We start from the raw sequence: 57671 nt of genomic DNA on the forward strand, positions 1-57671 counted from the left end.
GAGAGAGTGGCCTGCTGGCCGGTGCCGATGGCCTCAGTCGCCAAACCAAGCCGCTGCACAGCCTCTGCCGTCAGTGTCACGCGCATGAGTTCGGTTTCGTGGCCGATCGCTTCCACTTTGGCGGGCGGCTTCGGCTTGTCAGCAGGCACGGCCCCGCAGGCCGCCAAACCGCACGTAAAGATCAGAGCTACAAGTGAAGACAGGGGGTGAACCGGCATCTGCACCCCCTAGCAGACAAGACTGACACGACACTGACATGCTGGGCGCGGTGCCCATCAACTGGTATCGCCGCGTCCATGCACATCCTGCTGATCGAAGATGAAACTGACCTGCGCGTGCTGGCAACAGAGGGACTGAGGCGGCGCGGCTTCGTCGTCGATGCGGCCGGTTCGCTCGCCGCCGCCCGCGATTGTCTGGGCGTGGTGCGCCTCGATGCAGCCATCGTAGATCGCCGCCTATCTGACGGCGAGGGACTTTCCCTGCTCCCGGAACTGGCGCGGCACGGCGTGCCATCGCTGGTCGCCACGGCCTATGGCGACATCGAGGATCGCATCGCCGGTCTCAATGCCGGGGCGGACGATTACATCGTGAAGCCCTATGATCTCGACGAAGTGGCCGCACGGCTGCGTGCGTTGCTGCGCCGGCCGGGGCAGCGCATGGCCCCCGTGCTGGTGCAAGGCAGGTTGCGGCTCGATCCGGCGGCGCAACAAGCCTGGCTCAGCGATGCGCCGCTCGATCTGGGACGGCGCGAGCTCGCGTTGCTCCAACTCCTCATGGAAGCCGCGCCAAACGTAGTCGTGCGCGATACCGTGCAGGATCGGCTCTATACGCTCGATGAAGCGGTCAGCCCTAACGCGCTGGAAGCCATCGTCTCGCGTCTGCGGCGGCGGCTTGCACCGGCAGGCTGCGGCATCGAGAACCGGCGCGGTATCGGCTGGCGGTTGATACAGGGTGAGGCGCCATGCTGACTTCCCTGCGGAGCCGCATCGGTCTCTCCATCGGTGCCACCATCTTCGTAGCCGCAGTGGTCACAATCGGCTTTGTCGCGCTTGAACTAAAGGAACTGGAACAGGGCGGAAATCTCGATCCAGCCCATGTCGAATATGCAGAACTTCTGCTGGTCCTCCTGCCGTTCGCGGTGATTGCTCCGCTGGTGGGCGTGCTGGTGGCTGGCTGGAGCCTGAAGCCTCTCTCCACGGCCGTCGCCGCATTGCAAGAGATCGGGCCTGATCAACCAAACAGGAGACTTTGCGAGGAAGGACTGCCGAAGGAGATTCAGCCCTTCGTAGCCGCCACAAACCAGGCGCTCGATCGCCTTGCCGGTGCCTATCTGAACGAGCGACGATTAGCGGCCGACGCAGCCCATGCGCTTCGCACGCCATTGGCTCTCGCAAAGTTGCGGATGGACCAATGGCAAGACGGGGCCACCATTGATGTGGTCGGTCTGGCTGGCGATCTGGACAGGATGCAACGGTCTATCGCCCAGGTGCTCGCCATGGCCCGGCTGGATACACCCGGCCAGCCTGATGATTGCAGGCCGCTTGTCGATGCGTCCCGTCTGGCCCGGCAGATTGCCGCCGAGTTTCTGCCGCTGGCCGACAAGATGGGGCGCACAATCACCGTCGATGCCGAGATACCCGCTCCGGTGAATGTGCCTGACCTCGATGAAGCCCTGCGCAACCTTGTCAGCAATGCGCTGCACCATGGGCAAGGAACCGTTTCTTTGTCGGTGTCCGTGACTGGCGAGGAGATTGTCATCACCGTGCAGGATGAAGGGGTCGGACTCCAGGAAGTCGAGCGGATCCGCATGCTCAGCCGCTTCGCCAAAGGGGAGCACTCGCCCGGCTCAGGCCTTGGGCTTGCCATTGCTGCCACGGTGATGGAACGGGCTGGCGGGCGGCTTACTTGGCCGATGCCTTCAACATTGCAGTTGCATATGGCAGGATGCTCGTTCGCCGCTAACGGCGATGGCTAGCCCGAGTGACTATAGCCTGAGACGCTTTGCAATCGGACTGCTACAGCGCGCCCGATAGTCGGCTTCGGTCAGAAGCAGACGATTGAGCTGGCTCGTATGAACGACCTACTTTGGTCGATTGCTCGCCCAATGGAGGCAGCTTACGCTGCCCCGTTCCCGACCGGCCGAATAGGCCTCACTTTGTCTCGATTGGCTGGCTTGTTGGTAGTGCAGCAGGTTGTCCAATAGTCTATGGTTCGCGCCTGCCTCTCGAACAGCTCGCCACACCGAGCGCGCCCGCATCAAACGGATCACCATCGAACATCGGCGCTTGCAACACGGCAAGATCGCCATCTAGTGTCAGCCTTGGACGAGGTCGAAGCTCCGCTAATCTTAGCCGCCAGCTGTTTCAAATACTCTGACGACGGATATGCCAGGGAATAAACGAATATGAGGGCGGGTCTGTTAGCAAGCTTGCTCGGCGTCTTCCTGATCTCCTTCAGTGCTTCCCAGTCAACGGCCAAGACCGATTCCCGCGTTGCGGATCTGATACTGATTGACGCCCATGTCTATACGCTGCGCTGGGGCGAGCCCGCGCTCGATGGCAAGCCTGCGCCCGATGCGCCCACCATACACGGCAGGTGGCACCCCGATGCCGCAGCGGTGGCGATGCGCGGCGGAAAGATCGTCTATGTCGGCAGCGAGAAGGGGGCGCTGGCGCTGCGCGGCAGGCGGACCCGGGTGATCGATCTGAACGGCGCGACCGTGATCCCCGGGCTAGTCGATTCGCATACCCATTTCATCGAACTGGGCGCCAAGCTGGAATCGGTAGACCTGACCCATGTTACCACCGAAGCGCAGGCGGTCGCGTTGGTGGCCGAGCGGGCGAGGTCCGTCCCCAAAGGCGAATGGATTTTCGGTGCCGGGTGGGACGAGGGTGCCTGGGCCAACCGCTATCCGGACAAGCAGCAGTTGAGCGCAGCGGTGCCCGATCATCCGGTGGTGCTGCGCAGTCTTCACGGTTTTGCAATCTGGACCAACCAGGCCGCGCTCGATGCCGGCAAGATCACCAAGGTCAGCCCGGTTCCGGTGGGGGGCGAGATGCGGCTGGGCACGGATGGCCAGCCCGCTGGCCTGTTCCTGAACCGCGCAGCGGCGATGGTCGAAGCGGCGGTGCCGCCCGAACCGCAGGCGGTTGTTGCGCGCCATGCGCTGAAGGGGCTGAGGCAGATGGCCACCGACGGCTATGTCACGGTTCACGAGGCCGGTGTGGGCAGCCAGGCGATGGCCGCACTCCAGCAATTGGAGGACCAGCACCGCCTGCCGATCCGGGTCTATGCCATGCTCTCGCTGCGCGACCCGCCCTTGATGCGGCAGTGGATCGCCCGGGGGCCGGACCGGGACAGTGACAGCATGCTCGTCACGCGCGCGGTCAAAGCCTATTACGACGGCGCGCTGGGGTCGCGCGGGGCGCGGCTGCTGGCCGACTATGCCGACAAGCCGGGCCACCGCGGGATCAGCGGCAGTGGTTATGGCTTTGACCGTGATCTGGCCAAGGAGGCGATGAAGGCCGGCTTCCAGCTAGGGATCCATGCCATCGGCGATGCAGGCAACCGAGAAGTGCTCGATTTCCTTGAGGTGCAGTTCAAGGCCGATCCGGGCACCGCACTGGGCCGCCACCGGATCGAACACGCCCAGGTCATCTCGCCCGAAGACCAGCCGCGCTTTGCCCGGCTGGGCGTGATAGCCTCAATGGAACCGCCCCACGCGGTGGAGGACAAGACCTGGGCCGAAGATCGTCTGGGCCCGCAGCGCATCCTTGGTGCCTATGCCTGGCGCACGCTGCGCACAGGCGGCGCGCGACTTACCTTCAATGCCGACAATCCGGGCTCCGACCACAGCATTTTCTACGGCCTCCATGCCGCAATCACCCGCCAGGACAAGCAGCTTCAGCCCTCCGGCGGATGGTATCCGGAGCAAAGGCTAACGATCGAGGAAGCGATCCGGGCCTATACTAGCTGGTCGGCCTATGCCGCCTTTCGCGAAGACCGGACGGGGATCATTGCCAAGGACCGGTGGGCTGATCTGACAGTCATGGATATCGATCCCTTTGCCCTTGCTGCGACCGCGCCCAAAAAGATCTTGGCTGGCAGAATTCTGGCGACCATCGTCAGCGGCAAGGTGGTTTATCAGCGATAGGTCGATGGCCAGTGTTGTCGGTCATCTTCGAGATCATGTGCTGCAGGAACAGCAGCGAACCATCGTTGATCGCGGGCAGGCCGGCACCGAAACGGCCGTTGAAGCCTGTCTCCGCCGCTTCCTTGGCAACAACCTTTTGCTGGTCCTTCCACTCGACGCCAAAGGGCGGGTTGGCCAGCATGTAGTGAAACCGCTTGCCGGGGAACCCGTCGCTGGTCTTGCCGTCGCCCAGCGTGTCACCCAGGATGATGTGGTCGGTCTCCTCATCCTTGATGAGCATGTCCGAACAGCAGATCGCCCAGCTTTCGTCGTTGTATTCCTGCCCATACAGGCCGAGCTGGGCACGGTCATTCTGCGCGCGGATCGTCTCTTCCGACACGGACAACATACCGCCCGTGCCGCATGCAGGGTCGTAAATCTCGCGGTAGATGCCGGGTTTGTAGACGTCCTCCTCAGTGCCATGATTGATCTGCTGTTTTCGCTTGGTTACTTCATGCTTGGGGTCACAGCGGTTGGCTGGCTAGCGAACCGATGCAATCGTAATCCGAAACTGCTGTTTCGCTTGGGGTTTGCGGTTGTCGTGTGTCTAAGTCTGGCCATGATAATCAGCATTGCCCGGGGGGATCTCTTTCGCCTAGCCCCCGGTGGTCAGGACTCGGAGTGGGACGACGAGCCTCGGCCAATTCTCCCCTGAGATGCGTCGCAACTACGCCGATTCAACGGACGGGTAGGTGTCAGTTGTTCAACGACCTGACTGGGGGCACTTGCGGGTACCCTTAAAATTAGAGAACGGGCTGATTGTTGCGGTTTTCGTCTGTACTACACACGTTACTCCAGACACCGTCCAATTGTCCTGAGTGGACATGAATCTGTGTCCGCGTTTTGACCCTGCTTCTTCCGCCCCTGCGTCAAAGTTCAAGGCACTCGATTCAAGGTGGTGCGCTTGCTCTGCCATCTGGCCGCGCGTTTGCCATAGACAGTGCATTTTTGACCCCAAGGTTTGTGCCCGAGGCCAACAAGCCCAAACTCGCGTTCAAGACGGGCGGGCGCACATTTCAGCATGTAGTGAACCTTGCCGCTAAGAGCTGCATAATAGGCGTGGATGTTGACGTCGATATCGTCACCGAACATCAGCTTCTGAGTTTGTGTTGTCCCTTTCAAATACTGGAGGCCTCGCCGTTTCAAGACCTGCCGCGCCCATTTATGAGGGCGTCCGCGCAACAGAGGTGATATCTGGGGAGCGACGTGTAGAAGCACGTGACAGTGCGCGCCGAAGTACGACCCGTATTCCTGCACCCAAATCCACGGCATGCCGAATCCCTGATTGCGGAGGTAGTCGCGGGCCAGAGCAATCCATTCGCCGGTAGCCTTAACACTCTCCAATGGGTCGAGGCCCGAATGCCCCCAAGCAATGGTGATGTACCTGTTCAGAGGTTGATCAATGTCCGCCGCTTCAACGCTTGGCCTCAAGCCTTTTGAGCGCCGCCAATAGCATCTGGGGATCGACCTCGCCGATGGGCATTTTGCCGATCGCAGGTTTCAGCAGCGCCAAGAACCATTTCGCCTTGGCGACGGTAGTGTCGGCTCGACCCTCGCCTTCCATTTTTGCCAAGTATTCTCCAGCCACTTGTTCAAAGCTGTTCTCAGCGCTGAATTTTGCGACAGCCTTTTCCCGTTTTCGCTCAATGGTTGGATCCACGCCTTGCTCAATCTGTGCGCGCGCGGCATCACGACGCCTTCTGGCGTCGGCAAGAGGCACTGCAGGATAGGCGCCAAGCGCGATACGTTTCTCCTTGCCCTCGATCCTGAATTTCAGCCGCCAGAGTTTCGAGCCATTGGGGAAGACCTCAAGATAGAGGCCGCCACCGTCGGCTCTCTTGACTGGCTTATCAATTGCCCGAAACGCTCGAATTTCTGCGTCTTTCAGCGGCATTTGGGGGCATGACCTTTCGCCAAAGCGATGCCCAATGCCTGTCATGCCCCCAAATTGCGTGGATTGTGGGGGAACGATGGTAACCATCCAGCGACAACGCGGGACGCTAAATGGCAGATTTCTGAGGGTTTGGCGAGCCCCGAGGGGCAATCTGATACAGGGAAATGGTGCCAGAAGAGGACTCGCATCAATTAATGTTTTCTGTGTTATAACAGCAACATGGACGATGTGATTTTTGCGAAGGCCCGCAGAAAAGCCCGCATTTCAATGTGGCTTAGAGGTTCGAGTCTTTTCCAGGGACTCGAATCTTCAGAGAATGGCGGATTTCCGCCATTCTGGCACCGTGAACAAAAGCAGAAAATTTTCGGAAATAGGGACCGAAAGGCCCGCAAAAATTCGTTCCTGCAACGTTCCAACTTGCCTCACAAAATCCCGCACAGTCACGATCAGAGCCAGCATGCTGCGTCTGTCATCCACCACGTTGCGTCAGATCGGACCTTGCCGACTCACCGGGGTGTCATCGAGCAGTTGTGACCTGAATGCGGCCAGCAGTGTCGGCTTTGACATCAATAGTCCCATCCCAGCCAGTCGCGTAAATCGCACGATCCATTGCAAACGGCACGAAAGTCTTTGTCTTCGTAGCAACCATAACCGACTTTGAAGGGCGCTTACGTGTGACAGCTGCGTAAAGCAGATCGGAGGTAGCCTTGCGTGGATGACCATATGCCCAAGCTGTCCATTTCTCCTGGGTCATAGGCGATCCCATCGACATCACTGCGACCTGCGGCGAGACAGCTGAAAGGAAGGCCGCCGTTGTCCCGTTTGCGGCTCCATGATGACTGACCTCGAGGACATCAGTATCGAGCAGCGTTGTCCCGGCGTAACGAGCCAATAGGTCGCTTATACCAGCGTTCTCTAGGTCGCCAGGAAACAGGAATGAACTCTGCCCAAAGTCGACCCGGATAACCAGGCTATGGTTATTGCCGTTCTCGATATCTTCATCACCCCAGTCTGAGGGCCGAAACTCTGTTCCATCCGGTAGCTCACGGCCGCCTGCAAGCACCCGGATGCGCGGATCGATTGTTGGGCATGCAATCGGATCGATGATGTTATCTGTAAGACCTGCGGTCCCGGCCGCTTCAACATCCGCTTCTGACACCGCACGAAATGCGATGGCAGGGGAGGTTTCTCGGGCGTGTGCCAGCATCCATTTTGCGTTAGCTCTCCCAGAGCCACGCGCTACTCCGTTGTGGATGTAGCTACCCACCCGATACTTCATGACAAGCTTGTCGAGACTGGCGTTGTGGTCGATGTGGGTATGCGTGACAAAAATCGCTGCCAATTTTCCACCGAGATCGGACCGGCGGGCAAAAAACGCTTCAAGATAAGCTAAGAGTTTCGTTTCCGCCTCATCACCCCGGCTTCCAGCGTCGATGAGCACCGCACCGCACGGGAACTCCAGCAGCGCTGCGTTAGCTTGGTCGACATCTATGTAATGAACGACAAGTTGGCCGGCCGAGTTATCGACAAGGGCTTCGGCAAGCGATCCGACCGTCCGGCGAACGTAGGTGCGATACACCCATCCCGCGCGGCCGTCGGGCAATTGTACGTGATAGTACCCCCTTGAGACTGCACCATCGTCCAGAAGGATGAGGTTTGTGCCAACGGCAGGAAACTCAACAATCTCGCTTCGACGTGATGGTTTGGCTCGTACCGTTACATCGCGCGCAACGACTACATCGTCAGCAAGTGCGGGGCTAGATGACAAGCTAGCCAAAGCCAGGGCAATGGTTGCTCGGATCAAAGCCTTACGGATAGTGCTCGTCATTGTTCCCATAGCGCCCCTCCATGTCCTTTCAGTCTTCCGCGCATATCTTGTTGATATCGAAAGAAGACATAACTGCCTACTGGATGGTGAATATTATTCTTAGTTATGTTGATTTTGTGTCTGGCACAATCCGATGTCGAACATTTCTTGCATGTTCCGCCAGAATAAAGCCGCCCAATCGGAGGTCAGATCACGAAATAGACAAAAAGAAAAGCCATCCCAGCAAAAAGCAGTGTGGCTTCGACCACCATCGAGAAGGGTGTCGGGTCTGGCTTCGGCCATTCTTCATTGTTGTCAGTCATTACATGCCCCTGATCGGCAAAATGAAAAACCAAAACCGCTTGATAAGGCTATTTTACAGATCGGGGTTAAACTTATCCAATTTGGTTGTTACATATCCAAGCGAACGGCATCACCAAAAAGGCCGCAGAGGCATAGACAAATACTCTGCTCTTATCGCCGAATCACGCATCATTTGAAAGGTATCATGGCGTGTGGCGGGTCGATCTGCTTTCAGACCTCTGGCAAAGGCGGTGACGCTTACAATTCCGCCGAGTAGGCTACAACTGACAGAGCTTTGGTAGCGTCTCGGCGCTGCTTGTACTGCCCGATGAAAACGCCGGGATCTGCGGGTTCGTTTATTCTGTTCAATTCGAAACGCCCAGGTCCGATCGGTGAGAGGCGATAAGCGCGGCCATTCATGCGGCAGAATAGCTCCTTCGACCCGGACAATGGAGTCCATTTGCAGTCGGCACCTGCGAGAAATCTTCGTTCAAGTGCGACGCGTTCCGCTTCCAGTATAGCTCGATAGCGGGCTTCTCGTTCAGTTTGCAGCCTGCGCCATTCCTGTTCGATGTGCTCTTGGAGAGCGCCTATGATTGCGGGGAGTTCCGTTCCTTCTGCAGCTTCCCGGGCAAATAGTGCCTCGCATGAGGCTCTCAGATCTTCCTTGGGATAGTCCGCTCTATCCCTTTCCTGAAAGTCCCGCATGCGTTCGGCGACATCAGTGCGAGTCAGATGAGGGCCGGGCATTGCATTGAGGTGCTCAGCGAGGGCTGGGATCGGCACCCAGCAGGGTGCCGCTGCAATTACCAATCGCTCACGTTCAGGATTCCATTTCAGCCAGGCTGTGTTGTTCTGATTGAGCTTCGCTACAATCTCGGCGGCTAGTCGTGACACCACGAAACCATTTCGGATGTGTTTTAGCGACGGGCTGCTGACGTGATTGAAGAGGAGGTCGCGGACGACGTCCGTGGGATCGGCCATGGTCGTATCCTTGCAGTTACGGTGTGTCGCTGCTTACTGGGATTGGATTCGTTTCCTCCCGACCGAAAGTACCACGGGAGGCGCACAATATGGAGAGGTCTATGGCCGGAAGCGCGAAGCTGGCGATTAAGTGGCTGGATCCAGGCCCGGCCGAGAACACCATTGACCTAATCCCCCAGCATTGGTTCGCGCACGAGACCAGCGAGACGTTCAAACAGCACACGGTGCTTGATGCCAATGAGCTGAGTTGCGGACGAGTTCGCTGCAACCTTTCAGTCCGGGGAAGCACCGTGCTTTTGGACTACGCGGGTGAGCACACGGAGATCAACGAGCGCCTAGGCTTCATCGTCGGCTGCACCCGTTTGGTTTTTTCGGACTCCAATCGCAGCGGTACCCCAGACGTAGAATGGCGAGATAAGGATCAGACAGCCTTTTCGGGTACATGGAAGACTGACCCCAAGCTAAAGCTGCTGCCATGGAAAAACTTCGATCGCTTTCGTCCAAAAGATGCTGAGCAAGGCCAGAGGGAACTTTATCGAAAGGTCGCTGTTCGCCAGGGCCAATCTGCGTTCCGCGATAAACTTGTAGCTGCCTATGGTGGACGATGCGCCGTGACCGGATGCACCATCGATGAGGTGCTCGAGGCCGCCCATATCGAGCCCTATGCGACTGGCCGCAACAACGACGCCAGCAACGGGATACTTCTACGTGCGGACATCCACACCTTGTTTGATCTTGGGATCATCAGGGTCCGGCGCTCCTACATAATCGAAGCGCCAGAGAGTATCCGCGCAGCTTTGTCACTTCCGCATCGGCTGTTGGTCGTTCCCGACGACAGCGCGCAGCGGCCTTGCCCAGACGGCTTGGAACGAAAGTGGGTTCTTATGGACCAAATGCCTCCTGACTGACGCGATTGTTCTTGTGGATCTAGGGTTCCTGCAAACGTGGTCTTCTGTGCAGGCCGGGCTCCACCTACAACCCTCGCAGTTCGAACTGCGACACTTACGTCGGAGTCCCGGCCCATCCCCGCTTACGGGGAAGCCGCATGGAGTCGGGGATCAAAATCCGTTTCCGACTGCCAAACCTTGATAAGGACGATCGCCAGCTTGCGGGCGAGCGCCACGCGCGCTTTCGAGATTCCGATGCGGGCGCGCAGGGCGTCGCCCCAGGCCTTCAAGGCACTGGATTTCTTGACCGACACAAGCAGAACGGTTGCTGCACTGACAAGGAGCGTACGGGTTGCCGTACAGCCCTTCTTGCTGATTCCACCCTGGCGCGACTTGACGCCGCTTTGATAGACAGAAGGCGTTAGCCCCAGATAGGGGCCGACCGAGCGGGCATGCTTGAATCGGCTCACATCATCAATGGCACTGTAGAACATCAGAGCGGTCTTCGGGCCAACGCCTGGCACCGTCATCAGGCGCCTGCAGACAGGGTGCGTTTGCGCCAGTTCCGCAAATCGCTTGTCGAGCGACCGGATCTGTTCGTCGAGCGCTTCGGCAACCGCGACAAGCGGGCGAACATCGGCATCAACATCCACGCCGTCGCGGCGCAACAGGTCCAGTTGTTCCTCGACATCTTGTGAGAGCGCGCCCTTGGCGACGCGTCGTTTCAGTTTACCGCCATGCATCCGGACAATGGTGATGACCATGGCATCGAGCCGGACGCGGACACGGACAAGACTCTGACGGGCTATGAGCCTGGTACGCAGGTTCTGGCATTCGAGGGACTTCAGGTGAACCTCGGCGCCAAGAGATCGTCCGACGCGTCCGAGTTCGGCGAGTCCAATGGCATCGTTGGTATCTGTCTTCTGCCGGCGTACGGCGAGGAAGCGCTGCGCCTTGTAGACCTCGTAGAGTTTGACCGGGTAGCCTGCCGCTAGCAGGTCGCGGATCATGTGGGTGGCGACACCCGCTTCGACCGCGATGAGACGGAGCGATTCTGGCGGGAATCGTCCCAGAAAGGCGCTTACCGACGCGGTCGTCGTCTCGCATTTTTCCTGCGCAATGATGAGGCCATCCTGATCAATCGCGCAGGCTGATGTATGCAGGTACCCGCAATCAAGTCCGATCCAGATGTCTTGCTGAGTCAAGGCCACAATTCCCCGAATTCTGCGCCGCGTCATTTGGTCTCCCGGCTCATGCCTCGCAAATTTCCGACGTCGACGGCGCTATCCTCTGGTCTGACAGACTGTGAATGGCTAGTAGGAACTGTCCTTTCGTCTCCTTCAATTTTCTAAGATATCTTGCAGAAGGAATAGCTCGCGCGTGGAAGAGGTGGCGACCAAACTGGCCGCGTTGATCCAAGAGCATGGAGAGACATATTCGTCGATCTCGCGGCTGCTGGGACGCAATGCAGCCTATATCCAGCAGTTCATCCAGCGCGGCAGCCCGCGCCGCCTTGATGGCGAGGACATTGCTGTTCTTGCGCGCCACTTCGAGGTCAAGCCATCGGTGCTGGGCGGCATTGATCCGCCGCCTTTGGGTCCCGGTGACGTGGTCGTTCTGCCAATCCTGAATCCCAAAACCGAAGAGACCGTAAGAGCCTTTGATTCGCGCCTTCTACAACGCATCGGCGTGCGGCATTCAGTCGCGGCTATCGTGCAGATCAGCGACGACACGATGTACCCCACGCTGTCAGCGGGTGACGAAGTGATCGTGCACAGGCTTGGCGGCAAAGAGGTATTGCGCGACGGGCTTTATGCCTTGCGGATGGAGGACGCCCTCGTGGTGCGCCGGCTCGCGCTTGAGCCGGCTGCAGGCAAGGTGACGGTCAGCTGCGACCACGCGCACTATCCGCATTGGCCTGGTGTGGCCAAACGCTCGCTCACCATTATCGGCCGGGTGTGCTGGATTGGGCGAACGGTAGGGATTAGCGCGCGGGGAGATTGAACGAGGGCTGGGCCAAAGATCATTGATCTAGAGTTGATCGCGGTCGATCATCCGGCTCTGAGATGGTTCTCCTGATCGGAGAGCTGTGCGAGCAGGTTTCCTTCGAAGTGCTCGATCTATGGCCGCCTGGATCATTTGCCGGCTGACTTTACCGCGCTCTCCTCAATCCATGTGGAGATGTCCTCTTCAGCCCAGGCCACGGCATAGCCACCCAGTTGCACAGGTTTCGGGAACTTACCCTCTGCCATCCAGCGGTAGATGGTCGACCGGCCGAGGCCAACGCGATGCTGGACCTCCTTGAACCTGACCAGGCGCGTCACTCTGCGCGGTACTGCGGGATCGTAGTCAACCATTACGTCCTCCTGCGTCGGCCAGAAGGGCGTCCTTGCGGGCAAGCTCGTCGAGATGGTCTGCCAGAAGCCGGGCAACGCGGTGCGCCGTCCCCTTGGCCCAGCGCGGCTTAACATCGTGAACCTGGTTGCCCAGGACGCGTTCAAGGCTGGACGGCAGTTCGCTGACGAGCTCCTCGAAAAAGTGGGCGATATCCGTCTGAAGCCAGCGGGTCGCTTGGTCGCTGCCCGCTCCAAGGAACAGCAGCATGGGAGCGTGCGGTGACATCCCAGATGCTGCGAGGATCCGAAGCGCTTCGCCAAGGCTTGGGCTGCGTTCGCCGAGCAGCGTCCGGCGGAGCGCGTCCTTGTGGAGGTCTGCATCGCGCGCGATCTCGCAGCGGTTGCGGCCGCTTTGCTCGACAGCTGTTTGCAAGAGCTGGGCAAGGTCTCTGCGGGTCTGCATTTCACCTAGTACGCTGAGGCTGACCATGACTGTTTCTCCTCTGGCTGGCGTGGTCGAATCACCGGCTACGCGAAGAGGAACTGTGTAGGAAAATAAAAAGAACAAAAAACGAACATAGCGGAAAGCGCGAATCAATGCTGGATGTCGATTCGCGCACAAACCGGCTCTGCGCGCGCGAAATCCGGGAGGCTGGGCGCACTTTCCGGCCATTTGTGTCGATGCGCTGCACCACGCGGCGCGAACTACGGCCACCTGAACCTTCGTGGTCGCTTTTTGCTTGGTCCAAGCCGCAGCAATTGAAGTCCCCATTTCCTACACCCGCGCTGAGGGAGCACGAAGAACAGACAGCGAACGGTCTCCCCGATTGCTGTCACTCCAACCTTCGAAAGGCTCCATCCATGAAAACATTCGTTCCGCGTTTCCCCCGGCCGCGGCTTGCGCAGTATGCGCTGCCGGCGATCGCTGCGCTTGCCGTTGCGAGCGCCGCGTATGCGGGAACCGACGCCACGTTCACGCCCGCCCTCACCAAATTCACCGCTTTTCTCCAGGGCTCCGGCGGCAAGATCATCACCGTCCTCAGCCTCGCCAGCGGCCTGATCGGTCTCGCGTCGGGCCGCTTCTCGATCGCGCAGATCGCGGTTCCGGTGGGCGTCGGAATTGGCGTCGGCACGGGTGTGCCGATCGTCACCTCCGTCGTGACCGCGGTCATCTGAAGCAGCGACCCGGTCACGGCGGGAGGGCGGCAACATGGCTGACAAGTACCTCGTACCCCAACGTCTCGACGATCCGGAGCTTATCGGCTTCTGGACGATCGACGAGTTTGCGGGGCTGTTGATCCCCTTCACCTGGGGGATCCTGGCGCAGCACATCTTCATCGGGATCGCTCTCGCCTTTGCGGCCTGGTTCGTCTTGCGGAAGGCGAAATCCAGACATGCGGGCTCGGCGCTGATGCATGCTGCCTACTGGTACCTGCCCGGGGCGTTCCTCGGGCTCAAGGCCACGCCGCCCTCCCATTGCCGTTTGCTGGCCGGCTGAGGGGGGCGTCATGCGTGCAGAGTACGCTTACGAAGAGGCGCAGAAGTACTTGCGCCAGCGCAATCGCCTGGCTGTGGCGACCGGGGTTCTCGGGCTTGCCAGTGTTCTAGGGGTCGGCGCTGCGGCGACAAGGGACCGCGAGGTCGTCCTCGTGCCGATCACGAGCGAGCGCCTTTCGCTTACCAGTGTCGGGGCCGACGCACATTACCTTGAGCTCGTCACGCGCGACACCGCACTGCTCCTTCTGAACCGGTCGCCCGAGGGGCTCGACTACTGGATGAGCGGGATCCTGCGGCTTGCCGATCCGGCAGCCTATGGGCGGCTGAAGGCCGAGCTCGTCAAGATTGTCGAGGAACAGCGCGGGTCGGATGTCAGCCAGGCGTTCGTGATCCGGCGGATGGATGTCGACCCCGGCACTCTCACCTCAACTGTCGCGGGCACGCTCAAGACCTTCGTCGGCGCGCAAGTGATCGCCAGCGACGATCGCAGCTTTCGGTTCCGCTGGAGCAGGCGGGGGCTCTCCCTCGCGCTCACCGGCTTCGAGCAGCTGCCCGATCCCAACCAGAAGGAAGCAACACAGCCATGAGTGCAACGATCCCCCTTGCCTCGCCGGCACTTGGCGCGGGCGTATTTTGCCTCGGTCTCGGCGCAAGCCGCCGCATCGACACGGGCTGGAAAGCGCTGAGCCTCGCCCTGTTCGCCTATGCCTGCACTGCGAGCCCGGCTTTTGCCGATCAATTCGTCGAGGCTGCCGACAACGCCAAGATCGACTGCGTGCTCTCGCGGAGCGAGCTGACCCGCATAGCGCTGGTCGGAGACGGCTTTGCCAATGTTTCGAAGATCGCGAGCGCTTATCCATACAGCGACTTCACGATCACCAATGAGCCGGTCCGCGGCGACATCTACATCTCGGTTCCGCCGCAGTTCGCATCGGACAAGGTCAGCTTCTTCGCCACGAGCAAGGCTGGGTTCGTTTACAAGTTCGCCTGCCGGACGGCAGCCCAGGAAGCGAGCCAGGTCTTCATTACGAACCCTGCGCTCAAGGCGCGCGAAGCGGAGGCGTGGGAGCGGGAAACCGGCCCTGACGATGCCGCAGTACGGCTTATCGAAGCCATGGCGACTGACGGTGTCCTCCCTGGTTTCAGCCGGCGTGCCGAACTCGGGCTTCTGCGCAAGACCGGCTCGCTCGAGGTTCAGCTCGTCGCAGAATACATCGGCGCGGAGCTCACCGGCCAGCGCTTCCGGCTTCGCAATCTCGGGAAAGGTCCGCTTGAGCTCGGTAAGGATCGTGAGGGTCCTGCCGGCGTGCTCGCGTTCGCCTATGGCCGGGACGTTCTCCTCCCTGGTGAGATCACCAGCGCCTTCCTCGTGTTTCGCAAGGGAGGGCTCGAATGATGCAAGATCCAGAAAACCCGGTCCGCGGGTCCGCCCATGCGGTGCACGAGGTCGACGAAGCCAACGCCACGCCCGCGAGCCGGCGCGAAGTCGGCAGGCGCAATCTCAATCGCCAGATTGCACAGCGCCAGAAGGTCCTACTGGCCGGCGTTGGCGCCATCGCATTGCTGGGCGGTGCGGCTTTTCTCTTCGCCGGCGGCGATGACAAGAGTGGTGGAGCGGCGGGCACCGGGGTCAGCATCGACACGGGTAGCCTCGTCAATCGCAATCTCTCCGAGCGCGAGTTTGTCGCGACCTACGGCAACAGGGCTGATGCGCAGGACCGCGAAATCAAGGCCCTAAAGGAAGGCCAGGTTTCGCGGCCGGAGCTCGAGGAGCAACTCGCCGCGCTCAAGACCGAGAATGCCCAGATGCGGACCGATGGCCAATCTGCCATCGATGCGATTTCGGCAGAGAACGCATCGCTCAAGGCGCAGCTCGACCAGGCATCGCGCGCGCTCACCGCTCCAGCCATGCCGCCGCCTGCCTATGGCCCAGGTGTTGCGCCGGGAAGCGTGGATGGAGCGAGCCGCCAAAGTGCGGGTGGCCCGGCACCGGAAGCCAAGGTCAGTCTGATGAGCTTCGAGACCAGCGGCGCGGCACCTGCGAAATCCGGCAGTGATCCGAGCATCCCCCAGCTTTTGCTACAGGACAGTCCCGATTACCTGCCGCCCAACAGCTATGCATCTGCACGGGTAATCGTCGGCGTCGATGCCTCGACCGGTGTTGCGAGCCAGACTGATCCGCTCCCCGTGGTGCTAAGGATTACCGGTCCGGCACGCTCGGTTCTGCGCGGCGGGAAGGTCCTGACGACCGACATCACCGGCTGCCTCGTCAACGGCGCGGCCCGCGGCGATCTCAGCAGCGAGAAAGTCTATGTGAAGCTGGCGCGCATGACCTGCGCGCAGCCGGGCGGCCGCTATGCGGTAAGCGAGGTCAAAGGCTTCATCAGCTTTGCCGGCAAGTCGGGCGTGCGCGGCCGCGTTGTCAGCCGCGCTGGGAGCCTGGTCGGCAAAGCGCTTCTTGCCGGAATCGTTGGCGGTTTCGGGCGGGGCTTCTCCGCCAACGCCAATGGCATCTTTACTGGACAGATTGGCGCTGACGGCAAGCGCCAGGCCCTTTCGCCGACGGACATCGTCACCGGCGGCATCGGCCAAGGCGCAGGAGAAGCCGCCGACACGGTGAGCAAATACCTCATCGAGCGGGCCGAACAATACCAACCCGTCGTCGAGATGCCGACCGGCATCGAGGTCGAGATCGTCTTTCTCGACGGCGTTCACGTCAGGAGCAACACGAAATGAACTACTCGGATCATCGGCCGGGCCTCAAAGCCCGTGCCGCCACGGCGGCGCTTGCATTCAGCACCGCGTTCGCCGTCGTAAGCCTCGGGCTCGCAGCCGTCATGGGATCGCCCGCGCAAGCTGGCGTCATGGCGGATGCGGTGCGCGACGCGCTCAAGATGCGCCTTCCCAAGACGCCCATCGACGCACTGACATGCGAGGGCTTCGGCGGGCTTTGCGAAGTCGTATCGGGAAGCACCTTGTTCTACGTCGATGCCAGCGCGCGCTATCTGCTCGTTGGCAGGCTCTACGACATGGAGGCGCGCCGCGATGTGACAGCGGGTCGGTTGCTTGAACTAAACCCGGACCTCATCGCCGCCGGCGCAGCACGCGCGGGCGGCGAGAGTAAGGCGCAGGACGAAGGACCGGCGAACGCGGTCCCGACCAATGTCGACCTCGCAAAGCTGCCGGCAGAAGGCGCTGTGCGCTGGGGCAATCCGACAGGTCCCAAGGTCGTCGTCTTTTCGGACTTCCACTGCGGCTACTGCCAGCGCCTGACCGGCGAACTTAGCAAGGCAGGAGTACAGGTCGAAGAGCGGCCGATCTCGATCTTCGGCGCCAAGAGCCGGGCGCTGTCTGAGGCCGTCCTCTGTGCGTCCGATCCGGCAACCGCGCTTCATGCGGCCTATGCCGGTGAGGCACCGAAGCCCCGATCGGGCTGCAAACCAAAGGGTCTCGATGCAAACGAGGCTTTCGCCAAGGCAAATGGCTTCAACGGCACGCCTGTCCTGGTGCGGGCGAGCGATGGTGCCGTCCTGCAGGGTTATCGCCCCGCAAGCGAGATCCGCCGCTTCCTTGGCCTCGCGCTGAACAAGGGAGGTCAGTGATGCGCCTCCCCGACAGACCTTCCCTCGCGCCCGCGCGTTTTGCTGCCATCGCCGTCTTCGCTGTCTCCACCAGTGGCTGCGCAGTGATGGACAGCAATGTCAAAGGGAACTTCACCTGCCGTGCGCCTGAAGGGACCTGCGCGCCGACGTCGGTAATCGACGCGGCGGCGACCAAGGCTTCCGAGAAAGTTGCCGAACCTGTGCATTCGGTATCGAGCCGCAGCATAGGGGCCAATTCCGACGGACGGCTTCAAATCGTGCTGGCGGCCTATCGTGACGAGAATGGCCGGACCCATGAAGCGCGGGTCGTAGCGGTGGCACTGCCCGCGACGAGGACAAGCCAGTTTACCGAGCCGGCGAGCCGCCGTGAGGTTGCGAGGGCGCTTGCCCGGGCGGTCGATGCGGCGCGTCACACCGGGAGCGTTGAAGAAGCACCGCGTTCGATTGGCCTGACCGCCAATCCGGCCTCCGACCCTGCCACTACCCGCTTGCCGGACGTGCTCACTGCCCCCTTGCAGCACGCGCCGGCTGGGGGATCTGGGACAGCCTCCCTCCCGGCCCAGGTCCCCCACCTTGATCCGCAAACCGGGGACCTCGATCCTCAGGAAGGTCACGTGCCATGAAGCTTTCACTCGCCGGCGCGCGGGACGCGCTTAAGGGCTCATTGTTCGCCGATACGGCTTCAGCAGAAAGGCCGCGTCCGCGCTTTGGTCTCGATATGCTGTCGGACTGGCTACCTTATCGCGTCTACGATGAGAGCGCGGGGCTCTATCGAAACGCCCGGTCAAAGGGCTTCATCCTCGAGGTCACGCCGCTCATCGGTGCCGATGAGCGCACCGGCGAGATCCTCGGGCAGTTCTTCTCCGAAGGACTTCCCGAGGGAGCCTGCCTCCAGGTGCTCAACTTTGCGAGCCCGCGCATTGGGCAAGTGGTTTCACCGTGGTTTGCACCGCGCTACGAGCAGGGCGGGGTGTACGAGGCGATCGCGCGGGAGCGGATAGCCCGGTTCTACGATCTCGTCTGGGAGAGCGGGTCGGCGCACGCGCCCTTCCATGTTCGCAGCAGCCGCTTGATCGTCTCGCTCGGTGTTCGTGAAGGCACAAGCGTCACCGATGCTGAACTTGCAGAATGCCGTGAAGGGCTGCTTGGCCTCCTTCATTCGCTCGGTCTCGAAGCGGACGTACTGCGGCCTTCGGCGCTGATCGGTCTGATCGACGAACTCACCTCTCCGACCACGGCGCGCGAACCTGAGCGCAAAAGCTGGAACCCGCTCGAGCAGATCGACGTCCAGGCTATCCGCTCCGATATCGAGCTTGAGGTCGAGGATGACCGCATGGTGCTGAGGACCGAGCGGTTCCGCGAGATGGGCCGCGATAGCGCCGGCAATCCCGAAGTTGGGGTGTGCCTGCCTGATACGTTTGATCTTCGCCACTTTGCCGTGCGCGCTTTCCCCGAGCGTTGGGCTCCTTGGGAATGTTCACGCCTCATCGGTGACATGTTCGCCGACAAGCTGCGCTTTCCCTGTCCGACCGCAACCATGCTCTGCCTGGTCTATCCCGATCAGGAGGCGGCCTCGGCACGCGCCGGCTACAAGTTCATGCGCACCACGAGTCTGAGCCAAACCAAGAGCGCGCGGTTTCTTCCTAAGCTTTCCGACCAGTCAGCCGAGTGGCGGCAAGTCCAAAACGAACTGCAGGCCGGCAAGAAGCTGGTGAAGCTGTTCTACGGGCTCACCAGCTATTCGCCGCTCGGCCAAGGCGATGCGCACGAGCGGGTGATTAAGGCGATCTTCAAGGCCGCAGGCTGGGATCTTGCCGACGAGCGCTTTCTCCAGCTCCAGGGTTTGGTTGCATCCTTCCCCTTGAGCCTCGCCGATGGGCTGGCCGACGACATGCTCCGCCTGAAGCGCATGCGCACTATGCTCTCGACGACTGCGGCCAATATCGCGCCGATGCAGGGCGAGTACCTTGGTCGCGCCGTGCCTCATCTCCTCCTCGTCGGTCGCCGAGGTCAGCCCTTCTGGTGGTCGCCCTTCGAGAACGGGGCGGGAAATCACAATATCGCGATTTGCGGCAAGTCCGGATCGGGAAAATCAGTCCTGCTCCAGGAGCTTTGTGCGGCGCTGCGCGGCGCAGGAGCCAAAGTAGTCGTGATCGACGATGGCCGCTCGTTCGAGCACTCGGTGAAGCTCCAGGGCGGCCGCTTCGTTGAGTTCACGATGGCGGCGGGCTTCTCGCTCAATCCTTTTTCGATGGTCGATGACGCCCGGGCGGCGATTGACGATGATTACCGCCTCGATTGCTTCGCCATGATCAAGGCGATGGTCGGCCAGATGGCGCGTCACGATGACAAGCCGAGCGATACCGAGCGTGGCCTGATAGACCGGGCGGTGACCACTGTATGGGATCTGCTCGGCAGCGGCGGAAGCCTTGACGACGTCGCGTCTGCTCTCGAGCAGAGCGGTGAGATCGGGGTGAACCTCGCTACGGCGATCTCGCCCTATTGCCGAGGCGGCAGCTATGGCCGGTTCTTCACCGGTCAGGCGAGCTTTGCGCTCGACGATGACTTCACCGTATTCGAAATGAGTGATCTTGCGAGCCGGGACGACCTCAGAAGCGTCGTTCTCTCAGCGATCATGTTCATGACCGGGCAGGCCATGACGCGTACGGCTCGCAGCACCCGCAAACTGCTCCTCATCGATGAAGCCTGGAGCATGCTGAAGGGCGGCTCGATGGGTGAGTTCGTCGAGACCTATGCTCGAACGGCTCGAAAGTACGGCGGCGCACTGGCGACAGCCACGCAATCGCTCAACGACTACTACAAGTCAGATGGGGCCCGCGCGGCGCTCGAGAACAGCGACTGGATGCTGATCCTCCAGCAGAAAGCCGAGACGATTGCCGACTTCCGGCAAAGCGCCCGGCTCGACATGGACGACCGCACTGAGACGCTAATCCGATCCTTGAAGCGTTCGGGTGCGGAATACTCCGAGATTTTCATTAAGGGACCTGAGACTGAAGCGATCGGCCGCCTCGTGCTTGACCCGCTCTCGGCCACGATCTTTTCGTCCGATCCAAGCACCTATGCTGCGATCCAGGCGCTTGAAGCCAAGGGTATGCCGCTCACGGAAGCCATTCGGCAGGTCGCCGGACTTCAGGAAGGACATCGCCGATGACCTTCCACGACACCCCGTTCGACCACGTTGGCGTTTGGCCGCCTCCTGTTCGGCTGATCCCAATCCTCCAGGGTACGTGCTTTGTGCTGATCGAGGCCATGCGCTTTGCCGCATCGAGCTTGCTGATCGTGCTAGGTCTGCCGCTCTTTGCGTTCCTCGTCCTCATTGGTTGGGACCTTGAGCTGCTGTTTGCGCAGCTGGGCAATCTTGCCGACCACTACCGCGAGGCGGATGCGCTCCGCCGATATGCATTCTCGCAAGACCTCCAGGGTGTGTTTGTTGCCAGCGCGTTAGGCGTGGTGGTGGCGCGCGCGCCGCGGTTCCTGAGGCGGCTTGCGGGCGGCTTGGCCGTAACAGCGAGGGAACCAGACCATGGCTGATAGCAAGACTGCGCAATCGACCGGTGGTGTGCTGGCGCTGCGCCTGATCGCGGTGCTCGGCGTAGTTTCAATCCTACTCTGGGCGGTCTGGGTCAGCCGAGAAGCGACCCGTCCGCATGAGCAGATCGTCACGGTTCGCTTGTCGGAGACCATAGCGCATTTCGTCGATGCCGAAGCGCGCAGCGGCAAGCCGCCGCAAGACACACAGGCGAGGACGATCACGTACCTCAAGGCCGCCGAAGCTGCAGTCCGCGAGATGGGCCGCAACGGCCGCGTGGTGCTGGTCGCTGAAGCTGTTCTCAGCGGTGATGTTCCCGACGCGACCGCCGAACTCGAGCTGCGCTTGGCGAGAAAGCTAAGCGAGGGGAGGCGGCCATGAACGAGCTTCTGGCTGGCGCCTGGCGCGGTGCGAGGCGGTCCATTCTTCTGACCGGAATCGTCGCCTTGTCGTTTGTCTGGGCGCCGCTTGCAGCCTTCAGCGAGGATCATGCCTTCCTGATCAATTCGAGCCCAAGCCTACCGAACTGGGCGTTCTGGCTCGACAAGTCTGCACCGACTACGCGCGGCAGCCTGATCTTCTTCGAGCCGCCAGCCTCGCCGCTGCTGGAGAAGCATTTCGGGAAGGGGCCGCATCTCTTCGGTAAGCGCGTCCTCGGCCTGCCGGGTGACGTGGTGAGCCACGAGGGCGCCGAGGTCCTGGTCAACGGACGCAAAGTCGGCGCGCGCCTCGCGCGCACCCGTCGCGGACTGACGCTCAGCCCCGGCCCCGAAGGGGTTATCCCGCGCGGCTGCTACTATGTCGGGAGCGACCACCCGCGCGGCTTCGACAGCCGCTATGCCGAAGTTGGCTTTGCCTGCCGTGGCCACATTCTTGGCAGCGGGAGGGCGATCCTGTGAGGCGCGCCCTTATCCTTCCGCTCTGCCTTGCCTTCGTCCCAGCGGCTGAGGCCCGTGACTATGGCCAGCAAGGTGCGGTCTTCCCGGTGATCGAGCGCGATCTCCTCGAGCAGATCCATACGCGGCTGACCGCGATGGAAAAGTCGGGCGAGACCGGGCGGCTGAACCAGGAACTGCAGCGGCGTACCACGGCCCGGGTCAATCGGCCCGAGCCGGTCTCCGGACTGGTCCGGGCGAGCGCCGCCCGTCGCTGGAGCTTTGACCCGACGATTACGCTCGAGACCGATATTCGAGGGCCCAAGGGCGAGCTCATTCATGCCCGCGGCACAAGGGTGAATCCGCTCGACAGCGTCCCCCTGCGCGCCGAGCTCCTGTTCTTCGACGGCGACGATCCCGATCAGCTCAGTTGGGCGCTGAGCCAGTCGGGAACTGCGAAACTCATTCTGACCAAGGGCGCGCCGCTCGAGCTGATGAAGGCTCGGCAGCGACGCTTCTACTTCGACCAGGGCGGCAAACTCATTCGCCACTTCGGGATCGAGGCGGTGCCGGCGCGGGTCCGCCAGCAAGGCCGCGCGCTCGAAGTCAGCGAGATCGTTCTTCCGCTTCGCCAAGGAGCCCGCCCATGACCCGTTTTCGTCGTTTGGCTGCGGTTATGCTCGCAAGCCTCGGTCTGGCGTTGGCCACTCCAGCCAGTGCCGATGCGGGTCCGGGCCGCTGCACCGGCAGCTTCGTCAACCCGATCACCGACATCTGCTGGTCGTGCCTGTTTCCGATCTCGGTCGGCGGCCTCAAGATCTGGCCCTCGAGCCGTCCCGATCCTTCCAATCCGACCCTGCCGCTATGCCTGTGCGGTTTGCGCCCTGGCATTGCTATGGGGTTCTGGGAGCCGGTCCGGCTTGCTGATGTGAGCATGAAGCCCTGGTGCTTCGTCAACCTGGGCGGGATGAAGCTCAATCCCGGCTTCGATATCGGGTTTCGCTCGATCAAGGGGCCGTCAGCCGTGGGCGGAGCCAGCCAGAATTACTCGAGCTGGCATGTCCACTGGTACGCTTACCCCTTGATCTACTGGATGGAGATCATCGCCGACTTTCTGTGCCTTGAGTCTGGTTCGATCGACATTCTCTACATCTCCGAGATCGATCCGCTTTGGCAGGACAGCGAACTCACCGCGATCATCAATCCCGAGGCGGTTCTGTTCGCCAATCCGCTCGCGCTCGCTGCCTGCGCGGCCGATTGTGTGTCCTCGACGGTCCACTTGCCAGTCGACGAGATGTTCTGGTGCGCCGGCTGCCAGGGCTCGATGTACCCGATGAACGGCAATGTCTCGGCCTCAATCGGACATGTCCAGGCTTCACGGCTCGTGCTCTCGCGCTTTGCCTACAAGCTTCACCGTGAGCTCGTCGCCTGGGGCACGATGGGCAGCAAGGGACTCTGCGGCAAGTACCTGATGCCGGTGATGCGCAAGCAGCAATACCGCTTCCAGGCCACCAATCCGAACCCGGCGACCAAGGGGCGCTATGCCTGCCCTCCGATCGGCGCCGCCACCACCTTTCAATCGGCCGGACAGGTCATCCCCGCGATCGGCGAGGACATGGGTTACCTTGTCTGGCGCAAGCGGAACTGCTGCGCGCTATGAACCGGAAACTCTTTCTCATCCCCCTGGGCTTGGCGCTTCCCCTCGCGGGACTCGCGCTCGCCCAGAGTGCCCCCGACGGCATAGATGTCGACGCCATTCGCGCCCGCTCGGCGGAGCACGCCGAGGACGCAGCCGCCCTGGCGGCGGCGGTCCGCAAACGGGCCGAAGCGGTGCACGATGATGCACTCCAGACCCAGGATAAGGCGCAGGCTGCTGGCGCGCGCTACGCGGAAAGTCTGCCATCCACGACAAAGAGCGCGGATGTCTTCGATTTCGATGCGATGGTTCGCGAGCGTGCTGAGGCAGAGAAGGCGCAGCTTGGCGAAAGCCCGCGCTTCATCGCCTTTGCCAGTCTGTCGATGCCGCCCGAGGCCTTGAAGGCTTTGGTGCGCGACATGGGCCGCGCCGGCGGAGTGACCGTGCTGCGGGGCTTCCCATCGGGCGATTCCAAGCGGTTCAAGGCGCTCCTGACCGATATCTGGCAAGGCGAAGATGCCCCGCAGGCGCTCGGGATCGACCCGCGCTTGTTCCGCGCCTTTCGCATCGAGGCAGCGCCTAGCTTTGTCATGGTGGGGAGCGATTTTTCACCTTGCGATGGGTTCGATTGCCAGGACGTCCTCCCGCCTCACGACCGGCTGACCGGCAATGTGACGGTCGGACAGGTCCTCCAAACCTTCAAAGACGGTGGCGGCCCCGGCGCGGCGCTGGCGCGCCTCCATCTTGCCCGCCTCGAAGCAGGAGTGGATCGATGAGAACGATCCTGACGCTGCTCTGCGCCGGTCTCCTGTGCGCGGGCGCCGCTCAGTCCGTCGCGGCCCAGTCCCGATCAGGACAGACGGCTGCTGATGCAAAGGCTGACGGCAAGGCCTTCGGCAATACCGTGATCGACCAGGTGAAGAGTGCAGCGACCACTGCGCCCGACGCTGCGCGCGTGCCTGGTTTCAACCCTGCCGCGATGCAGAGTCTGGAAGATCTGGCCGCCCATCCGGACCGGATCGAGGGCGCGGCGCGCAGTGCAGCCACCAGCAACACTGCCGTCCGCACCATCGAGGATTCGATGAACAATCGGGCGCGCTTCTCACCCCAGGAGATCAAGAGCATCCTCGCGCGCTCGGGTGAGATCAGCAAGATCCCGCTCGACTACACCAGCGGCATGTCGGTCTCCGGCTCGAAGGGCAATTGCGTGCCCTTGCCACCCGGCACTGGCTCGGTCGGCACGTACATGGCGACCTGCAACACCGGCTATACGGCTGAGCAGAAGTCCGCATCCTGTTCAATCACGCTCAAGGCCAGTGCTGCCCCGCGCGACATCTATGGCTATTATTGCGTTGGCGGCAGCGGGGTCGATCCCGCCAGCATATACGCCTGCAAGAATTATCCGGCGCCGCAGTGCACGGTAACGCAGTCTTGGCCGATCAACCTGTGCGATCCCTATTTCGGGATCTACTGGGGCTGCAATTACGGCGACCTGCATGTCGACCTCGTGAGCTGCACCGCACCGGTCGAGGGCGCCACGCCTTACACCACGACCACCGAAACCGTGGTGACGACCCAGCGCAACGAGAGCCAGTGCTCCAGCCTTGCAACTGATGCCAATTGCTCGCTGGACAGCGAGGTCTGCGCCGACAGCGATCCCGTCACCCGGATCGTCGACGGCGTGTCGGTGATCCAGCCCTGCTGGGCCTGGCAGCGCAATTACACCTGTTCGGCCAGGATCGCCGGCAATGATTGCAGCGAGCTCGAGGCCAACGGCAGCTGCCATTTCGTGCGCGAGGATTGTCTGACGGGTGACACTCCCTGTTCGACCGCCGAGCGTGTCTACGAGTGCCCGGTGCCGCCGAGTGAGACGTCGGGCCAGCAATATGTCTGCGACGGCGATGTCTACTGCATCGACGGCTCGTGCGAGACCATCCAGCGCGAAGCCAACGATGAATTCAAGGACGCGGTCGTCGCCTTGAGCGCGATGGACCAGGCGCGGCGCGAATTCGATCCTGGGACCATGACCCTGTTCAAGGGCAAGCGAGAGACGTGTTCGTCCAAGGTCTTTGGCGTGCTCAACTGCTGCAAGGGCAAGGGCTTCCCACTCATCCCCGGCATCCAGTTTCTGGTCATGCTGGGCTGTAGCCGGGAGGAAATCCTGCTCCACCAGCGCGATGCGCAGGGCCTTTGCGCCTATGTCGGGACCTATTGCTCCTCGAGCTTCCTCGGCATCTGCCTGACCAAGAAAAAGGTCTACTGCTGCTTTGAATCCAAGCTGACCCGCATCCTGCAGGAGCAGGGCCGCGCGCAGCTGCCCAAGCCCTGGGCCAAACCCAAGTCGGAGCAGTGCCTGGGCTTCACGCTCGACGAGTTCGCCCGCCTTGACCTCTCCCGCATGGATTTCTCAGAGGTCTATGCGGAGTTCACCGACGCTGCGCGCCTCCCCGACGAGCTGCAGACCTCCGAACTGATCCAGCAAAAAATCCGCGACCGCTATGAAGGGAGCAGCCAGTGAGCGCGCTTCGTACCTTTGTGACCGGCGCCCTCATGGCTGCGCTGCTCGTCCCGACAATGCCGCTCTTCGCCCAGAACAATGGGCCGCAGCAGGCCGTGACTGGCGACGAGGCTGATGCCTTCTACTGCGGTGAGCGGCGCCTGGGTTACTGGTTCTACTGCGTACGGCCCAAGCCGGCTGAACCGCCTGAGCAGGGATCGGCGCCCCAGATGCAGTCGGCAACGGCCCAGCTGGAAGCCGTCACGGCCGAGCTGCGCGAACTGAAGGCCCGGGCAATCATCGAGCCGACGCCTCAGAACGTGACCGCCTATATCCGCTTCCAGCGCGAGCAGCTCGATCGGGCCTCTCTGTTTTCCGACATCTGGCAGCGCGCGATCTGGCAGCAGCCCGAGCTCGACTACACGCTCGAGCGCCCGGTTGGCACACTGGCCAAGCGGCAATGGCAGGACGCACGGGCCGCCGAGCGTGATACCATCATGGCGCACCTCAGTGATCGCTACGGGCTGTTCTATTTCTTCGCCCAGACCTGCGGCGCCTGCGAAGTCATGAGCCCGATCGTCAAGGCGGTCGCCGACCGCTGGCACCTGACCGTCCGGGCTATTTCGACCGACGGCGGTCCCTCGCGCCATTTTCCGCAATACACCGTCGAGAACGGGCAGCGCCCGCGCATGGGTTTGGAACCCAAGATCACCCCGGCGCTGGTCCTATGGGACAGCGAAGCGGGGCGCGCGATCCCGATCGGCTACGGGGTCCTGTCGGCCGACGAGCTGCAGGATCGCATCTTTCTCCTGACCTCAAAGGAAGCCGGTCATGATTTCTAAGCTGCGCACAGCGGCGCTTGCGCTTGCCGCCACGAGCCTCGTTGCGACCCCGCTCCACGCCAATGTCGGCGACAGCATGGACCGCTTCATGAACGACATGGGAGGCGCGGCGAATGTTACCGGGCCGAGCGCCTTCCAGGGCCAGTCGGCAGGCTACTACAGCCTCGGCAATGTGTGGACTCGCTTCCCGCAAAAGACGACCAACATTGCCAATCTCCAGCTGCCCAAGGCGCGGGCCGGCTGCGGCGGGATCGACATCTTCGCCGGAAGCTTCAGCTTCATCAACGCGAGCGAGATGGTCGCGCTGCTCAAAGCCGTCGCGAACAATGCCGTGGGCTTTGCCTTCAGCCTGGCGATCGACACGGTCTGCCCGGAATGTTCGAAGATCATGCAGGAGTTCGCGCAGAAGGCGCAGCTCATGAACAACCTGTCGATCAACTCCTGCGAGATGGCGCAAGGGCTGGTCGGCGGGATCTGGCCCAAGGGCGATCTGGCCGACAAGGCGATCTGCGAGGCAATCGGCAACAGCGAGGGCATCTTCACCGACTATGCGGCGGCCAAGCACGGCTGCGGCACACGCGGGCAGCGAAGCTCGACCAACTCCGGGGCAGGCGCGAACTATGCCGACGTGAACCCGGCCGTGGCGCGCAACTACACCTGGCATGTCCTCAAGAAGTCCGCCTTCTTCACGCCGAATGGATCCTTCGACCGCGAGCTCGCTGAATACGCGATGACGCTGATCGGCACGGTCATCTACGTTCCGCCCAAGGACGATGAGCCGGGCAAGTTCGTGCCGTTTGCTGGCGATGCATCCTCGACCCTGGTGACCGCGCTGCTCGATGGGACGCAAGGCCAGACCGTCCGGGTCTTTTCCTGCGACGAGCCGGACCAGTGCCTCAATCCGACGTTCCGGGATATGAGCCTCAGCTCCGCTAAGGCAATCCGGCCGCGGGTGGCTGCGCTGATCGGCAGCATGGTGACCGCGATCCGCTCAGACACTGCGATAGGCGATGCCGAGAAGGAGCTGCTCCAGGTTGCCTCGGTGCCGCTCTACAAGATCCTGACAGTCCAGGCTGCCTATGGCCGGGGCATGGCGACCGATGATCGCGACACGCTTGCGGAAATCACCAGCATCGACCTGCTCTACGCGGTGCTCGACCGGATCGTGTCCGAGGCTGGCCGCTCGATGGCGAGTTTCATCGCCGCCGACGAGGCCAAGCTCGCGATCTGGCGTTCGCAGGTCGCTGACGTCCGCTCGAGCCTCGCGCAGCGTCAGGCGACGGGACAGGCCAAGGTCTCAGCCATCATGCAGATCATCGAGAAAACGGCGATGATCGAGAACATGCTGGCTGCCTCGATGTCCCCATCAATGGCCGCATCGCTCGACTGGTCACGCGCGCTCCAGTCCCGTTCCATCGTCCCTTAAGGCGAGACAAGTCATGGTCGAGATCTTCACGGTCGGCGGCGGCGAGTACATCGTCAATGTCCTCAATGCCGTCGCCAGTTGGACGGGCGCGGGGGGCTACAAGAGCCTGATTCAGGTCACCATGGTGATGGGTCTGGCGCTTGCCGTCATTGTTCTTGCCTTCAACCAGGACTGGCGGGCCTGGCTCAACTGGTTCCTAGGCGCGACGCTCATCTACATGTGCCTGATGGTGCCGCGCATGGACGTCCATGTGACCGACCGGGTCAACCCGAGCCTGGCTCCGGCGAACGTCGCCAACGTGCCATTGGGGCTCGCGCTCATGGCGAGCTTCACAAGCCAGGTCGGCGATTATCTCACGCGCTCAGCCGAGCTCGTCTTTGGTCTGCCCGATGATCTCAACTACTCAAAGAACGGCATGATTTATGGCGCGCGGCTGCTGGAAGCGACGCGCGCGCTGCGGATTTCCGATCCCGAGTTTGCCGCCAATCTCGACGAGCATGTCCGGCAATGCGTTTTCTACGACCTGCTGCTTGGCCGCTATTCGATGAAACAGTTGGCTGAGAGTGATAACGTCTGGACCACGATCGCGCCCGGCAGTGCGGCGCGCGCCCAGAAGTTTGTGACCCGCCAAGCCGATGACAGCGTGACTGCCTCGATCGTTACTTGCCGTGATGCCTACTCCGCGCTCTCGAACCAATGGGCGGGGCTGATCGATTCCATGGCGCTCAGCGCCGGACGGCAGCTCTATCCGCGCCAGAGCGCCGCACTCGCCAAGACCAAGCTGCTCGCGGATCTGCCGGTCGCCTACCAGTATCTCTCGGGGGTCTCGAAGAATGCGAGCGACATCTTCCGGCAGGTTCTGACGATCAACGCGATGAACCAGGCCATGCACGGGTTCGCGGGCGCGAGCGGCACCTCGAGCATCGACGTCTTCGCCCAGACCCGCGCCGACATTCAGACTGAGCGGACCTACGCCTCGATCGCGGAGAACGCGATGAAGTGGGTGCCGATCCTCAATGTCGTGCTGACGGTCGTCTTCTACGCGATGTTCCCGGTCATCTTCCCGCTGTTCCTGATGCCCAAGACCGGGCCGGTGGCGCTGCGCGGCTACGTCATCGGGTTCTTCTACCTCGCGGCATGGGGCCCGCTCTTTGTGATCCTGCACATGATCCTGATGTTCAAGGGGGCGAGCGATGTTGCGGCGGCCGGCGGCGGCACCGGGCTCTCGCTCGCGACCTTCGCGGGCATGACCGACGTGAACCGCGATATTGGGCTTCTGGCCGGTTATCTCGTCGCGTCGGTTCCGTTCCTGGCAGGCGGCGTCGCCAAGGGCGCGCTGGCCATTTCTGGGCAAGCGACCTCCTACCTCAACCCATCGCAGAATGCGGCCGAGGAAGCGGCGCGCGAGGCGAGCACCGGCAATGTCTCGCTCGGTAACAGCAATCTCGACAATTCGACGGTCTTCTCACGCCAGTTTGCTCAAGGGGCGCTCAATCCGAGCATCTCCTACGGCGCCCCGCAGACGCGCGGGTTCAGCGATGTGGGCACCCAGACGACAAGCTTCGGTGAGGCGGAATTCGCGACCGTGCCGAACTCGCAGTACCCGTTTACACCCACATTGGGGCAGGATTTCACGAGCAGACTCTCGACCATGGCGAGCCAGAGCCGGGGCCAAAGCGAGACCTATTCGAATCTTGCCCAGCAATCGACCAGCTCAGCCGTCACCCGGTTCAACGAGATCCGGAATGCCTACAGTCAGGGGCGTTCTTCGGAAACGGTCAGCGGCACCGGCAGCAACGACAGCATCGGCACAGCCTTCAGCGAGGTCGACAACGCCTCCACCACCCTGCAGCGCCAGTTCGGCCTGTCGCGCCGGGCCGCCGACGACATCACCGTGTCGTGGTTCCTCAATGGCCAGGCCAGCGCTGGCGTCGGAGGCAGTCTGGGGCCAGTTGAGCTTGGCGCGAAAGCCAGTGGCGGGCGAAACAAGTCTTGGACCGACAGCGACGTCGGCATTGCGTCTGAGGATCGCAACCGAATTACAGGGACGTTGCAGCAGCTTTCAGACACGCGGAACTGGTCGAACACGCGTGAAGGCTTCCTCCGCCAAACGAACTCGAGTTCGAGTTCGCAGGTCTCGACCAGCGCTGCGGGTCTCAGCCGCTCATTGACCGAAGCACAGACCTACTCTGTCGAAGCACGTCGCGCCGAAGAATTGGCGAGCCGGCTCGAAAACCAGGCCTCTTGGTACGAAGGTGCGAATGCTGCCGGTTCGCTCAATCTCAGCCAGGCCTATCGGGAATGGGGCATGGCGGAGCTTGAAGCGAACCGCGACTATTACGGCCCAGTCCGCTTCGACGACATCAATTTCCAGATGAGCGCACAGGGCCAGCAGCTCCAGGCGCGGTTCGTGGATACCTATGCCGACCGGCTGCATGATGACATTGAGGGGCAATTGACGCTGCCTGAGTTCGCGCCGGTCAGCCGCCCTGCCGTTACAAGCCAAAGTAGCGTCCGCGCGCATGGACCCAGTGGCGGCGGTGGATCAGGCAATCCTGGTGCGGCTCCTGACACCTCGGGGATCAGCGAAGAAGTCCGGGCGGCGCAGGCGCGAGGCCGAGGCCGGATCGGTCAATCCAGGAGCAATCTTGACGCTACCACTCGAGCGGCCAAGGGCGCTTCAGAAGAGGCCGCAGACGAGGTGAAGGAGTGGTAGATTTTAGAGGATGAGCTCATCAACGACGAGGTAAATCAAGAACGCAGCCAGCAGAGCAAAAACCGTGATCATCTTGGCCCGGCCCCAAGGATCGGCCCAGGTCTTCTGCCACGTATACGCAGTTAGGCGATTTTCCGCGATGGCCCGGTCGATCTCTTTGAGACCCTTCCAGTCCCCGGTCGCAACCGCGTCATCAGATGACTTCAACATAGGGCACCTATTCAGCAGGCAGGCTGCTCCAAAATCGCTGCATTATCCCAGAATTCGGGGCTTAATGCAGCGTTTCTGGCACACAAAATCATGGGTGCCAAGCGGATGTTCGGCGGCATTTTCATGAACTGAGTTCAAGATACCGACAGAAGGCATTCGCGAGTTGCATCTGACGAGGCGTGCGGCATTCGGCCTCGAAAACTTGCGGAGAGCCGACAAGGATCGTGACGCATTTTGCACGTGAAGTCGCAACGTTCAGCCGGTTCAGGCTATACAGAAATTCCATGCCGCGCGGCGCGTCGGCATGCGAGGAGCTGGCCAGCGAATAGATCGAGATTGGTGCCTCCTGGCCTTGGAACTTGTCGACCGTCCCGACCCGCGCTTGGGGGAGCCGGCGTTGGATCTCGAACACCTGGGCATTGTACGGGGCGATGATCAGTATGTCCGCGATTCCGAGCGGCTTTTCGTTCCCTTCGCGATCGATCCAGGTCGCACCCTGTGCCAATATGTCGGAGACCAGTTCGGCGATAACGTCAGCCTCTTCGGATGAGCAATTCTGATTGCCGGAATGCTCGACGGGCAGGAACCTCAGACCCGTGCCATTGGCGATGCCCTTGGCGTTTACCCGCTGCCCGGCCGCTTCGGCCTTCGCGTCGAGCTTGCCCTCGTAAAAGAGCTCGGATGTGAACGCACAGATATCCGGATGCAGCCGCCAGGTGACGTCGAGAAACAGGCCTTCGTCGGGTGCGATGGTTTGCTTGCCCGAAAGCAGATGGTCGAGCGCAGAGCAGCCGGTGCCATCCGGGTGACTGCCTTGCATGGGTTGGTCGAGCTGCTGCGGGTCTCCGAGCAGAACCAGCGTTTTTGCCGCCTGCGAAACGGCCAGCACATTCGCCAGCGACATTTGTGCCGCCTCGTCGACAAAGAGAACGTCGAGACTTTCAAAGGCATCCTCGGTCGACCACAGCCATGCTGTGCCGCCTGCAACGCTGCAATCCGCGTTGAGCGCGGCGAAGACCTCCGCATTGTTCTTCTTCGCGAACCGCAGCCGGTCGGTTCCTTCTTCCTTGGACCCGCCTTTCGGCTTTTGGATGCAGATCAGGGCGGTGTTGGCCTCCTCGGCGACCTCAATGATCTTGTTCAAGAGGTTGCGGATCACTTCGTGACCATTGGCCACGATCCCCACCTTCTTGCCTTGCCGGACGAGCTCGCAAATCATGTGCCCACCCGTGTGGGTCTTGCCGGTGCCAGGAGGCCCCTGGATCGGCAGCACGCCTGCTGAGATAAGCGGGCCGATGCGCACGCCCGCATCAAGGGGCTTTTCACCGGCGCGCCGCACGGCGCTGCCGTCTGCAATGCGCGGCGCCACGCGCATCAGCATGTCGCGCGCCGCCTGGTAGGTTTCTCCCTCGTCCATGCCATGCTCGCAGACATGAGTTGCCAGTCTGACCAGCGCTTCCTGCATCGGTTTGGACGGCACATGCTCATGCACGAAGACGGCGACAGGATGTTCGTCCGCCATCGCTGAGGCCTTCTTGATGTCGATGGTGCGCTGTTCCCTTGAGATGTCCTCAACGGTGCCCAGCGTCAGGCCGCCCTGCGCTCTCAGCCCTTTGCCTGCGCGGATATCGGCTTCCTGCACCGGGAAGCTATAGCGATCGATCGGGCATTTGGCTGTACCGCCGACCGTTTCCAAGAAGGTGAGACCTGCGAGGCCAGCGCGCTCGTCGATGAGTTCGTCTGCGGAGAGGTCGCTGAGGCGGAAGTATTCCCACCAGGTCGCCTTTTCCTCGCGGCGATGCCATTCGAGAAGATTGGCCAGGAGCCAGCGCGCATGCTGCTCGGCGGTGCGCTCTTCCGGATCGACAGGCACGTCGGCAGTCAGCTGCTCAATCAGCGGCGTGATCCGCTCGAGCCATTCGGAAAGGCCTTCGCTGGGTCCGCTCTCACCTGGTTCCGGTCTGGTTACCTCGATGCCTCGAGCAAGGAGCTTGGTGCGTTCGGCTTCCAGCCAATCGCGCAGAGCCTCGGTCGAGACACAGTCGTCGCGGTTGTAGACTTCGACGGTCTGCTTATCCTCCGGCAGAATCCCCGCCGCGTCGTTTAGTTCAAGGCTCACCTGCAGCCGGTTAAGCGCCAGGTTGGCATCGGGCGGGCTGGCGTCACGAACATAGCCGTAAAGCGGCTCGAGCTTCTTGATGGAATAGCTCTCGACGCCCGCACGCAGCGAATGGCGGACCACGCTCAGCAAATCGACGAACACGAGACCACGCAGCAGCGAATCCAGATCGTCTTCGCGCGTGCCATATCGCCCCATCAGCCGCTTCAGCGCGCCCGGTTCGTACCCGCCATAGTGGTAGACGTGGAGCTGCGGGTAGACCTTCCTCCGCTCGAGCACGAAATCGATGAATGTCTCAAAGGCCGCCTTCTCACCAGCGCGGTCTAGCGCCCAGAGCCCGCGGTATTGTGGCTCGCCCTGCTCGCGGAAGTGGAAGCCTAGGAGATATTCCAGCCCATGCTGGCCCACGAAGGAATCTCCCTCGAAGTCGAGAAAGATATCGCCCTCGCAAGGCTCGGGCAGGCAGTTGAGACCGAAACCTGCCACCGGCGCCAGAAGTTCATAGCGCAGTTCGCCACTGGCTCTGGATTCGTGCTGGATCCTGGCCTGCTCGCGAACGCGGGTCAGGGATTCTTTCGAGCCGCGCTCCGGTTTCCATTGCAGGGGCAGCGGCAGTTCTGCCAGCGCCGTTGCCGTGGTGACGCCGTGATCCTTGAGCTCGGCAATCTGCATCGAGGAGATGCCCGCGACGAGGCACAGGTGATCGTCATCCCGGCGCTGCTTGTCGCAGCGCGCGCTCCAATTGCAGATGTCGCAGTTTGAAGTCGGCTCCGGGTAAGTCTGACCAGACTGCTCGCTTCCGATCGCTCCGAGCAATCCTTGCTTCACCTGACGATGGTAGGCGGCGAAATCGGCGAGCCGATACCGCTCCGGTTCAAAGTCGGTCCAGGGCGGGATGACGCTGGCGAAGACCGGCATTGTGCCTTGCACTTCCCCGATGAGCTCGGAGTAAAGGCACAGCTGAAGGACTGTGCCGCCTTTCGTTTCCCGCGCGAGCTTGGTGTCGGCGGCTTCGTAGGACCAGTTGCCGAGGTCGCTTGGGGCCTCGACGCGCTGCAGGATGTCGGCGCGGCCAGCCCAGGATCCGCCTCGAAGTGCGCCCTGGACGATCACGTCTATGCCCGCACGCATTGCGGCGATGGTCTGGGCGACGGCGTCGTCGCTGACGTCCACACCTTCAATCACGACGCATGAAAGGCCTTGGGCGCGCAAATGGTCCACATAGGCCAGCTCGTGCTGCTTGCCACGCTCCCAGAGCGCCTCGAGCGCTGGATCGAAGAATTTCGGGCGCGAAAGTTCACCGCGCGCTGCCGCATGCTCCAATTGGGTCAAATGCCGGCAGTTCAGATATCCCACCAGATCGGTAGCGCTGAGGCGCGGCGTTCCATTTTGAATTTGCACGATAATGCCCCCGAAAACTCAGCACGCTTCAGTTTCGGCAAGCTCGAGCGTGAGCTGCCGCAATTGTTGGATGACGGCTTGCCGTGAGCCGAGTTCGACGCTCATCGTGTGGAGCCGGGCTTGATCTGCGCCGATCCGGTGTGACGCCAAAGTGCCAGGGCTGTCAGCCAGCGCGAAGTGATGCGGATAGAGCAGGCTGAGGCTGTTGCAGTGGTAGATCTGCCCATAGGCCATCATCTGATAGACGTCGGCCTGAGAGACCCCCTGCTTGGGATCGTCGATCCGGGAGGAAATCCGCTTCCACTTGGTATCGATGATCTGCACGACCTCATTGCCACGCTTAACCAGAATATCGGGCCTGGTCTGAAACACCTGGCGGCCATCGGTCTCATTCTCGAGGCAAAAGAGACGTCCGCCTTGAAGGCTGACGCTAAATCCTGTGCCCGAGAGCGCGCGCTTGAGCAGGCGGCCCACATACTCCTCGAACAGCGTGTTCATTTCGAACAGAAGCGAGAAGCCATCCTGCCGGCCCATCGAACTCGTCTGGAACCGGTCGCCGAGGAGAAGCCGGGCTAGCGTGATCAGCTCCTTCCAACGCGCGTTGGTGCGATCGAGATGCACGTCGTCCCAGCGCAATCCGCTTACCGGAACATCGGCAATGTCGGCATAGGCGAAGCCCAGCTCGGCCAGCCTGCGCTGGTTGTCCGCATTGTTCGAAACGCGCAGCAGCCGGGAAACAGCTGCCTTCATGATCTGATTGAGCGGGGTGTCAGGCGACAGTTCGTCAAAACGGCAGGCGAGACGCTGCGGCGAAGCGGCGAGACGCGTAAACTGCCGCACCACATCAAGTCGCCCGCGAAGTGCGGGCAATTCATCCTCGCAGGCCATGTAGCGACGAGGCATGCCCTGCCGCAGGGCGTCGGCGAGCTTTCGGGAAAACAGCCCGATCAGGACTTCGAGCAAGGTGTCGCGCTGAGACCCAAGCGCCGTCAAGGTGCCGCTGTCGATCTCCAGATCGAGCGCGACGGCCAGCATATGCACCAGGCGATCCCGCAAGTAGCCGCGATTGTCGGAATCGCTCTCTGAAGGTTTGGCATCGATCTTGGGCAGGATTTCCAGCGCACACCCATCAGCGACAATTACGCCCACCACCTGACGAGCTCCAAGAGCATGCCGGCCATGCTCCAGGATTCCCTTTCCATTCTTGCCGGCTAGGGGGGAGCGGCGCGCAATGGCGACGAGCCTGTCTGCTGCCCATGCGGGGATGCATTCCTCACCCTCGCCATAAGCGAGCGATTGCCATTCGAGGAGTGATCGCCGGATCACGCAAAGCCCTTGTAGGCATCATCTGCAAACTGCTGCCGGACCTGCCAGCGCCAACGAGCTGGAGCATCGCCATCGGAGTCGAGGCCGTTGGGGGCCTTCAACTCCCGCCGTTCCAAGAAACGCTCACCGGTCGTGTCGCCAAGCACGGCAGCGACTTTGGACCAGTCCTCATAGAAATACTCGGCGAGGAGCGGGATAACCTTGTGCCGCATGCACTCATCGACGTCCGACCGGGTCGCACACCCCATGAAATAGGCGTGCCCGATCTGGTGTTCGCGGTCGAACAGGTACTCGATGCGCTCGTTTAGAGAGGCAAGGAGATTTCTGAGCGCAATGCCATCGACATCCTCAGGCAGCGCCTCGGTGTCGGGCATGAGCTCGCGGAATGTGAAGCGCCGGCGCAGAGCGGTGTCCAGCAAGGCGATGGAGCGATCCGCCGTATTCATCGTGCCGATAATGTGGAGGTTCGACGGAACTCCGAAAATCTCACCCGAGTAGGGCAATTTCACGCGAAGCTCGTTCTCTTCCCCGATCCGCTTGTCCGGTTCCAGCAAGGTGATGAGTTCGCCGAAAACCTTGGAAATATTCGCGCGGTTGATCTCGTCGATGATGAGCACGTAGGGCTCGGGTACGCCCGTAGTGGCGACCGCATCCCCACCCGAAGTGACGATCTGCTCCAGCGCGTCCCAGTCGATGTAGCGATTGTTCAGCTGATAGACGGAAACCTGGCTGAAGGTCTTCCCGTAGATGCGTTCGCGCGGGAGGCTTTCATCAGAGTGCCACAGCCATTTGACCGAGCGGCGATGATTGTACTCACCGTTGGGACCGGGCACGAAACGATAGCCCCCGGTGACCTCGCCAATCGCTCGGAACTTCCGGTTGCCGTCAGACACGACGACCAGCGAGCCGACTTCCATGTTGATTCTGAAGGCGTACATTTGGGACATGTTGGGGTCATTGCCGGTCGCCTCGGGGTGATCCTCGCGCCACCGTTCCTTGATCGCCTCCCACTTGTCGAAGCGCGGATCTGACCAATCGACGTCGCCGCCATATCCTAGGACAATGTACCCATCGCGGATTGCATCCTGGAAGATCGCGTCATCTTCAGCCGACCAGCTTCGTCCGAGCGACATCTTGAAAATCTTCTGGCTACGATCGAGCAGCGGCTTCCCAGCGTCGACCGCATGGCCACGGTTTTCGGAAGCAAGGTTGGCAATCTGCTTGAAGATGCCATCGTGCGGCTTCAGGCTGAACCCTCCACTGGCCGGGCCATCGTCGCTCTCCTCGCCCGTGACGGGCCTCAGCCCCTCGACGAACTCTTCGTACGAGAAGGACTGGTGGAACGTGACAAAGCCAATGCGCCCCTTGCGATGTAGGGACTGATAGACGTCCATCAGCTCCTTGCGGCCAAGCTTCGTCGATCCTGGGCCATTACAAATTTCGACGGTCTCGGCCGCCGTTGCATAGGTCTTTCCCGTTCCCGGAGGCCCGTAGAGGATCAGGTTGGTTGCAGTCGGCATGGAGGGTCTCATTTCTGAAATTGCTTGTGTTGAATCGGCAGGTTGGTCTTCCTGGCTCACGACCCAGAGGAAGCTCTGGACGTCCCACAGGTCTCTGGGCTGCCATCCCCATCCGACCATTTCCTCGTAAAGCTTGTGCCCGAAGCGGAGCACTTCGGCGTATTCTTCGGCTGAGAGCGGGCTCCAGCCAAACAGCGGCTTGTGAACCAAAGCCTTGTAGGCCTTCGAGAGCGGGTCGGTGTTGATGCCCAAAGCCTCGCCCGGTCGAACCAGAGCCAAGAACATCGACGGGATATTGCGGCTTTCCGAGTAGGGCTTGCTCTTCTCCTGTCCCTCCAGGAGGACGGGCCAGATCGCATCGACCATTTGCTTGGCCGCCTCCGGCGGGTCATCGCTCGAGCGGGCCAGGTGGGCCGCTGCCTGTTCAAGAACATTCGGATGCTGCTGGCGAATGGCAGCCAGACGGTTGTTGGTCCGCCAACCGGGAAGATCGATGCCCGTCAGGATGTCGAACAAGGCGCCGCCCAGCGCCTCGGGTGCCAGCGGTGGCTCGGATTGCATGAGCGCCGCAACCTTGGCGACGGCCTCGCGCTTGTAGTTGATGACATCGCTGAAGACCTGCGAGGTCGAGCCGGCAAATCCTTCCGGTTCAAAATCGGGATAGGTCCTCAGGAAGCGAGCCTTGAGGTCCGCAAGCACGGCGGCATCAAGGATCAGCTCGTCACCGTGGATCGACCCTTTTGCAGGAATTCCGAGAGCCTTGGCGATCTCAGGGGCGATCTCATAGGAAGTCAGCTTCTGTTTGCCGTATCCCAGATAGGGCCGCCGGCCGTTGTTGGACCGCAGCACCCGTACCAGACGCTGCTCCTTGAACAGCGCCCGAGCCACCGCCAGGACATCGTCGGTTTCAATGGCATCTTCGGTCTTGTTCGAGGCGCCCATGATCCGGAAAGCTTTGACCCCCGACTGCCGGTTGGTTTGGCGAATAGGCCAGTGAACCGTTCTGGAATCGTCAAAAAGTGCGATCCGCTTCTCGGCATCGACACTGTCAAACCCTTCTCCCGCAGTCCCTGATCGGAACTGGATGTAGTAATTCAGCGTCGAGCGGTAGTGCGAGAGGTTCGCATAGAGATTGCCATCAATCGGAAAGCGAGCCGGGTTTTCCCGGCCGGCACGCTCATCGGCCTTCGAATAGGAAAGTTGGGCCTTGATGCCTTCGAGGCCATCGGCGTCATAGGCTTCGTCGAGATCGCCATAGTGCGCCTCAAGACGCTTCGCGTCTTGCGCCTGGGTGTTTTGCGTAGACAAGGAATGACCTTGATCCACCATCCACTTTCGAAATTCAGATTCTTGCATTAGTGCTTTCTCAAAACGCTTTGAATGGATGAGACCAAGGGTTGCAGTCTATTTTGTATCTGTGAGGTGGCGAACCACTTCGACCATGGCGAATGTGTCTTTTGCACAGTAAGTTCTGAGCGATTGCGCTATTTCAGCCACCCGGGCCTCGGTAGTGACCGGCGAAATTGCCTCGAGGTAGGCAAGCTGCGCCGCGGAACCATCCGCGACATCCAGCGCGGCGTAGTCGCCGCTATTGCTGATGGTCGGCAGAACGGCCTTGATGGACCAGCTGCCGCCCTGATCACGGTGGTACCAGTGCTCTCGGGTCACCGGCAGCAAATCGACGATGCGCGCCGCGATCGCCTTGAGATCCTCGGCCAGATCCGAAAACCGCTCCGCCAGCCGGAGGATGCATGTCCGCTCAAAGGCTGCGTTGTACGCGATGACCCTTCCTTCCTGGGGGATTTGGGCCACGAGAGCCTCTGCGCAGCTGCGGCGAGGATCTTGGCCATCTAGGCTCAAGAACTCCCGATGAGTAATCTGCCCTGCGCGATCCTCGATGTGCGCTGAAAACTGAAAGGGGACTTGCTCCCAAGGCTTGGTTCCAAGCCAGCGAGGCAAGGCAAAGGCGATGGTCTCGAAATCGAGGTAGGTCCGAGGATATGCCCAATCGCCGATGATCCGCCGCGCTCCATCCACGTCGTGGTAGGGGATGCCCGACAAGGTCGCTTCATGAATGCGCGCGTGGACGGCATTGGTGAAACTGCCAGGTGGGACATCCTCAAGCTCGAAAATGCCGTGCTCGGCCCACTTGGCGGCAAGTTGCCGGCCCGTTCGGGGCAGCGAGGAAACCGGATACCGCACCGGTTCCAGATCGCGCGAGCAATAGGCCACAAATTCGCATGGGAACGGATCATGGCAATGATTACCAGGATCGCGAGCGGGCTCTTCCGAGGCAAGTACCGATCGCATTTCAGCGACCAGCTTCGGGCGCTTGAGTGCCAGTGGCTTAGCATCCTCCAGAGATGGCGTATCCACGAATGCGCCATGGTAGTTTCCTTCCTCGGTCAGGAAGAACTGGTTGTTGAGATGCCGGATGGCGGCCGAACTCACTTGGACGCCGGCCTCACGCAGCACCCAGAGCTGGGTTGCCAGATCGGCGACATGATAGTCCTTGCGGCTCGTCGAACTCTTCACTTCGGCAACGTGCCAGCCCCCAAGGCCATCGGGTTCCATGATATCTACCCGAACGAGCACGCCATCGTGGACAAAGGTGGCCTCGAACAGCGGCTCGTGGGCCGATGCGGATGTGAGCTCCTGGGTGCGCTGAAGCGCAGCTGCAAGGTCCGGCTCGGCCTCTATCATAATGCCGCCGGTACATAGCGCGCAGGCCGTGTCCCCGACTTCATGACCAGCAGCGAAGCGCGCCTCAGCACCGGCATCAAGCTCTGCCAGTTCAGCGCGGTGCGTCTGCAGCCACAAGCGCTTCGGGCACTGCTCGAAGGAAGTGATCTTTGATTTGGAAAGGCCGAACTGCCGGCTGCCAGAATTCATTGAACTACGTCATGCCCCCTCATTCCCCAATGCACAGCCTCTCTAACACCGTGGGATGACAAAATCTGTCACCTTGGGTCACACGTCATCCTTCGAGATGAAAGAGATTGGGGCGCTCTGCTGGTCATTGATCAGCGGTATCTCCGACGGACGGCGCAGTTCGAGCTGCTCGGGAATATCCGAGGTAAGGCCATAGGCCAGGAGCAGTCGGGAGGTATCGCACTTGATGCTTGTCATCTGTGCCGGGGGGCTCGGATGCATGAGCTTTAGATCGCCGAGTGTGGGGTGCACCCGAGCAATAAGCTCCTTGTGCACCGCAGTCTTGCAACCGCCACCGATTGCCATGAGCTGGACAGGATTACGGCGCAAGGTGGCATCGAAATTGCGCGGAGCAACGCGGGGATGCCGCGCATAATTGAACACCTGATCGTATTGCTCGATGCACGCCCGCCGAAACAGATCATCCGGGAAGCCGTCGCTTCGCGCGGCTTCAAGAGCTGCAGCGCCGAGTAGGTTCACCTCAGCAGCGAAGGCCGCGACACGCTCTCGATTGACGAGGTTGAATGCTACGACATCAAGCGTCGATGCCCCAACGTCGATGAGGATATGGGCGCCGTCCCTTGCAAACGGCTCATTGGCGTAGCCGGAGATAGCTGCGGTGAGCTCTGGCACGAGGTCAAAACCCGCCGGCAGATCGTGCGTTGAGGCCTGATAGCACTCTCGAACCTTGCTGTGGGTGAGGCAGGTCGCATGAGGCATCAACGTCCGCGCAGCGCTCACAATGTGCCTGAAATCCCGGTAGGTTTTGGTGTCGTCCTGGGCTGCGACTGGAATTCCGATGTTGATAGCCAGGAAGTTCCTGGCTGCGTCTCCCCCCAACGGCAAGGTCTTCCCATACCAGCCAAGGCAATGGGCCAGCTGAAGCGCAAGGAAAGCTGCGGCAGCTTCGTTTCGGGTAACCGCTAAGTCAGGCAGAATGCGCTTGCCGCCGCCACCGGCCAGAATGCCTGCCTTGAAGCCTTCCAGCGCCACCTTGCCTTTACCGGGCAGCAGGGAGAAATCTTCGGTGTCGGGCGAAAACCAGATCACGCTCTGCCACAAATAGGGATGCCGGTTCGATTGCAGCAGATTCGGTGCGGGCCGTGCGGCGGTCGGATTGCCCGCCCGGTAAGGCTGGCGAACGGCGAGCTTGATTGAACTCGTCCCGAAGTCGCAGCCTATGATGTACCCTGAGTGGTCAGGCTCCGGCTTTGCCCGAATGACTTCGGAACCGAACGCGATGCACTCTTCGACGCCCGTACGAACCCAAGGGAGAGCGCGCTGCGGGCGTGCTTCGATCGGAGGCGGCGCCTCACCAAACAACACCCGAATTCGCTCAAGGAGCTGTTTGGTCGTTGGCGGTGGTGGAGGTGGAGGTGGAGGTGGAGGGGCTACCGGAACAGCGGACGTCGTTGTGACTGCCTGCGGGACCGGTTTTAGCTTGGCGACGATGAGATTGGGCAGGTGAGGCAGTCGCGCCTTGTCGATAGCTGCCTTCTTGCCACTGATGGCCTCAACCTTTGGCGGGGGCGAAGCGGCGGGCGGGCTCTGCTTGGCGATGAGCAGGGAAGGTTCGGGTTTCTTGCGTTCTTCGAGGGGCCGCTTGGGTAGCAAACCGGCCTTGATTTGATGCGGGAGGGGTGCCGCCGTCTCGACCGGAACGACCTTGGATCGTCCGCGACCGGTCGGCTGAACTTCAAACTCCTGGCGCTTGGCCTTGATTGGCGCACTCGCAGCCTGCTCTTCGGCTTTCTTCACCATGGCCGCTCCAACATCCGCAAATCCATTTGAATGCGAGAGGTCAGGCTTTGCGGGAGGAGCTTGATGCCGGTGCTGGGCAGAGCCGGGCGTGCTTTTCAACTTCTTGAAAGCCTCGGCCGCGTCGGCAAATGAGCCGAATGACTGACCTTTCTTTCCCATGCTCACCGCCCCCCAACTACTATGAGCGCAATGCCTGCGAGGATGGGCTCCTCGAACGTCAGTCGCCTTTCTCGCTCGGCGATCTCGTCCAATTTGACGTCCATTCGTGCGAGGAACTTGTTGAGCTTGCCTTGCTCAAGAAGAGCAATGCGCATGCGTCCATCGCCGCCAGTCAGCCGCAGATCCCGAATCCTGCTCTCGGCTTCGCGGCGCCTGCGCTCTTTGTGTTCGACAATCAGCGCGCGCTGCGTCTCGACGCGGTCATAGTGATCGGCGGCAGTCGCCTGCTGAAAGTCGTCCCACATGGCCTCGAGCGACGGCAGAAGCCTATCCGAGATCACCGCGCTGGCTGAATCGCGCTCGGCCGCATCGAGGCTATGCAAACGCGGCGCGGCGGCGAGCGCCTCCATTAGCAGGCGTTCTGCGTCGTCTTCGGCGACAATGCTTTGTGTCGACAGGTTCACGCCCAGAAAGCTCAAACGATCAATCGGCAAGAGCCCGTCAATCGACCAGCGCTGGACAGCTACAGCATAGGAGCCCGCCTTGAACTTCGATCCGGCAGGCTTTGGAATATGGAACGCAGTGGCCGGGCGCGGAGCCATCCCTGCCTGTCGATCATCAAGGATCCGCGCGCAAAACCTCGCCAACGGGTGGGTCATCGGCACTGCTTCTAGTGCACGATAGCGCAAGGGGTCGGGATTGCTCCCGAATATGACTTTTACCCCGCTCGCAGCGTCACGGCTGAAGCGCGTGGGATAGCGGCGGATGTGTTGCGAACGGTAGCGTTCGAAGTCGGCTTGGCCTCTCGGTGACAAGCGGATGTCGTAGGCGTTGATGTCGAGGTTCGCGATCGGCTCAATCCGTGTGCCGGGATAGCTGTGCGTCAAGACAGCCGACACATAGTCCCGCAGATCATCGCCGGTCAGGCGCTTGTAGGGAGCTTGAGCATCCTTGATCTTCTGAAGGATGCTGTCGCCATGGGCCACGAGACCGGGCGCTTCGCGTTCAAGTTCGTCGCTCTCGCGTTTACGCTGTTCGGCAGCCTGAGTGGCACGATCGAGCTCTGCAGCCCGCCGGTCGGGGCTGAGCTCCGGATCGGTGAGCACCAGTTCGATGTCCCGGATGATGTCGCCCAGGATCGGCTCGAAGTCGCCAAGGGCTTCACGAATGATGCCCAAGCGCTCGTAGAGCCGATTGTACACCTGCTCCTCGATTGTATCGGCGGCGATCAGATTGATGATCTCGATCGACGGGGACCGCTGGCCGATACGATCAATACGACCGATGCGCTGCTCGACCTTCATCGGGTTCCAGGGGAGATCCCAGTTGAAAAGGATGCGGCAGAATTGAAGGTCGAGGCCTTCACCGCCGACCTCGGAAGTCAGCAGGATGGTCCCGCCGGGTGAATCGGCAAAGCGCGCGATCGTGGCCTGGCGATCATCCTTGATCCCGCCGTGCAGTTCCATCACGCCAAAACCAGCGGCTTGGAGGCGACGAGCGAGGTAGGAGATTGTCCGGCGGAAGCTGGAGAAGACGATGATGCGTTGATCACCGTCTGCCTCACGGACACGGCCGAGCCATTCGACCAATCGCGCAAATTTGGTGTCGGAGGCTTCAAGCCCCTTGAGGGTGGCGGGATCGTCGCAAATCTCGCCGAGCGCCTGGATCAGGGGGCCAGGAACTTTCGCCGGTGGGCGGTCATCCTCTTCCTCATCGAGATCGAGTGAGCCGCTGCGCTCGCCCCAATGGCGATAGGCTGAAGGCAAGCTCGAAGCCAGAAAGCGCTGGGTTTGGGCGAGCAGAAACCGCTCGTTGATGTCGTGGGTGTAGGCATATTCCTCAATCCGTTGCGTCGCGGCATCGTAGAAGTCACGCTCGGTATCGGACATTTCCCAGCGCGGCGCCTGGGGACGGCGCTCCACGCGAAACTCCGCGACATCACGCCGGCGCGTGCGGTTGATAAGCGAGCCCAGCAGCGACATTTCTTCGATGCGGGCTGCCACTGCCACCCGATTGGCCGGCGTATCCTCCATTCCCTGCGCGAGTTCATGGCGCAGGCGCTTGAGGCGGCCCCCAGTCTTGAGCACTTGGCCTTCCGGCAGCTCATCCACCAATGTGATGAGGTCACCCATCGATGTTCGCGGATCGCGCGCCGCTTCCCAGGCTGCGATCATCGGAGCGTTCTCGGCCTGCAAGACGTCGAAAAGCCACTCGCGCTCGAACGTTTCCGGATCGATCAGCTTGAGGATCGCGCGAAGGTCGTTTGCCCGCAGATTGATCGGCGTGGCCGACAGAAAGACGGAGTAGTCGGACGCCTCGCTCACCATCTGCCCGAGTTTGTGATTGAGCGTCTCGGTGTTCCGGAGGTGATGCGCCTCGTCGAACACAGCGAGGTCGAACAGCTCTTCCTCAGCATCGGCCATGTAGCGTGCGAGCTCTGCTCGCGGCCCCTTGGCGGGTTCATCGGGATTGTTCCAGTTTTTGGGTGGCCGGATTGCCGAGATCGAGACGATCGCAGCGAAACCCTCACGCCGGACCTGGTCGTCCTTGATCCGGTCCAACAGGTCAGCCGCATCGCAGATGCGGGCGTCGACATTGAATTTCGAGCGGAGCTCTTCTCGCCACTTTTCCGTGAGCGGCTTGGGGCAGACGATAAGCAACCTGCGGCTATCAAATCTTGCGACCAGCTCGGTCCAGATAAGGCCAGCCTCGATGGTCTTACCAAGGCCCACCTCGTCGGCGATCAGCACGCCGCGGGACGGCGAATTGAGAAGTTTCAGGACGGGCTTGAACTGGTAGGCATGGAATTCGGTGTTGGTCGCGCCGATGCTGTAGATGATGTCAGCGAGCTTGCCGGTCATGCGCATGTGCGTCAGCGCTCGCCGCAGGTCGTCGGGCCCGGAGAGCTTGCCGGTTGTAAAATCGGTCAAAGCATCGGCAGTCTCGGGCACTTCCTCGAGCTCGATCAGCGGCACCGTTCGCCGGCCAGCAGGCAATTCGATCTCGATGAAGGTGCGTCCAGCTCTCTCCAATAGGGGCTTCGCTGTGATCACGCCGATGGACGACGGGTCACCTTTGAGCCGAACGCGGGTACCAGGTTCCAAAGTATTCCCCCAAGCTAGGAGTGGCAAATCTGTTCGAAGCGCACCTTGGCGGTCAAGTCTGACTGCCCAGTAAACCATCAGAATTTAAGGCGATGATGGCGATGTGCAGCAGTAATGATTGCTCCGTCATCGCCGACTACGAGGTAAGCATCGAGTGCCTTTTCCAGCTTGAGGAACGCCGATTTGCCCATGTCCTTGAGCATCCGGGACCGGCTTTGCCGAGTGAGATAGCAAACCTCGGCGCCGCGATGATGACGATACTCTCCATAGGCCATCAGGGCATCGACGGCCTGATGAGAAATCGCGCGCTGCTGCATGCGGGCTTCGGCGTGGTGCGTAAACATCTGATCGTCCTTTCCCCTGATGATGATTTGTGTCTAAATCATGGGGGTGACAGAAACTGTCATGGGGGACCTTTATGTCATTTGCCAAGGCGGTGGATCTCTTGCGTCTCGCGATGATGGCCACGTCCCGACAGGGGGTTTGTCTCAGTGATGTGGAAGCAGAATTCGGCGGTGTCCGGCGGACGGCACAGCGCATGATCGCGGCTCTCGAAGAGGCGTTTCCTGCGACTGAACACTATGTGGGTGACGACGGCCGGCACTATTGGCGCCTGCCGTCTCGGGCGGTCGCGCCACTCCTTACCCCATCTGCAGAAGAGCTTGTAAGCCTCAAGTCGGCGATCAGCGAACTCGAGCGGGTCGACATGAACGGCGAGGCTATCCAACTGCGTAGCCTTGAGCGCAAAGTCCGGGCTCTAATTCCCAGCGATCGAACGCTTCGTCTGGCAACCGATGAGGAAGCTCTGCTCGAAGCCATGGGCTTTGCGGCCCGGCCTGGGCCCCGTCCATCGATGAACGAGGCTGTGGATCTCGCCATCTCGGAGGCAATCAAGGGGCCGTTCGAGCTCAAAATTCACTACCAAGGCAGAGGTGATGTGAAGCCAAGCTGGCGAACTATCGAGCCGCTTGGCCTGCTCTTGGGCTCTCGCCGCTATCTCGTCGGCATCGACACGGCCAAGCGTGATGGCCGCTATCGTCATTACCGGGTCGAAGACATCACGGATGCCCAGGTGCAGACTGGGATCTTCACCTATCCGGACGAATTCGACCTCGGAGAATACGCGACCCGTGCCTTTGGATCATATCATCACGAGGCCGAGTACGGTGAGGTAATCTGGAAGTTTGCGCCTGAAGCGGCTGATCGAGCGGCAAGGTTCCAGTTCCACCCGAGCCAGGCGGTTGAGCGTCTAGATGATGGATCTATGCTGGTGCGCTTCACGGCTTCAGGGCACCTCGAAATGAGTTGGCATCTCTACGCTTGGGGCGACAGCGTCGAGGTCCTCAACCCTCCGGCTTTGGCCGACATGGTGCATCCTTACCGGAGGTCCGATTTTGCAGCGCTGCCCTGATGCCCCAATCCAACAACCTCATGTTAGCCTCTGACGCGTAACACCTAGCCATATTGAATATTTTTGAATATTTTACCTTAGGGTAACGCGCGGGGTTAAAAGATGCCCGAGGAAATTCTGACCGTTCGGGAAGTGGCCGAGTTTCTAAAGGTCACAGAACGAACGATTTATCGGCTCGCGACGGAGGGGCAAATCCCTTCGTTTAAGGTTGGAGGATCTTGGCGCTTCCAACGCTCTGACCTCATTCAGTGGATGAATGAGCAGGCGAAGGCGCAAACTGATCGTGGCGGCCAGCCGCACGGGGAGAAAGACTGAACATGTTGGGCCTGACGCTAAGAGAAGAATTCCGGAGCAAGCGCCTCAAAGGCACCGCGATCGAACTCTCGAACGATTCCAATACTGGCGCGACCCAAATCGCTGCGCAGGAATTCCTCAACATCACATATCCAACACACGATTTGCTGAAGGGCATTGAAGCTGTTGGGCCTGGCCAAGGGCGCCCGGTAGTCGTTATCGGTGAGCGCGGGCTTGGTAAATCGCACTTGATGGCCGCGCTTTTTCACGCTGTGAATGATGCCGCGTCTACTGGCGCCTGGCTAAACTCGTGGGCAACCACACTGAGCGATCCAAAGATTGCCAACATCGCGTTGCGCAACGGGATGCAGGTGATTGGCGAAAGCCTTCACCGCCAACGGTACAAGTTTTTGTGGGATCTGCTGTTTGATCGCCATCCTCATGGGACGTACATCAAGGGCAAGTGGGAAGGCATGGGTGCGGCAAAGACCGATATTCCTTCAGACAAGCTGATTATGGAGATGCTCGAAGCCGCACCGACGATGCTGCTTCTGGACGAATTCCAGACTTGGTACGACGGGCTCACTAACACCAAGCAATACCCCTGGAAGAATTGGGCATTCAATTTCATTCAGATTTTGTCCGAGATTGCCAAGGATAGGCCTGATCTTCTGGTTCTCGTGATCTCCGTCCGCAACGGCGGCAGCGACGCATACCAGCAGGTGCATCGCGTTAACCCAGTAGCCATCGACTTTAAGGCTGGAGGCAACGCCGAACGAATCCAGCAAGATCGACGGCGAATGCTCTTGCATCGCCTTTTCGACAACCGCTTGCAGATTGCAAATGGAACGATTGAAGCGCTGGTTGCACAGCATGCGGTGGAATTTTTCCGGTTGCAGGATATCCCTCCGTCCGAACAAGATCGCAAGCGACATGAATTCACTGAGGCTTGGCCATTCGCACCCCACCTCTTGCGGCTGCTTGAAGAGCAAGTCCTGATTGCAACCGATGCGCAAGAAACGCGCGATATGATCCGGATTTTGGCAAATCTTTACAAGAGCCGCGGGGAAGCTTCGCCAGTTCTCACGGCCGCAGATTTCCGCCTAGATGACGACGCCTCCGGCATCGGAGCTCTGCTGGATTCGGTTTCCAATGAGCATCACCGGACCCTTCGGGCGAAGGCCCAGCAGAACATCATTTCCGTGACTGAAGCTGTCACCAACCACGCCGGCCTTGCTCCCCACCTGCAAGAGATTGTCGGGGCATTGTGGCTGCGATCCATTGCGGTTGGCAATTTGGCCGGTGCGGAGCCTTCAACGCTGCAGGTCGATATCACGCGCGATAAGGCGGTCGATGACAACGCGTTTCAGGTGGAACTGTCGACCATCGTCGAGAACAGCTTTAACATCCACCAAGACGGTCCTCGACTTGTTTTCCGCGAGGAGGAGAACCCTCGCGCCAAATTGATGGCCTGTGCACGGAACGACAAGCTGTTCACCGACGGGTCCGATCAAGCCCAGCTGTCCAAACAAGTGCGCTATGTAATTGGCGGCACGGACGAGGTTGCCAAGCTCTTCCGCGTTATCGCACTACCGAAGTCGTGGCAGACCGATCCGTGGTCGACTCTCGACGAAGCGGAGCAGCCGGATCGATGGGATGACCGCCTACCGATATTGGTGCTTCCTGAAGAGCCCGACAATATTGCCCCGGCGCTGGGGCGTTGGTTAAAGGATCACCTCCAGAAGCGGCGCAACACAATCCGATTTCTGCTCCCGCGCTCCGGCTCGCTGAACGCCTATCAGGATCGCGACCTCCTAATTTTAGCACGGGCCGAAATGAAGGCGCAGGAATGGAGCGGCCAGAGCCCCGAATACAAAAAGTTGCAAGCCGAATACCAAGGCGCGCTGCGCGACTTGCTGAAAAAGCGCTTCGATCGCTTCGCTGTTCTGCATCGTTGGAATTTTGCGGATCCGAGCCAATGCTCGTTCAACGTCGAGAGCCTGAAAAAGCAAGGAGCCCAGATACCTGAGGGCATTGAAGAGGCTTTGATCAACGATCTGTTCGTCCCTGAAGATTTCGAAGATCTGGTCCTGGAGGCTGCGGCCGAGAATTCGGCCGTAGGCAAACTGCTTCGTGAATTGCAGGAACCCCGGCCTGCAGGTCAGGATTGCATCCCGTGGCTCGGCGAAACGGCCATGAAGGAACGCATCCTTCGTCTATGCGCAAAGGGCAAGATCGCCATCAATTTGCGCGGCATGGAGTATCTGCAAACACAGCCGGGCGAAGATGAAGACACAGCGTGGAAGCGCCTGCGTCCCAAGCTATCTTACACCGGTCGCCAGCTCGACGAGGTGTTCCTCATGGCACCTTCGGCAGTGCCAACAACGGGTGGCAGTACGCCCGTTACACCAACGCCACCGGGCGGCGGTGATGCTGGCGGTCTGTTCGGTGGCGCCACACCGACGCCGCCCAATCCATTTGGTGGCGGCACCGGCGCAGGAGGTGAGACGCAACCAACTCCAGGTGGTGTCTTCGGCGGCACCCCGGCAACCCCCGGCGCTAAACCTCGAATTCCTCTCAACAATCCCGCCACCTCACCGCTCAATCTGATTGGCAAACTTGAAGGTTGGGGTATCGGCCCGGCCACCAAGGTTGCCGAGGTGGCGATAAAAGTGTCGGCAGCCAACGGTGCCCAACTCAAGGAGCTGCTTAAGAAGCTGCCCGATGGCATGACATTCGAGATCAGCCTCGAGAAGGAGGACGATTGATGGCGCTAGATGCAGCGGTTCTCGGGAGCTTGGCCAAAGGTTCCGACAAAGATGCGTGGCGCGTCATCATCGATAAGACTGTCGAGATCGCCTCAAAGCCATTGGCGGTTGGCAATGCACCGAGCGAAGTCATCAAGCGCGACCGGGAGATCGGGGTGCTCGATCACTTCCTGTCATCCAGCGCTTGGGACCTTTGGCGAAGTTTCGGCTCTACTGTGGAGCGTAACTCAGATCGCCTCGCGCGCTGGTGGTCAGAGCCATACAGCGCGAAAGCGGTGCTGATATTGGATGGCCTCTCACTTCGCGAACTGCCCTGGTTGCTCCAAGGTGCCAAAGAGCGAGGCTTCACTCTGCACGAGGTCTCCGCGAATGCCTCCGAACTGCCCGGCGAAACCAATGAATTTGCGAAGGCCCTTGGGTTCGGAAGCCGAAGTCAGCTGCAAAACAACGGCGGCGGGCTTTCTCATAGGCTCCAGCCAACCGCCACCGAATGCGTCGACATGCCTTGGAAAGACTGTGAAGGCTTGATCGACGGCTCAAAAAACTGGGTTTTCTGGCACCATTGGCCGGACAGCAAAGTCCATGATGGTGCTGTCGCCGGCCAGGGACTTGATACACTAATCCGTGATGCCACCGATCAGCTCAACAGCGACGATTTCTGGGCATTCGTTGAACGTCTGGCCACGGGTCGTCGGTTGGTCATCACGTCAGACCATGGCTATGCAGCGACCGGCTACTTCCCTGATGCAGAGGGGGAAGTTGGTCAATTTCTGAAGTCGACGTTCGCCAGCAGGCGAAGTTCAAAGGGGTGCGGCGAAACTGGCCCCTTCGTTCCTCCAGTCGCGCTTCAGATCCAAAGCCCCCATGGCGAACACCTTCTCGCGGTGGGCCGCTGGAAGTGGAAGAGTCAGGGCGGCTACCCTACTTTGACGCACGGCGGCCTCTCGCTGCTTGAGGTGCTCTCGCCTTTCATCGAGATTACAAAGTAAGGATTGCGCCAAATGGCATCGAAAAAAGAATTGTTGGCGCAGGAAGTTGCGAAGGCAGTCGGTACGGGCAAGGCGGTTGCACTTGAAACTGTTGATTTCAATGACCCCAACCGTCCAAAAACCTGTCTGGAAGTCGATTTCCCGATCCTGCCGGTCAATCAAGTAGCTGTCATCGAGGGCAACGCGGGAAAACCGATCTACCAAATGTCAAAATGGTGGGCCCGGCGTCGGTCGAGCGTCTTCCGTTCGATGCTGATTGCGGCTGCCACAAAGGCTCCTGAAGACCCTTCACACGCTGCGAAGCTGGTGTGGGACAATTATTACGCCAATCACCAGAAGAAAGGCGCTTTCAAGAATCTGAAGGTGGCTGACATCTTTATGGGTGGCGGGACCACCTTGGTCGAAGGCTCACGCCTTGGCATGCAGATGATCGGGAATGACCTGAATCCTGTTGCCTGGTTTGTGGTGAAGCAAGAGTTGGCCAATGTTGACCTCGATGAGGTCAGGCGCTTACTGGCGGACATTGAGGCCGAAGTGAAGCCTCAGATCATGCCTTACTATTATTGCGATGGACCAGAAGGTGAAAAGGGCAAGTGGACCCACCTTCCGTCAAAGCGCGTGATGCCGGTTGATTTTGATCCTCTAACGCTGACCCCCGAGCAGCGGCCGGAATATAGCTATGAAGGCCCGGAGGTGATTTACACCTTCTGGTCAAAGCATGGCCCATGTCAGGTGACCGGCTGTGGCCATCGTACGCCAATCATGACCAGCCCGGTCATGGCGGTAAAGACAATTAGCGTGAAGCACTGGGAACATACCTGCCGGAAGTGTGGCACGGATTTCCACGTTGAAGAAAATGCAGCGCGTATGGCTCCAGACGTGCCGCTCTACGTTGCGCCGTCCGAGCATCCGTACTCTGTTCTTGATCGGAAAAAGGGAGTGGTATGCCCCGAATGTGGGGCAACCGAACTGATTAATCTGGGCAAAGGTACAAACAAAAAGGTCGAATTGACGCTGCTAGTTCACCCTGAATGGCTCGCCGGCAGCTCCAAGCAAGATCACAGCGGACATCCCTATGGTGGATCAGCTAAAGATGATGTGACGTCTTCGGTCAGGTGGAATCAGGAGCGGGCGGCAAAAATTCGCCTCTTGGAAGTGCGGGGCGAACTCCCTGGCGAGGTAACTTGTCCCGAGACTGATGTGACATTCGCACCCGATATTGGAACGGTGCCCAAGAAATCGCATTACGCATGCGGCGCTTGTGGTACCGTCCAAGACGTTCTCGATACCATCAAGGCTTCAGGTAAGACGGGTCCCATGGCCGGTTATGCCGTTCAAGGTTATGCCCCCAAGCGTGACCAAAATGGCGCCCCATATAGTGGTCGGTTTTTTGCGCCTTTTGATCACGCACATGCAGCGCAATATGACGCAGCGTTGGCTGAGTGGGATACGCGCAAGGATGCCGACCTGGCAGCATATTGGCCTAGGTCAGAACTGCCTTACGGTTTCATGACTCACCATTTACAGGGTGGCGTGCCAAACCACGGGTTTACCCATTGGTGGACCATGTTCAATCCGCGCCAGCTCTTGGTGCACACTCAGTTGCTGAAATCGATTACCGAAACTGGAGAATACGATTGGAAAACTCGTGAATATGTACTTGGCGCTTTTCAGCAATACTTGAGAAATCAAAGTTTATTCACACTTTGGAACGTCCAAGGCGACAAGCTGGAGCCTCAGTTTGCGAATAACAACTATCACCCGAAATCTACCGTAGTTGAGAATTGTGTTTTTCCGGCTCTTGGCCGCGGAAATTGGGCCTCGTGTGTCGAAGGGGTGATAGAAGGTCGTGATTGGGCGCTTCAGCCGTGGGAGGCGGTGAGCGCAGAAGGACTTAAGCGTCGCGATCCTGATTTAGCCGCCGAGATTTCCGGGAAGAGCGTCAAAGTCTACCCGTCCGATCCCGTGCGGGAAGCTGCGCCATTCTGTGGCTCGTCAACTGAATTGGAACAAGTGCCAGATGCGAGTCTGGATCTGGTCATTACGGATCCCCCATTTGGTGGTTTGCTCCATTATTCAGAACTGTCTGATTTCTTCTACGTCTGGCTCCGCCTTGCTCTAAAAGATAAATATCCATCATATTTCAATGCCGAGTACACACCCAAGTCTCTCGAGGCAGTTGCCAATCGTGCCCGCGAACCCGAAGATCCAGACGGGTTCTACAAGCGGCTGCTCACGCAGTGCTGGCGGGAAGCACATCGGGTCCTGAAGCCAAGCGGAATTCTCGCGTTCACTTTCCACCACAGCGAAGATGAACCATGGGTTGCCGTGCTCGAGTCCCTTTTCGACGCCGGTTATTATCTCGAGGCTACCTACCCAATTAGGTCCGATGAGACCAAAGGCGATGGGGAGTTTGGCTCGAAAACCATTGAGTACGACATCATCCACGTTTGTCGCAAGCGCACCGAGGAGCCGACCCCAGTGAGCTGGGGTCGCATGCGGCGTGAAGTCATGGCCGACGTGCGCCAGCTGCAGGCGATGCTGGAAAACCACGCCAAGGAAGGCTTGCCTGCCGCAGACATCCAGGTGATCCGCCGCGGAAAGGCGCTGGAGTATTTCTCTCGTCACTATGGCAAAGTCTATGTCGATGAAGGGAGGCCGATCACCGTCAAGGATGCGCTGGTCGGCATCAACCAGCTTATTGATGAGGACGCCGACAAGGGCAAAGAACCGCCCCCCGTCAACGCGGAGCCGATCACGCGCCAGTTCCTACGCACGTTCGGCACCGCCGCGGAAATGAAACGAGATCAGCTACAGAAATTCCTTAAAGGCTCAATCACGACACCTGATGAATTCGAACAGCGTGGCTGGTGCTTCGAAAAGAGCAAGGTTTTCACACGCGTCAACCCGCTCGATTTTGCCCGTGACTGGTCTGGGAAGCACAAGCGTCGCCTGACATCAGACTTGGATCAAGCCCTGGTGCTGATCGGCTCCTGCTTTGATGGCAGCGGCATCAAAGCATCCGACACATTGCAAAACGAAAACTTCAAACCCCACGTAGCCCTGAAGCCGCTGTTGGAGTGGCTGCAACGGAATGGTCCGGACCAGGCCAACCGCAACGCAGCATCGCGAGCGGTCACTATCTACAATTCCTGGGCTGCGTCTCAAGCAACTAAGCCCCGGCAGGGCTCGTTGTTCGAGGAGTATGATCTATGAAGCATACACTCGACACCGTCTGGCAGCGGCGTGGCACCAGTTGGATCTGGGATGAAGAGGCGCGCAATCAGATCTGTTTGGCAAACGAGGTCTGGAGTCTGCGTCAGTTCCTGCAATGGGCAGGCAATTGGCCGGAAGACCTTCCGAGCAACCAGAACAACACCCTGGTTGTAGCAGGTCTGGAAGGCAGCCTTGATTTGCTGGCTCCCAGTGACGCCGAGGCGTGGTTAGGCGAAACAGTCAAGGATGCGATCCTCTCGTTTCAAGCGCATTATGAGAGTGAAGCAGCGCTGATCTTCTGGCTGCCTTCCGGCCATGGACGCATCAAATTTCACCCTGCCACAGACTCCGTTGAATGGCGCTGCGCTGCCCCCCATACCGATAGCCTATTGGCCTTCGGTCGAATTCTGTGGGGTGAAGCCAACGAGTACCCGCAGGAAATCCTGTTGCGTGAAGGCGCCAAGCCCGCAGGCCTTTTCCATCTGCGAATTACCTGAGGCAAACGCGTGGTTCCAGCACCCCAATTGCAGCCCGGCGAACGGATTACCCATCCAGAATTTGGCCAAGGCGTTGTCCTTGACCCTGCTCGTGACGGCTACCTTCGCGCGTTTTTCAGTGTCGGCGAACGCCGCGTGCCAGTTACTGCGGTACGGCTCGAGCTCTCTCGCACCGAGCGTATTCTTCGGTCGGTTGAAGGCACCGACGATCGGGCGCGCAAAGCTTGGCTCTCCTACGAGGCGCACGTCCTGCCGCTGATGGAAAGCGCATCAGCGCTGACGTCGGCCCGCATCGACCTTTTGCCGCACCAGGTGGTCCTAACACACCGGATTGCGACGGCTTCACCCCGCAGGTTTCTGATTGCTGACGAGGTGGGCCTGGGCAAAACGATCGAGACCGCGCTGGTCCTCAGAGAACTTGCCAGCCGCGGCGAACTCAACCGCGCGCTGATGGTGGTGCCGGCCGGATTGGTGAACAATTGGCATCGTGAACTCAACGAGATCTTTAACCTCGACTTTGAGGTTTTCGGGTCCGAGGGCGACATCACAGACCGCAAGACCAACGCATTCGCCAAGCACGACCTGTTGATTGCCAGCATCGACACATTGAAGCGGCCGAACCGGATCAAGCGCCTTCTTGAAGCCCCACGTTGGGATCTAGTGGTATTCGACGAAGCCCACCACCTGACGGCCTATCGAACAGGCGGCAAAGTCAGAAAGACCGAAAACTACAAACTGGCGGAGGCTCTGAAGGGCCACACCCGGGACCTCCTTCTCCTCTCCGCGACCCCGCATCAAGGCAACCACTTCCAATTCTGGATGCTCATCCAGCTGCTAAATCCGACGCTGTTTGGCGGTCCAGAGGAGATGGTCGAGCATAGGCACCGGCTAAATACAGTGATGTACCGCCGGACCAAGGCGGACGCCTGCAAGCCCGACGGTGAGCCGCTGTTTGCCAGGCGCTGGGTCCACACCGAGTCCTTCCTGATGCAGGAAGAAGAGCGCCGCTTTTACGAGAAGTTGCGCGAATATCTGGAGGACGGATTCGATCTGGCCAAGCGCCAGGGAAGCCAGGGGCGAGCCCTGGGGTTCTTGATGGCGATTTTCCAGAAAATCGCTGCTTCGAGCTTCGCCGCCGTCCGTCGGACTCTGAAGCGACGTTTGCTGATGCTGACCCTCAAGGAAGCCCTCCTCCGGGACCGCGAGCTTGATATCGAGGGTCGCGAGCGCCTTTACGATGAGGCCCGCGAACTGATCCATCTCGAGTGGAACCTGGGCCGCGACCCGATTGGGCGCAGCGAGGTCGATCGGGTGATGGCCGACCTCAAGTACCGACTGGCGAGAAAGCTCGACGACGACGCCTTAGAAATGGCTTCTGATCCTTATGGCAGCGAGTTCGCCGCGTCACACGTCGAGGATATCGCCTCCTCCGTCGTGGATCTTCACCTGCCGGAAGAGCGGCTGCGCATCGGCGACCTCCTCGACGCGTTCCCGCAACCACGCGAGACGAAGGTCCAGAAACTGTTGGATGGGCTAGGAACGCTGTGGCGCCAGAATCCTGGCGAGAAGGTGGTCATCTTTGCGACCTACCTTGGCACTGTCGACTTGATCGCCCGTGAGATCGAGCAGGTCTATCCGGGCCAAGGCGTCGTTGTGCTTCGCGGTGGCGATCATGGCGCCAAGACAGCGGCTGAGCGCCGCTTCCGTATGAAGGACGGACCCCGTGTTCTGGTCTGCACTGCCGCCGGGCGTGAGGGGATCAATCTCCAGTTTGCCCGTGTCTTGTTCAATTTCGACCTCCCCTGGAACCCGATGGATATGGAGCAGCGGATCGGGCGCATCCATCGCTACGGCCAAGCACATACTGCGCAGGTCTATAATCTGGTTCTTTCCGACACGATCGAGGGGCGGATTTTCCTGCTTCTGGACGACAAGCTCACCGAGATCGCCAGAACACTGGGCAAGGTCGATGATCAGGGCAATGTCGCCGAGGATCTAAGAGCGCAGATTTTGGGGCAACTGTCCGAACGATTGAACTATGACCGTGTGTATCAGGAAGCCCTGTCGGACCCCAGCCTGCAGCGAACAACTGTCGAGCTCGAGGCAGCACTATCAAATGCCCGAGAGGCTCGGGAGGTCGTCTTTGATCTGTTCCAGGATCTCGATGGATTCAGCCTCGACGAATATCAGCCATTTTCTGACGTCTCGACCGGCATGGAGAGGATCATCCAGTTCATGTCGTCCTCCATTCCAGACAGACATCAGCGGCTCACGAAGGTGGATGAACAAACATACGATCTCACGGCCGTTGATGGGTTACGCAAAGCGCGCTTCACGCTTGATCGTGATGTTGCCACTAGCCAGGAAGGCATCGAATTGCTCGGTTTGGACCACCCGTTGGTACAAGAAGAGCTGGGCCGTTGGAGAGGTTTGCCGCCGGAGCAATTGGGCCTTTCCGTGTCCAGTGACGATGTCAGCCACACACTCCTGTCATTCTGGATTGTTGAGTCGGCAGTTGGGACTGGCGAGCGGCGCACAACTGTTCAGACGATTGCGGTGCAGCCAGACGGCACACGGGTGCCTGCTATTGAAAGGCAGTCGGTCCTGTATCTACAATCACCAGCAGCCCAACCATTCCTGACCGCTGAAGAACGGCTTGAGCTTTTCGCAAATGTGGTCGAGCCCACATTGCAACGCGAACTTAAGCACAAGGGGCTGGCAACCGGTGATGGAAGCTATTCTGCGGAGTTGATTGGGTACGTCGAAATCTGCGGCAAGTAGGCGACGACTAGCAAAATCTATCCATCGAATGCCTTCAGGTATTCCTCAACCCTATCGAGCGTCCGCCGCCGTGGCCTCCGCCCCATGCGTAGGTCCAGCACGAAGCGCGGATCGCCGACTGCCCGTCGCCCGAAGCGGGT

47 protein-coding genes (1 of these 47 running past the window's edge) are annotated in these 57671 nt (G+C 60.4%); 30 read left to right on the plus strand and 17 right to left on the minus strand.

Translation table 11 applies throughout. The annotated features are described in order from the left end of the window. Positions 1 to 296: 296 nt before the first annotated feature. The 3 genes from Q0071_RS06700 (at position 297) to Q0071_RS06710 (ending at position 4153) form a co-directional block, all read left to right on the plus strand. Positions 297 to 968 carry a response regulator transcription factor gene (locus Q0071_RS06700; RefSeq protein WP_298166596.1) on the plus strand — a complete coding sequence of 224 codons (672 nt, stop codon included), beginning with the start codon at positions 297 to 299 and terminating at the stop codon, positions 966 to 968. Beyond that, on the plus strand, positions 962 to 1975 hold the full coding sequence (locus Q0071_RS06705; RefSeq protein ID WP_298166598.1) for a HAMP domain-containing sensor histidine kinase: 1014 nt from the start codon (positions 962 to 964) through the stop codon (positions 1973 to 1975). Before Q0071_RS06700 ends, Q0071_RS06705 begins: the two co-directional genes overlap by 7 nt. Before the next feature lie 429 nt (positions 1976 to 2404). Continuing rightward, positions 2405 to 4153, plus strand: coding sequence for an amidohydrolase (locus Q0071_RS06710; RefSeq protein WP_298166599.1), 1749 nt, complete (start codon positions 2405 to 2407; stop codon positions 4151 to 4153). Here the strand turns inward: Q0071_RS06710 and Q0071_RS06715 are convergent. From Q0071_RS06715 to Q0071_RS06735, 5 genes are all read right to left on the minus strand, one after another. Continuing rightward, a complete protein-coding gene (locus Q0071_RS06715) occupies positions 4125 to 4622 on the minus strand; it encodes an N-6 DNA methylase (protein WP_366886212.1) in 498 nt (165 codons plus the stop codon). The genes Q0071_RS06710 and Q0071_RS06715 overlap by 29 nt on opposite strands. Positions 4623 to 5068: 446 nt before the next feature. Further along, positions 5069 to 5623: a hypothetical protein gene (locus Q0071_RS06720; protein WP_298166601.1), complete on the minus strand. Its 555-nt coding sequence runs from the start codon at positions 5621 to 5623 to the stop codon at positions 5069 to 5071. Next, complete coding sequence (locus tag Q0071_RS06725; RefSeq protein ID WP_298166603.1) at positions 5607 to 6086, minus strand: DUF4102 domain-containing protein; 480 nt, start codon at positions 6084 to 6086, stop codon at positions 5607 to 5609. Before Q0071_RS06725 ends, Q0071_RS06720 begins: the two co-directional genes overlap by 17 nt. Positions 6087 to 6603: 517 nt before the next feature. Further along, positions 6604 to 7914, minus strand: coding sequence for an MBL fold metallo-hydrolase (locus Q0071_RS06730; protein ID WP_298166605.1), 1311 nt, complete (start codon positions 7912 to 7914; stop codon positions 6604 to 6606). A 540-nt stretch (positions 7915 to 8454) separates the two neighbouring features. Next, a complete protein-coding gene (locus Q0071_RS06735) occupies positions 8455 to 9180 on the minus strand; it encodes a hypothetical protein (RefSeq protein ID WP_298166606.1) in 726 nt (241 codons plus the stop codon). A gap of 101 nt (positions 9181 to 9281) precedes the next feature. On the opposite strand from Q0071_RS06735, the gene Q0071_RS06740 reads away from it, so the two are divergent. Further along, positions 9282 to 10088: an HNH endonuclease gene (locus Q0071_RS06740; RefSeq protein WP_298166608.1), complete on the plus strand. Its 807-nt coding sequence runs from the start codon at positions 9282 to 9284 to the stop codon at positions 10086 to 10088. 122 nt (positions 10089 to 10210) lie between these two features. On the opposite strand, the gene Q0071_RS06745 is transcribed toward Q0071_RS06740, so the two are convergent. Next, positions 10211 to 11272 carry an IS110 family transposase gene (locus tag Q0071_RS06745; protein WP_298166610.1) on the minus strand — a complete coding sequence of 354 codons (1062 nt, stop codon included), beginning with the start codon at positions 11270 to 11272 and terminating at the stop codon, positions 10211 to 10213. 175 nt (positions 11273 to 11447) lie between these two features. On the opposite strand from Q0071_RS06745, the gene Q0071_RS06750 reads away from it, so the two are divergent. Next, positions 11448 to 12071, plus strand: coding sequence for a S24 family peptidase (locus Q0071_RS06750; protein WP_298166612.1), 624 nt, complete (start codon positions 11448 to 11450; stop codon positions 12069 to 12071). A gap of 131 nt (positions 12072 to 12202) precedes the next feature. Here the strand turns inward: Q0071_RS06750 and Q0071_RS06755 are convergent, their stop codons facing one another. Together Q0071_RS06755 and Q0071_RS06760 are read right to left on the minus strand one after the other, a co-directional pair. Beyond that, positions 12203 to 12424 carry an AlpA family transcriptional regulator gene (locus Q0071_RS06755; RefSeq protein ID WP_298166614.1) on the minus strand — a complete coding sequence of 74 codons (222 nt, stop codon included), beginning with the start codon at positions 12422 to 12424 and terminating at the stop codon, positions 12203 to 12205. Further along, positions 12417 to 12893, minus strand: a complete 477-nt coding sequence (locus Q0071_RS06760) for a hypothetical protein (RefSeq protein ID WP_298166616.1) — start codon at positions 12891 to 12893, stop codon at positions 12417 to 12419. The genes Q0071_RS06755 and Q0071_RS06760 overlap by 8 nt, the downstream gene beginning before the upstream one ends. Positions 12894 to 13264: 371 nt before the next feature. On the opposite strand from Q0071_RS06760, the gene Q0071_RS06765 reads away from it, so the two are divergent. From Q0071_RS06765 to Q0071_RS06850, 18 genes are read left to right on the plus strand one after another with little or no spacing between them, the layout of a single operon-like run. Further along, entirely contained in the window at positions 13265 to 13579 is a 315-nt protein-coding gene (locus Q0071_RS06765; RefSeq protein WP_298166618.1) for a hypothetical protein, read from the plus strand. A 34-nt stretch (positions 13580 to 13613) separates the two neighbouring features. Further along, positions 13614 to 13901 carry a type IV conjugative transfer system protein TraL gene (gene traL / locus Q0071_RS06770; RefSeq protein WP_298166620.1) on the plus strand — a complete coding sequence of 96 codons (288 nt, stop codon included), beginning with the start codon at positions 13614 to 13616 and terminating at the stop codon, positions 13899 to 13901. Between the two features lie 10 nt (positions 13902 to 13911). Further along, on the plus strand, positions 13912 to 14487 hold the full coding sequence (locus tag Q0071_RS06775; protein ID WP_298166621.1) for a type IV conjugative transfer system protein TraE: 576 nt from the start codon (positions 13912 to 13914) through the stop codon (positions 14485 to 14487). After that, a complete protein-coding gene (locus tag Q0071_RS06780; RefSeq protein WP_298166624.1) occupies positions 14484 to 15296 on the plus strand; it encodes a type-F conjugative transfer system secretin TraK in 813 nt (270 codons plus the stop codon). The genes Q0071_RS06775 and Q0071_RS06780 overlap by 4 nt, the downstream gene beginning before the upstream one ends. Next, positions 15296 to 16636 (plus strand): TraB/VirB10 family protein, encoded by a 1341-nt coding sequence (locus Q0071_RS06785; protein ID WP_298166929.1) that lies wholly within the window; start codon positions 15296 to 15298, stop codon positions 16634 to 16636. The genes Q0071_RS06780 and Q0071_RS06785 overlap by 1 nt, the downstream gene beginning before the upstream one ends. Then, a complete protein-coding gene (locus tag Q0071_RS06790; RefSeq protein WP_298166626.1) occupies positions 16633 to 17502 on the plus strand; it encodes a DsbC family protein in 870 nt (289 codons plus the stop codon). The genes Q0071_RS06785 and Q0071_RS06790 overlap by 4 nt, the downstream gene beginning before the upstream one ends. Then, entirely contained in the window at positions 17502 to 18125 is a 624-nt protein-coding gene (locus Q0071_RS06795; RefSeq protein ID WP_298166628.1) for a hypothetical protein, read from the plus strand. The genes Q0071_RS06790 and Q0071_RS06795 overlap by 1 nt, the downstream gene beginning before the upstream one ends. After that, on the plus strand, positions 18122 to 20674 hold the full coding sequence (gene traC / locus Q0071_RS06800; RefSeq protein ID WP_298166630.1) for a type IV secretion system protein TraC: 2553 nt from the start codon (positions 18122 to 18124) through the stop codon (positions 20672 to 20674). The genes Q0071_RS06795 and traC overlap by 4 nt, the downstream gene beginning before the upstream one ends. Then, entirely contained in the window at positions 20671 to 21054 is a 384-nt protein-coding gene (locus Q0071_RS06805) for a hypothetical protein (protein WP_298166632.1), read from the plus strand. The genes traC and Q0071_RS06805 overlap by 4 nt, the downstream gene beginning before the upstream one ends. Further along, positions 21047 to 21433: a TrbI F-type domain-containing protein gene (locus Q0071_RS06810; RefSeq protein WP_298166633.1), complete on the plus strand. Its 387-nt coding sequence runs from the start codon at positions 21047 to 21049 to the stop codon at positions 21431 to 21433. Before Q0071_RS06805 ends, Q0071_RS06810 begins: the two co-directional genes overlap by 8 nt. Beyond that, positions 21430 to 21951, plus strand: a complete 522-nt coding sequence (locus Q0071_RS06815) for a S26 family signal peptidase (protein ID WP_298166635.1) — start codon at positions 21430 to 21432, stop codon at positions 21949 to 21951. The genes Q0071_RS06810 and Q0071_RS06815 overlap by 4 nt, the downstream gene beginning before the upstream one ends. Continuing rightward, positions 21948 to 22577 carry a type-F conjugative transfer system protein TraW gene (gene traW, locus Q0071_RS06820; RefSeq protein ID WP_298166637.1) on the plus strand — a complete coding sequence of 210 codons (630 nt, stop codon included), beginning with the start codon at positions 21948 to 21950 and terminating at the stop codon, positions 22575 to 22577. The genes Q0071_RS06815 and traW overlap by 4 nt, the downstream gene beginning before the upstream one ends. Then, complete coding sequence (gene traU / locus Q0071_RS06825; protein ID WP_298166639.1) at positions 22574 to 23587, plus strand: conjugal transfer pilus assembly protein TraU; 1014 nt, start codon at positions 22574 to 22576, stop codon at positions 23585 to 23587. Before traW ends, traU begins: the two co-directional genes overlap by 4 nt. Positions 23588 to 23616: 29 nt before the next feature. Next, positions 23617 to 24339, plus strand: a complete 723-nt coding sequence (locus tag Q0071_RS06830) for a type-F conjugative transfer system pilin assembly protein TrbC (protein ID WP_366886177.1) — start codon at positions 23617 to 23619, stop codon at positions 24337 to 24339. Then, on the plus strand, positions 24336 to 26081 hold the full coding sequence (locus Q0071_RS06835; RefSeq protein ID WP_298166643.1) for a conjugal transfer protein TraN: 1746 nt from the start codon (positions 24336 to 24338) through the stop codon (positions 26079 to 26081). Before Q0071_RS06830 ends, Q0071_RS06835 begins: the two co-directional genes overlap by 4 nt. 56 nt (positions 26082 to 26137) lie before the next feature. Beyond that, positions 26138 to 26902: a conjugal transfer protein TraF gene (locus Q0071_RS06840; protein WP_298166930.1), complete on the plus strand. Its 765-nt coding sequence runs from the start codon at positions 26138 to 26140 to the stop codon at positions 26900 to 26902. Continuing rightward, complete coding sequence (locus Q0071_RS06845; protein ID WP_298166645.1) at positions 26892 to 28328, plus strand: conjugal transfer protein TraH; 1437 nt, start codon at positions 26892 to 26894, stop codon at positions 28326 to 28328. Before Q0071_RS06840 ends, Q0071_RS06845 begins: the two co-directional genes overlap by 11 nt. Before the next feature lie 13 nt (positions 28329 to 28341). Continuing rightward, a complete protein-coding gene (locus tag Q0071_RS06850) occupies positions 28342 to 31044 on the plus strand; it encodes a conjugal transfer protein TraG N-terminal domain-containing protein (RefSeq protein ID WP_298166646.1) in 2703 nt (900 codons plus the stop codon). A gap of 3 nt (positions 31045 to 31047) precedes the next feature. Here Q0071_RS06850 and Q0071_RS06855 read toward each other — a convergent pair whose 3' ends face one another. The 8 genes from Q0071_RS06855 to Q0071_RS06890 form a co-directional block, all read right to left on the minus strand. After that, entirely contained in the window at positions 31048 to 31254 is a 207-nt protein-coding gene (locus Q0071_RS06855) for a hypothetical protein (protein WP_298166648.1), read from the minus strand. 121 nt (positions 31255 to 31375) lie between these two features. Beyond that, positions 31376 to 34774, minus strand: a complete 3399-nt coding sequence (locus Q0071_RS06860) for a TM0106 family RecB-like putative nuclease (protein WP_298166649.1) — start codon at positions 34772 to 34774, stop codon at positions 31376 to 31378. A gap of 18 nt (positions 34775 to 34792) precedes the next feature. Beyond that, entirely contained in the window at positions 34793 to 35926 is a 1134-nt protein-coding gene (locus Q0071_RS06865; RefSeq protein ID WP_298166651.1) for a restriction endonuclease, read from the minus strand. A gap of 170 nt (positions 35927 to 36096) precedes the next feature. After that, positions 36097 to 38949 (minus strand): AAA family ATPase, encoded by a 2853-nt coding sequence (locus Q0071_RS06870; RefSeq protein WP_298166653.1) that lies wholly within the window; start codon positions 38947 to 38949, stop codon positions 36097 to 36099. Between the two features lie 75 nt (positions 38950 to 39024). Further along, positions 39025 to 40512 (minus strand): DUF2779 domain-containing protein, encoded by a 1488-nt coding sequence (locus tag Q0071_RS06875; RefSeq protein WP_298166655.1) that lies wholly within the window; start codon positions 40510 to 40512, stop codon positions 39025 to 39027. A 78-nt stretch (positions 40513 to 40590) separates the two neighbouring features. After that, entirely contained in the window at positions 40591 to 42471 is a 1881-nt protein-coding gene (locus tag Q0071_RS06880) for a hypothetical protein (RefSeq protein ID WP_298166656.1), read from the minus strand. Positions 42472 to 42473: 2 nt separating this feature from the next. Continuing rightward, on the minus strand, positions 42474 to 45524 hold the full coding sequence (locus Q0071_RS06885) for a helicase-related protein (protein WP_298166658.1): 3051 nt from the start codon (positions 45522 to 45524) through the stop codon (positions 42474 to 42476). A 128-nt stretch (positions 45525 to 45652) separates the two neighbouring features. Then, positions 45653 to 45919 (minus strand): DUF4258 domain-containing protein, encoded by a 267-nt coding sequence (locus Q0071_RS06890; RefSeq protein ID WP_298166660.1) that lies wholly within the window; start codon positions 45917 to 45919, stop codon positions 45653 to 45655. A gap of 74 nt (positions 45920 to 45993) precedes the next feature. On the opposite strand from Q0071_RS06890, the gene Q0071_RS06895 reads away from it, so the two are divergent. The 7 genes from Q0071_RS06895 to Q0071_RS06925 all read left to right on the plus strand — a co-directional run bounded on the left by Q0071_RS06895 (position 45994) and on the right by Q0071_RS06925 (position 57531). Next, positions 45994 to 46986, plus strand: a complete 993-nt coding sequence (locus Q0071_RS06895; protein WP_298166662.1) for a WYL domain-containing protein — start codon at positions 45994 to 45996, stop codon at positions 46984 to 46986. Positions 46987 to 47088: 102 nt separating this feature from the next. Further along, positions 47089 to 47301, plus strand: coding sequence for a helix-turn-helix domain-containing protein (locus Q0071_RS06900; protein ID WP_298166664.1), 213 nt, complete (start codon positions 47089 to 47091; stop codon positions 47299 to 47301). 2 nt (positions 47302 to 47303) lie between these two features. Further along, positions 47304 to 50048 carry a DUF499 domain-containing protein gene (locus Q0071_RS06905; RefSeq protein WP_298166666.1) on the plus strand — a complete coding sequence of 915 codons (2745 nt, stop codon included), beginning with the start codon at positions 47304 to 47306 and terminating at the stop codon, positions 50046 to 50048. Continuing rightward, a complete protein-coding gene (locus Q0071_RS06910; RefSeq protein ID WP_070156239.1) occupies positions 50048 to 51037 on the plus strand; it encodes a hypothetical protein in 990 nt (329 codons plus the stop codon). The genes Q0071_RS06905 and Q0071_RS06910 overlap by 1 nt, the downstream gene beginning before the upstream one ends. 12 nt (positions 51038 to 51049) lie before the next feature. After that, on the plus strand, positions 51050 to 54253 hold the full coding sequence (locus Q0071_RS06915) for a hypothetical protein (RefSeq protein ID WP_298166670.1): 3204 nt from the start codon (positions 51050 to 51052) through the stop codon (positions 54251 to 54253). Beyond that, positions 54250 to 54750 carry a hypothetical protein gene (locus Q0071_RS06920; RefSeq protein ID WP_298166672.1) on the plus strand — a complete coding sequence of 167 codons (501 nt, stop codon included), beginning with the start codon at positions 54250 to 54252 and terminating at the stop codon, positions 54748 to 54750. Before Q0071_RS06915 ends, Q0071_RS06920 begins: the two co-directional genes overlap by 4 nt. Before the next feature lie 27 nt (positions 54751 to 54777). Next, positions 54778 to 57531, plus strand: coding sequence for an SNF2-related protein (locus tag Q0071_RS06925; RefSeq protein WP_298166674.1), 2754 nt, complete (start codon positions 54778 to 54780; stop codon positions 57529 to 57531). Between the two features lie 17 nt (positions 57532 to 57548). Here Q0071_RS06925 and Q0071_RS06930 read toward each other — a convergent pair whose 3' ends face one another. Continuing rightward, positions 57549 to 57671, minus strand: partial view of a hypothetical protein gene (locus Q0071_RS06930; RefSeq protein ID WP_298166676.1) — the 3' portion only. The gene runs 54 nt beyond the window's last position; 123 of the gene's 177 nt are visible here — the last part of the coding sequence; its start codon lies beyond the right edge, outside the window; its stop codon occupies positions 57549 to 57551.

The organism is Novosphingobium sp. (assembly GCF_027486195.1).
Classification (GTDB): domain Bacteria; phylum Pseudomonadota; class Alphaproteobacteria; order Sphingomonadales; family Sphingomonadaceae; genus Novosphingobium.

Coding starts and splice junctions, on each gene's coding strand:
- Q0071_RS06880 (WP_298166656.1), bottom strand. CDS start 42,471: ATGGGAAAGAAAGGTCAGTCATTCGGCTCATTTGCCGACGCGGCCGAG.
- Q0071_RS06890 (WP_298166660.1), bottom strand. CDS start 45,919: ATGTTTACGCACCACGCCGAAGCCCGCATGCAGCAGCGCGCGATTTCT.
- Q0071_RS06850 (WP_298166646.1), top strand. CDS start 28,342: ATGGTCGAGATCTTCACGGTCGGCGGCGGCGAGTACATCGTCAATGTC.
- Q0071_RS06845 (WP_298166645.1), top strand. CDS start 26,892: ATGATTTCTAAGCTGCGCACAGCGGCGCTTGCGCTTGCCGCCACGAGC.
- traU (WP_298166639.1), top strand. CDS start 22,574: ATGACCCGTTTTCGTCGTTTGGCTGCGGTTATGCTCGCAAGCCTCGGT.
- Q0071_RS06815 (WP_298166635.1), top strand. CDS start 21,430: ATGAACGAGCTTCTGGCTGGCGCCTGGCGCGGTGCGAGGCGGTCCATT.
- Q0071_RS06895 (WP_298166662.1), top strand. CDS start 45,994: ATGTCATTTGCCAAGGCGGTGGATCTCTTGCGTCTCGCGATGATGGCC.
- traC (WP_298166630.1), top strand. CDS start 18,122: ATGAAGCTTTCACTCGCCGGCGCGCGGGACGCGCTTAAGGGCTCATTG.
- Q0071_RS06735 (WP_298166606.1), bottom strand. CDS start 9,180: ATGGCCGATCCCACGGACGTCGTCCGCGACCTCCTCTTCAATCACGTC.
- Q0071_RS06725 (WP_298166603.1), bottom strand. CDS start 6,086: ATGCCGCTGAAAGACGCAGAAATTCGAGCGTTTCGGGCAATTGATAAG.
- Q0071_RS06910 (WP_070156239.1), top strand. CDS start 50,048: ATGGCGCTAGATGCAGCGGTTCTCGGGAGCTTGGCCAAAGGTTCCGAC.
- Q0071_RS06835 (WP_298166643.1), top strand. CDS start 24,336: ATGAGAACGATCCTGACGCTGCTCTGCGCCGGTCTCCTGTGCGCGGGC.
- Q0071_RS06915 (WP_298166670.1), top strand. CDS start 51,050: ATGGCATCGAAAAAAGAATTGTTGGCGCAGGAAGTTGCGAAGGCAGTC.
- Q0071_RS06765 (WP_298166618.1), top strand. CDS start 13,265: ATGAAAACATTCGTTCCGCGTTTCCCCCGGCCGCGGCTTGCGCAGTAT.
- Q0071_RS06805 (WP_298166632.1), top strand. CDS start 20,671: ATGACCTTCCACGACACCCCGTTCGACCACGTTGGCGTTTGGCCGCCT.
- Q0071_RS06755 (WP_298166614.1), bottom strand. CDS start 12,424: ATGGTTGACTACGATCCCGCAGTACCGCGCAGAGTGACGCGCCTGGTC.
- Q0071_RS06855 (WP_298166648.1), bottom strand. CDS start 31,254: ATGTTGAAGTCATCTGATGACGCGGTTGCGACCGGGGACTGGAAGGGT.
- Q0071_RS06730 (WP_298166605.1), bottom strand. CDS start 7,914: ATGACGAGCACTATCCGTAAGGCTTTGATCCGAGCAACCATTGCCCTG.
- Q0071_RS06875 (WP_298166655.1), bottom strand. CDS start 40,512: ATGAATTCTGGCAGCCGGCAGTTCGGCCTTTCCAAATCAAAGATCACT.
- Q0071_RS06900 (WP_298166664.1), top strand. CDS start 47,089: ATGCCCGAGGAAATTCTGACCGTTCGGGAAGTGGCCGAGTTTCTAAAG.
- Q0071_RS06920 (WP_298166672.1), top strand. CDS start 54,250: ATGAAGCATACACTCGACACCGTCTGGCAGCGGCGTGGCACCAGTTGG.
- Q0071_RS06705 (WP_298166598.1), top strand. CDS start 962: ATGCTGACTTCCCTGCGGAGCCGCATCGGTCTCTCCATCGGTGCCACC.
- Q0071_RS06810 (WP_298166633.1), top strand. CDS start 21,047: ATGGCTGATAGCAAGACTGCGCAATCGACCGGTGGTGTGCTGGCGCTG.
- Q0071_RS06780 (WP_298166624.1), top strand. CDS start 14,484: ATGAGTGCAACGATCCCCCTTGCCTCGCCGGCACTTGGCGCGGGCGTA.
- Q0071_RS06760 (WP_298166616.1), bottom strand. CDS start 12,893: ATGGTCAGCCTCAGCGTACTAGGTGAAATGCAGACCCGCAGAGACCTT.
- Q0071_RS06905 (WP_298166666.1), top strand. CDS start 47,304: ATGTTGGGCCTGACGCTAAGAGAAGAATTCCGGAGCAAGCGCCTCAAA.
- Q0071_RS06775 (WP_298166621.1), top strand. CDS start 13,912: ATGCGTGCAGAGTACGCTTACGAAGAGGCGCAGAAGTACTTGCGCCAG.
- Q0071_RS06785 (WP_298166929.1), top strand. CDS start 15,296: ATGCAAGATCCAGAAAACCCGGTCCGCGGGTCCGCCCATGCGGTGCAC.
- Q0071_RS06870 (WP_298166653.1), bottom strand. CDS start 38,949: ATGGTGGATCAAGGTCATTCCTTGTCTACGCAAAACACCCAGGCGCAA.
- Q0071_RS06740 (WP_298166608.1), top strand. CDS start 9,282: ATGGCCGGAAGCGCGAAGCTGGCGATTAAGTGGCTGGATCCAGGCCCG.
- Q0071_RS06790 (WP_298166626.1), top strand. CDS start 16,633: ATGAACTACTCGGATCATCGGCCGGGCCTCAAAGCCCGTGCCGCCACG.
- traL (WP_298166620.1), top strand. CDS start 13,614: ATGGCTGACAAGTACCTCGTACCCCAACGTCTCGACGATCCGGAGCTT.
- Q0071_RS06710 (WP_298166599.1), top strand. CDS start 2,405: ATGAGGGCGGGTCTGTTAGCAAGCTTGCTCGGCGTCTTCCTGATCTCC.
- Q0071_RS06795 (WP_298166628.1), top strand. CDS start 17,502: ATGCGCCTCCCCGACAGACCTTCCCTCGCGCCCGCGCGTTTTGCTGCC.
- Q0071_RS06840 (WP_298166930.1), top strand. CDS start 26,138: ATGCCGCTCTTCGCCCAGAACAATGGGCCGCAGCAGGCCGTGACTGGC.
- Q0071_RS06700 (WP_298166596.1), top strand. CDS start 297: ATGCACATCCTGCTGATCGAAGATGAAACTGACCTGCGCGTGCTGGCA.